This window comes from Actinokineospora enzanensis DSM 44649 (assembly GCF_000374445.1).
Taxonomy (GTDB): domain Bacteria; phylum Actinomycetota; class Actinomycetes; order Mycobacteriales; family Pseudonocardiaceae; genus Actinokineospora; species Actinokineospora enzanensis.
Genome location: NZ_KB894439.1, coordinates 1 through 57,671, shown reverse-complemented (window position 1 = coordinate 57,671; position 57,671 = coordinate 1). Strand labels below are relative to the sequence as shown.

Genomic DNA, 57,671 nt, shown 5'->3' with positions numbered 1-57,671 from the left:
GCCCTGTTCTCCGCCGAGGGCGAGAAGGTCGCCTTCGTCGTCGCCACCACCTCGACCGCCCGGGACAACGGCCTCGCCGCGGGCAAGCTCGTGCCGTCCTTCGCCGCGGCCATCGGCGGCCGCGGCGGCGGCAAGCCCGACCTGGCCCAGGGCGGAGGCACCACCCCGGCCGGGATCGGCGCGGCGGTGAACGCCCTGCGTGGGGCGCTGACCGGGTGAAACCACCCAAACCAGACCGGCCTGGAGCCGACGATCCGGGGCGTGGCCGCAGGCTCGCCGTGGACGTCGGCTCCGTCCGCGTCGGGGTCGCGGTGAGCGATCCGACTCCCGTTCTGGCCACTCCCCTCGTTACGCTGTCCCGCGACGAGCGGTCGGGCAGCGACCTCGACCGGCTCACCGAGCTCGTCGCCGAGCACGAGGTGGTCGAAGTGGTGGTCGGATTGCCCAGGACACTCGCCGCGCGGCACGGCACCGCGGCCGAGACCGCGCACGCCTATGCCACGGAGCTGGCAGGCCGGATCGCACCGGTCCCGGTGCGGCTGGCCGACGAACGGCTCACCACCGTGTCCGCGTCCAGGATGCTCAGCGAACGAGGGGTCCGCGGCAAGCGCCAGCGCGCCGTCGTGGACCAGGCCGCGGCAGTGGAGATCCTGCAGTCGTGGCTGGACGCTCGGTCCACGGCGCTCGCCCGATCTGCGGAGGCGGAAGGATGACCGACGAACTCGACCTGTTCGAGGAGCAGGAGGACCGCACCGAGCGACCGCGCCGCGACCGCAGGCGCCTCAAGCTCGCGGTCCTCGGCACGGTACTGCTGCTGATCATCGGCGGCGGCGCCTACTACGGCTGGCGCCAGCTCTCCGGCATCGGCGACTACGACGACTTCGCCGGTTCCGGCGAGTCCGACGTGGTGTTCGAGGTCAAGCCAGGCGACAGCACCGGCGACATCGGCAACCGGCTGCACGACCAGGGCATCGTGGCCAGTTCGCGGGCGTTCGTCGCGGCCGCCGAGGACGACTCGAAGGTCCGCGCGGTGCAGCCCGGCTACTACGTGATGCGCACCAAGAGCTCCGGCCAGGCCGCCGTCTCCAAGATCACCGACGAGCAGTCGCGGGTGGGCAACCTGCAGATCAGGGCAGGCACCCAGCTCGACGACATCGCCGCGGGCCAGAACGTCACCGCAGGCGTGCTGACGCTGATCGCCAAGGCCAGCTGCGCCGAGCTGAACGGCACCAAGACCTGCGTGTCGGTCGAGGACCTGCGCAAGGTCGCCGAGACCGCCGACCTGACCGCCCTCGGTGTGCCGGAGTGGGCCGTCGCCGACGCCAACCGGGCCCCCGAGCCCCGGCGCAGGCTGGAGGGCCTGGTCATGCCGGACGTGTACGAGGTCAAGCCGGGCACGTCGGCGGAGGAGGTCTGGCAGAAGCTGCTCGCCGACTCCTCGGCCCGCATGCAGGCGGCGGGCATGCCCGCGATCGCCGACGCCACCGGGTTCACGCCTTACCAGGTGTTGACCATGGGGTCGCTGGTGCAGCGCGAGGCCGTGTCGGCGGACTTCTCCAAGGTCTCCCGGGTCACCTACAACCGGCTCGCGCAGGGCATGAAGCTGGAGTACGACTCCACGGTCAACTACGTGCTCGACCGGCCCGCCATCCTCACCAAGCCGGAGGACCGGGCGAAGGCGGGCCCGTACAACACCTACGCCAACCTGGGGCTCCCGCCGACGCCGATCGCGGCGGTCAGCAAGGAGGCCCTGGAGGCGGCGTCCAAGCCCGCGGACGGCGCGTGGGTGTTCTTCGTCCGCTGCGAGAAGAACGGCCTGTCCTGCTTCGCGAACACGTTCGAGGAGCACAAGGCCAACGTCAAACGCGCACAGGACAACGGTGCCTACAACTGAGCGGCGCGCGGCGATCCTCGGATCGCCGGTGGCGCACTCGTTGTCGCCTGTCCTGCACGGCGCCGCGTTCGCCGCGTTGGGGTTGCCGTGGACGTACTCGCGGGTGGAGTGCGACGCGGAGACGCTGCCGGGGTTCGTGGCATCGCTCGGGCCCGAGTGGGTCGGTCTGTCGGTGACGATGCCGGGGAAGCGGGCCGCGTTGGCGGTGGCTTCCTCGGTCACGGAGCGGGCGGTGGCCGTGGGGGCGGCGAACACGCTGGTCCGGGCCGGTGACGGCTGGTTGGCGGACTGTACCGATGTCTCGGGTGTCGCCGGTGCACTGCGGGCCGGTGGGTTCGGTGGCGGCGGCGGGCTCGGGGTCGTGCTCGGGGCCGGGGGGACGGCCTGTGCCGCCTTGGCCGGGTTTGTGGATCTCGGGCTTACGTCGGCCGTGGTGGTGGTGCGGGATCCGGCTCGGGCCGTGGACGCGGTGGAGTGCGCGGATCGGCTGTCGCTGCCGTTGCGGGTGGTGGCGTGGGCGGAGGCCCCCTTTTCCGGGCTCGCTGCCGAGTGCGCTGTCCTGGTCAACACCGTTCCCCCTGCTGCTGCCGCTGGTCTCGGGACGGATTTGGCTTCGGTGCCGTGCCTGCTCGACGTGATCTACCACCCGTGGCCGACCCCGCTGGCGACTGCCGTGGCGGCGGCGGGTGGGCGGGTGGTGACCGGGCTGGACATGTTGCTGCACCAGGCTTTCGACCAGTCCACCCACTTCACCGGCCTGACCGCGCCCCGCTCGGCGATGCGGGACGCCCTGTTCGAGGCTACCGGCGGGATTCACGCGCTACCGTTCTGAGCACGGTTTCGGAATTCTGTCAAACAAGTTGTCCCCACCGTATTGTGTGAGTGCGCGGCGGCTTCTTTCCTGGCACTGTTGATGGCGAGGAAAGGAGTTATCCATGCGAAACCGTCTCGCTGTCCTGCCTGTCCGTCGAATCGTCGCTCTCTGCCTGCCGCTGTTGCCTGCCGGTTATGCTGTTCCTGTTCTGCTGCCGCGTGGGCTCGGTGTTTCTATTGGTGTCGCCGCGATGTTCGGGGCATTGAGCGGATGCGGTGCCGGTGCGCTGGTCCGACGATTCCTGGACCGTGCCGATCCGTCGCTGGCGGTGGGGCCCGGCTGGTATGAGCTGCCTGCCGCGTTGCTCGGCGGCTTCGCCTGTGCGCTGACGGCGTGTGGTGTGGTGCCCGCGTGGTGGTTGCCTGCCGTGTTGTTCCTGGTATGGGTGGCTGTTCCGCTGGCGGTGATCGACCTGCGCCATCGTCGTCTGCCGAATCTGCTGACCCTGCCTGCGTTTCCGGTCGGTCTGGCGTTACTGGCCGTGGCTGCCGCGCTGGGTCCGGGGGTCGGGTTGCTGTGGAACGCGCTGGTCGGGGTCGTGGCGTTCGGGGGGCTGCATGTGTTGATCCATCGGTGGTTTCCGGGGGAGCTGGGCATGGGGGACGTGAAGCTGTCCTTCACGCTCGGGGCCTATCTGGGAGCGGTCGGGCCCTGGGCGCTCGTGGTGGCCCCATTACTCGCCGCCGCCGTGACACTGGCGCTGCACCTTGTTCGACATCCCCGGTGGCATGACGGAGTCCCGCACGGCCCAGGTCTGCTCGCCGCCACCTACACCCTGTCCCTACCCGCCTTCCCGCTCGTGCCCACGTAGGAGACGCTATTGACAGAGCGGAATCTCTTGGCGTGTCGGTTCGAATGTCATCACCGCGCCAGGGAGCTCCCGGCTGCCCCGGTCGACCGTGAACCGCAATCGGTTCGCGGCGGTGAGTTCCATGATTCCGGGCAGGTAGTTGACGCTGCCGATTCTCATGTCGTCATTCGGATCGGCCGACGGTTCGACCGCGTGCCACTCTCGCCCGCCGAAGCGGGCGAACCGCGCGCCGCAATGGGAGAGGAGGTCGAACGGGTATCGGGCACCCACCTCGGGGTCGGCCGGGCCGGTCCTCGGATGCTCGGGGGACTGGTTGTCGTAGACGGCCGGTGTCGTCGTGGTCGTCGTCGTCGGCTGGGCGGTGCGCGGAGGCGCGGCGCCTGCCCCGGTGGTCGAGGTGGGTCTGTACGGGGTGGCGGGGATGGCGTTGATGGTGGGGGTGGGGGCGCACGCCGAGAGGGCGAGTGCCGAGACCGTGAACACCAAGACCGTGAGCGCTGTCGTCCGGACGGCAGCGGCGTTGGTTCGGACGGGAGCGGGTCTGACGGGAGTCGTGCTGACAGGTGTGGTTCCGCGCGGTGACGTGAGCGGTGACATGGGTGCCGATGACATGGGTGATGTCCCCCTGAGAGGAGTGTGTGCCATCTGACAGACGAGGTGCGGGGCTTGTCCCGTTGCGGTGTTCGGATGCCGATGTGGTTCGTCCGCTCTGCGGGCAGGTCAGTCGCGCGTCGGGGACGGTGCCGGTCATGACAGGATCTGGGCTGTGCTGCGTTGGATTACCGCTGGAGAGTCACACGGGCCCGCGCTGGTCGCCGTGCTGGAGGGCATGGTGGCCGGGGTCGAGGTCACCACGGCCGATCTCGACGAGCAGTTGGCGCGGCGCCGACTGGGGTTCGGGCGTAGTCCGCGGATGGGGTTCGAGACCGACTCGGTCGACATCCTGGGCGGGGTCCGGCACGGGCTCACCCAGGGTGGGCCGATCGCGGTGCGGATCGAGAACGCCGAGTGGCCCAAGTGGGAGAAAGTCATGTCGGCCGATCCCGTGGCCGTCGACGAGCTGGCCGACCTGGGGCGCAACGAGCCGCTCACCCGGCCCCGGCCGGGGCACGCCGACCTGGCGGGCATGCAGAAGTACGGGTTCGACGAGGCCCGGCCCGTCCTGGAGCGTGCCAGCGCGCGGGAGACCGCGGGGCGCACGGCGCTCGGCACCGTGGCGCGGGCGTTCCTGCGGCAGCTGCTCGGGGTCGAGGTGGTCAGCCACGTCGTCTCGATCGGCAAGGCCGTGGCGCCGGAGGGCGAGCTGCCCGGACCCGGTGACCTGGCCGCCGTCGACGAGAGTCCGGTGCGCGCGTTCGGGCAGGCGGGGACCGACGCCATGGTGGCCGAGGTGGAGGCCGTCAAGAAGGCCGGGGACACGGTCGGCGGCGTCATCGAGGTCATCGCCTACGGGCTGCCGCCGGGCCTCGGGTCGCACGTGCACTGGGACCGGCGGCTGGACGCGCGGCTGGCGGGCGCGCTGATGGGCGTGCAGGCGATGAAGGGCGTCGAGATCGGCGACGGCTTCACCACCGCGCAGCGGTGGGGGAGCGAGGCGCACGACGAGATGGACCGAGCCGAGGGCACGGTCACCGGGGTCACCCGCCGCAGCAACCGGGCGGGTGGGCTGGAGGGCGGCATCACCAACGGGGAGCCCCTGCGGGTCCGCGTCGCCATGAAGCCGATCTCCACCGTGCCGCGCGCGTTGTCGACCGTGGACGTCGTCACCGGGGAACCGGCCGTCGCCATCCACCAGCGGTCCGACGTGTGCGCGGTGCCGCGGGCCGGGGTCGTGCTGGAGTCGGTGGTGGCGCTGGTGCTGGCCGAGGCGGCGCTGGAGAAGTTCGGCGGCGACTCGCTGGCCGAGTCGAAGCGGAACGTCGCCGGATACCTCGACGCGCTGCGGGACCGGTGGTGAGCCCGGTCGCGGTGGTGGTCGGGCCGCCGGGGGCGGGCAAGACCACCGTGGGCGAGGCGCTGGCCGCCGCCCTCGGGGTCGGGTTCCGGGACACCGACGCCGACATCGTCGCCGCGGCGGGCAAACCGATCTCCGACATCTTCACCGAGGACGGCGAACCCGCGTTCCGGGTCCTGGAGGCCGAAGCGGTCGGGACGGCGCTCGTCGAGCATGACGGTGTGCTCGCCCTCGGTGGCGGGGCGATCATGAACGCCGACACGCGGGCGTCGCTGAGCGGGCACACGGTCGTGTTCCTCAACGTCGGGCTGGGCGAGGGGGTGCGGCGCACCGGGCTGTCCACGGCCCGGCCGCTGCTGGCGGGCGTCAACCCGCGCTCGACCTTCAAACAGCTCCTGGACGCCCGGCTCCCGCTCTACCGGGAGGTGGCCACCGTCGAGGTCGACACCGACACCGCCGCCCCCGAGGAGATCGTCGCCCGGCTCCTCGACCACCTGCCCGCGTCCGAACCGTCCGGGTCCGAACCGCCCGAGTCCGAAGGAGAGCAGCGGTGACCGAACAGCCCGTGCGCGTCCGCGTCGGCAGCGACCACCCCTACGACGTCGTCATCGGGTCCGGACTGCTCGCCGAGCTGGTCGAGGCCGTGCGCGGGTCGTCCAAGGTGGCGGTCATCCACACCGCCACGCTGGCGTCGACCGCGACCGCCACCCGCGACGAGCTGACCGCCGCGGGCCTGGACGCGCACACCGTGGAGATCCCGGACGCCGAGGACGGCAAGGCGCTGGCGGTGGCCGCGTTCTGCTGGGAGGTCCTCGGCCGGATGGGCATGGACCGCCAGGGCACCGTGGTGGCCATCGGCGGCGGCGCGGTCACCGACCTCGCCGGGTTCGTCGCGGCCACCTGGATGCGCGGCATCCGTCTGGTCAACGTGCCCACCACGCTGCTGGGCATGGTCGACGCGGCGGTCGGCGGCAAGACCGGCATCAACACCGAGGCGGGCAAGAACCTGGTCGGCGCCATCCACGAGCCCTCGGCCGTGCTGGTCGACCTGGCCACCCTCACCACGCTGCCGCGCAACGAGCTGGTCGCGGGCATGGCCGAGGTGGTCAAGGGCGGCTTCATCGCCGACCCGGTGATCCTCGACCTGATCGAGGCCGACCCGGACGCCGCGCTCGACCCGACCGGCACCGTGCTGCCCGAGCTGATCCGCCGCAAGATCCAGGTCAAGGCCGACGTGGTGTCCGCCGACCTGCGCGAGTCCAGCCTGCGCGAGATCCTCAACTACGGCCACACCCTGGCCCACGCGATCGAGCGCCGCGAGCGCTACCGCTGGCGGCACGGCGCCGCCGTCAGCGTCGGCCTGGTCTTCGCCGCCGAGCTGGCCCGGCTCGCGGGCAGGCTCGACGACGCCACCGCCGACCGGCACCGCGCCATCCTCACCGCGCTGGGCCTGCCGACCAGCTACGACACCGACGCGCTGCCGCAGCTGATCGAGTACATGCTGGGCGACAAGAAGACCAAGTCCGGCGTGCTGCGGTTCGTGGTGCTCGACGGCCTCGCCAAGCCGACCCGCCTGGAGGGCCCCGACCCGGCCCTGCTCGCCGCCGCGTACTCGGCCGTGGCCACCGACAAGCCGCGCGGGGTGCTGCTGTGAGGGTCCTGGTCCTCAACGGACCCAACCTCGGTCGCCTCGGCCTGCGCGAACCCCAGGTCTACGGGAGCACCACGCACGCCCAGCTCGCCGACCTGTGCCGGGACACCGGCCGCGAGCTGGGCCTGGACGTCGACGTCCGGCAGACCGACCACGAGGGTGAGATGATCGCCTGGCTGCACGAGGCCGCCGACGCGGGCATCCCGGTCGTCCTCAACGCCGCCGCCTGGACGCACTACTCGATCGCCGTCCGCGACGCCGCCGCCCAGCTCACCGCGCCGCTGATCGAGGTCCACATCTCCAACGTGCACAAGCGCGAGGACTTCCGGCAGCACAGCCACCTGTCCGCCATCGCGGCGGGCGTCATCGTCGGCCTGGGCGTCGACGGCTACACCCTCGCCCTCCGCTGGCTCGCCACCAACGCCCGCTGACCCGCGCCGACTGTCCACAAGCGAGGCCGGGCCCGCACGCGCGGAACCCCGGGCCGGAGCGGTGGTCCACGCCGACCCGGGAACATCCACGACCTCGGCCGACTGTCCGACCGCGACAGTCCGGAAGGCGGCTCAGGACACCGTGATCGGCAGCCCCTGGCGCGGGATCTCCACGGTCCGCGCCTCGGCCCCGCCGATGATCACGGCCGCCAGCTCGGCGGGCAGCTCGATGCCGCCGTCGTGCGGGTCCATCGAGGCGGACAGGCTCTCGACCAGGTTCGCCGGGGCCGGGGCCTCCTTGACCTGGATGATGTCCGCCGGTTCGCCCGCCGCGCCCGGCGCGGTGACCGAGCCGCTGAACCGGCCGCTCCAGTCCACGATGACGAGGCCGGACAGCGAGTAGACGTACAGGAACTCGCCCTCGACCGTGCGCAGCGACGGGATCAGCTCCAGCCACATCATCTTCCCGACCGGGATGGTGACCTCCACGTCCTGCACGTACTCCCGCTCGCTGTCCCACGGGATGTCGAACGCCGAGGTGACCGTCTCCTTCATCACGTCGAAGAACTCGGCCTCCAGCGTGTGCGACATCGACATCGTGGTCGAGGTGCCGATCTTCTCCCGGCCGCTGAGGGTGCGCTGGATCGCCACCGGGGTGTCGTTGATGACGATCTTCGAGATGGCCCTTGGCTGGCCGTGGCTGTAGCGCATGGTCTGCGGCCTGCCCAGCACGCCGTGCCAGACGGTGCCCTCGCGCTGCAGGTGCCAGGACTCGGGGCGGACGGTGTTCGGGTTGATCACGGGCAGGAGGTCGGTGTCCTTGGGGTCGATTCCGAGCCTGCGCAGCTGTGCGTCGATGGACGTGGTGTCCGGTGACCGTTCCGGCATTGCCACGGGAACCTCCTGGGCGAATCGGCGTTCGGGGACTCTCTCGGAGGGTCGCCTCGTACCGGTCCCGGCGCATCCCGGTTCGCCGGAATCCATGACATCGGGGGATTTGAGGTCACTCCGCGTATGTCTGCGAGCCACTCAACCCGGCATATAGACAGCTCAGACTGGACAGTTCGGCCTGTCGAACCTACCGTCGAACCCATGACGGCGGACCACGACGAGCTCCCCGACTCCGCGGTGCGGTCCGCGCGCGAGCTCCGGGCGTTGTTCAGCAGGCTGCGCACCGGCCTGCGCGGGGTCGCCGACACGCACGACCTGACCCCGTCCCAGGCGGCCGTGCTGAGCAGGTTGGACAAACAGGGCGTCTCGTCCACGAGCGTGCTCGCCGCCGCCGAGCGGGTCCGACCGCAGTCCATGGCGGCCACCGTCGCCGGGCTGGAGAAGCAGGGACTCGTCCAGCGCGAGCCGGACCCCGAGGACGGGCGCCGACAGCTGATCACGCTCACCGAGGCGGGTCGGAACCGGATCGAGGGCGACCGACAGGCCCGCCGCGAGTGGCTCGCCCGCGCGTTCGGCGAGCAGTTCACCGAGGGTGAGCGACAGGAGGTCCTGAGGGCCCTGTCCCTGCTGGCACGGCTCACCCAATCGTGAAGTCCGCGCTCGCCCGATCGGGTGGTCTAGACCGCGGGCCCCGATACCCGCGTTCGCGGCTGCGGCAATGGGCTACGCGACAGCCACGCCGCCCTGGTGACGGCGAGCTGTCAGGTCGGGAACGATGCCGGGCGGGGAAGAGTGGGGCGGGCGGCGGGAGGAATCGAACACAGTGCTGCCCGGCATCGGCACCTGCGCGGGCTATCCCGCCGCCAGGTCGGTGATCCGCGCGGAGAGTGAACGCACCGGTCGGGACAGTCCCAGCGGGATTCTCACGCTGCTGTCGGCCACCGCGCAGACGATCCTCGTGATCGGACCGACGTCGGGCGGCCTGCAGAACGGCGTCCTCGGCCTGGACGGCACCCCGCACACCACCGCCGACGTCCGCGCGTTGGTTTGATCTCTCCCACTAGCGCACGTCGTGCGGGCGAGGCTCCTCGTCCGCACGACGGCGGTCCAGCCGGGGGCCCACCAGCAGGCCGAGTCCGGCCGGGACCAGGACCAGCAGCGCGGTGAACGCGGCCCCGCCGGTCAACGCCGAACCCAGCGAACTGACCCCGGTCTGATCCACGAACACCGCTCGACCGAGCACGCCCAACACCGCCGAACCCCAGCCCGCGACCAGCGCCGCGAACACCCAGACCCGACCGCGATCAGGCACGTCCTGCCAACCGTCCACCGCCGCCCACACCGCCGCGACCCCGACCACGAGCCCCAACGCCAGGGCCTCCACCGTCGACCAGCCGACCGGATCGCCCGCCTTGAGCGCGGCGACCGCCACCGCCACCACGGCGTGCACGACCGCCGACACCGCACCCCGCCACACCCAGCGCGTCATCCCGCCCTCTTCCCGCCCCGGCGCGGACCCGGGGAACACGGCCCGGCCGGGCGCTTGTTACCCCAGGGTAGGCTCGTGGCCGGAGGTCCATGAGGTGCCGGGTCACGCGCGGAAGCGGCGACGGTACACTTTCCGCCGGAATGGCGGTCACCGTCGCGGTCACCGAGCTCCCGCGCTGACCCACCAAGCAGCTCACGGTCGTCACACGGACCCGCCCGGGGACCGTCGGCATCCCGTGCGGACATACAGGAGATCCAGCCAGTGGCCTCGACCAACGACCTGAAGAACGGCCTGGTGCTCAACCTTGAGGGCCAGCTGTGGACCGTCGTCGAGTTCCAGCACGTGAAACCCGGCAAGGGCCCCGCGTTCGTGCGGACCAAGCTCAAGCACGTGCTGACCGGCAAGGTCGTCGACAAGACGTTCAACGCGGGCGTCAAGGTCGAGACGGCCACCGTCGACCGGCGTGACATGACCTACCTGTACAACGACGGCTCCGAGTACGTGTTCATGGACGGCGACACCTACGAGCAGATCAACATCACCGCCGAGGTGGTCGGCGAGCAGTCCCGGTTCCTGCTGGAGAACAGCTCGGTGACGGTCTCCTCGCACGAAGGCGCGCCGCTGTTCATCGAACTGCCCACCTCGGTCGAGCTGGTCATCAAGCACACCGACCCCGGCCTGCAGGGCGACCGCTCCACCGGCGGCACCAAGCCCGCCACGCTGGAGACCGACGCCGAGATCCAGGTGCCGCTGTTCGTGACCACCGGCGAGAAGGTCAAGGTCGACACCCGCGACGGCCGGTACCTCGGCCGCGTCTCCTCCTGACGTGGGGGCGCGCAGCAAAGCCCGTAAACGGGCGGTGGACCTTCTGTTCGAGGCCGCCGTCCGCGACTCCGACCCGGTGACCCTGCTGGCCGACCGGGTCGGCTCCCCGGACGTCCCCCCGGTCAACGACTACACCGTGACCCTGGTGGAAGGCGTCACCAAGCACCGGGTCCGCATCGACGAACTGCTCACCGAACACGCCGAGGGCTGGACCCTGGCCCGCATGCCCGCCGTCGACCTGGCCGTCCTGCGACTGGGCCTGTACGAACTGCTGTGGGCGACCGACGTACCGGACGCGGTGGCCATCGACGAGGCCGTCCAACTGGCCAAGTCCTTGTCCACGGACGACTCGCCCCGGTTCGTGAACGGCGTACTCGGCCGCATCGGCGGCATCGCCGACCGGCTGCGCGCGACTCTCTAGCCGTTGGCTCGGGACGACCCCTGCCTCGCCTGAGGCGGGGGTCGTTCTGTATTCGGCGGGTTGTGGGTGCCCGAGTCCCGTTGCGGGCCGCACACGCGACATCCGGCCGTCGCAATGGCCATCCCACGTCGCGCCATCTGCTCCTGCGCGCAGCGGAGCCTCCTTGCCGCCCCGAGCCGCCCGCCCCGGGTCATCCGCCCCACGAACACCCCGGCCCTGAGCCACCCCGCCCCGAGCCATTCCGCCCCGCGGCCACTCCGCCCCGCGGCGCGGACACCCCAGCTCGTGGACTCCGCCCACCGGAACTCTCCGCGCTGCGGGCGCTCAGCGGCCCGTGGAAGCGGCGAAGGCCCCCGGCCCATCCCAGATGCGCGGACAGTCCGTGAGAGGCGTCATGAAGCGGTGGGCAGCGCCAGGAGTGTCCCCGGCGGCCGGGCGCGGCCGTCAGGACGCGGAACACCCGACCGGGCAGCATCCCCGTCTGCCTGGTCGGGTGTCGACGAACCTAGTCCTCCTTGGACGGGCGCGCCTCGGGGGGCAGCACGCCCCAGTCGATGAGCTGCTCGGTGAGCTCGCCGGGGGTCATGTCGTAGATGATGGCCAGCGAGCGGAGGTCCTCGGTGCGGATGGACAGGACCTTGCCGTTGTAGTCGCCGCGCTGGCTCTGGATCGTGGCGGCGTAGCGGGCGAGCGGGCCCACCTTCTCCGCGGGCAGCTGTTGCAGCCGCTCCAGGTTGATCACGATCTTGGTGGCCGGTTCGGCGCCGGACGGGACGCGGCCCTCGGGCAGGAGTTCCACCACCGGAACGCCGTAGAAGTCCGCGAGTTCGGCCAGCTTCTGGACGGTGACGGCGCGGTCGCCGCGCTCGTACGAGCCGACCACGACGGCCTTCCAGCGGCCACCGGACTTCTGCTCGACGCCGTGCAGCGACAGCCCCTGCTGCTGGCGGATGGCGCGGAGCTTGGCCCCAAGCGCCTTGGCGTAGTCGCCCATGCGGCGGTTCTCCATTCGTTCGCCCCGTCGGCGCTAAGGACTGCCGCGGGTCAGGTCAAATCAACACGCAGAGTAATGGTTACCCACAGTTGTCACCAGGTCAAGCCGGTACCGTCCACAGGCTTCGACAAAGCGACGCACACCACCCGCCGGAAGCCCCGCGCGCGCCTGGTACCGTCGGGTCGACCCCAGGTCAGAGGGGTCGCCAGACACCTTTAACGACCCGTCCGGCGAGGCGGGGAAGGAGTCCTCCGTGCCGTCGCGACCTCGTGGCGCGCCGGAACCGGCGGAGCGGCGCGAGCTGCTCTCGGCCGGTGACGTCGCGCGCACCATCGCCCGAATGGCCCATCAGGTCATCGAGAAGACCTCGCTCGGCGCGTCCGACTCGCGCCCGGTCGTGTTGCTGGGCATCCCCACCCGTGGCGCCCCGTTGGCCGCCCGGCTGGCCGAGCGGGTGGCCGAGTTCAGCGATGTCCGGCTGCCCGTCGGCACCCTCGACGTCACGCTCTACCGCGACGACCTGCGCCGCAAGCCCACCCGCCCGCTCGGCCAGACCGCGCTGCCGTCCGGCGGGATCGAGGACGCGCTGGTCGTGCTGGTCGATGACGTGCTCTTCTCCGGCCGCACCATCCGCGCCGCGCTCGACGCCCTGCGCGACGTCGGCCGCCCGCGCGCGGTGCAGCTGGCCGTGCTGATCGACCGCGGCCACCGCGAATTGCCCATCCGCGCCGACTACGTGGGCAAGAACGTGCCCACCGCGCGTTCCGAGGAGGTCCACGTCCTGTTGGCCGAGACCGACGGCCGCGACGCCGTCCAGCTCCACCGCGTCGGCGAGGTGGGATGAAACACCTGCTGACCACCGACGGGCTGGACGTGGACACCGCGCGCGCGATCCTGGACACCGCCGAAGGCCTCAAGGGCACGCTGCTCGGCCGTGAGGTGAAGAAGCTGCCGACGCTGCGCGGCCGCACCGTGATCACCCTGTTCTACGAGGACTCCACCCGCACCAGGGTGTCCTTCGAGATCGCGGGCAAGTGGATGAGCGCGGACGTGGTGAACGTGTCCGCGGGCGGTTCCTCGGTCAAGAAGGGCGAGTCGCTGCGGGACACCGCGCTGACCCTGGCCGCCGCGGGCGCCGACTGCGTGATCGTCCGGCACCCGGCCTCGGGCGCCGCGCACCGGCTGGCGAGCTGGCTGTCGCACACCGACACCTGCGTGGTCAACGCGGGCGACGGCACCCACGAGCACCCCACCCAGGCGCTGTTGGACATGGCGACCCTGCGCGAGCGGCTCGGCGGCGTCGAGGGCAGGCGGATCGGGATCGTCGGCGACGTGCTGCACAGCCGGGTCGCCCGGTCGAACGTGCACCTGCTGACCTCGTTCGGCGCGGACGTCGTGCTGATCGCCCCGCCGACGCTGCTGCCCACCGGCGTGGCCGACTGGCCGGTGGGTCCGGCGGGCTCGCTCACCGTCTCGCACGCGTTGGACCCCGAACTGCCCACTTTGGACGCCGTGATGATGTTGCGCGTGCAGGCCGAACGCATGCACGGCGGGTTCTTCCCGTCCGCGCGCGAGTACTCGATCGCCTACGGCCTCAACGAGGCGCGCGCGTCGCTGCTGCCGGAGCACGCGGTCGTGCTGCACCCGGGACCGATGCTGCGCGGCATGGAGATCTCCGCCACGGTCGCGGACTCCCCCCGAGCGGCGATTACCCAACAGGTCAACAACGGTGTGCATGTCCGCATGGCGGTGCTCTACCACCTGCTAGCCGGAGAGGAGGACGCGGCGTGAGCGCGTTGATCATTCGTGGCGTCCGGCCCTACGGCGAGGGCGAGCCCGTCGACCTCACCGTCCACAACGGAGTCATCACGGCCATCGGGTCCACAAGCGACACCGACGCCGAGGTCATCGACGCAGGCGGCCTGGTCGCGCTGCCCGGCTTCGTGGACCTGCACACGCACCTGCGCGAGCCGGGCCGCGAGGACACCGAGACCATCGAGACCGGCTCCCGCGCCGCCGCGCTCGGCGGGTACACCGCCGTGTTCGCCATGGCCAACACCGACCCGGTGGCCGACAACGCCGTGGTCGTCGAGCACGTCTGGCGGCGCGGCCGGGAGGTCGGTCTGGTCGACGTGCACCCGGTCGGCGCGGTCACCGTCGGTCTCCAGGGCGAGCGCCTGGCCGAGCTCGGCACGATGGCCCGCTCGGCCGCGGGCGTCCGGGTCTTCTCCGACGACGGTCTCTGCGTCGCCGACCCGCTGATCATGCGCCGGGCCCTGGAGTACACCAAGGCGCTGGACGCGGTGATCGCCCAACACGCCGAGGAGCCCCGGCTCACCGTCGGCGCCCAGGCGCACGAGGGCGAGACGGCCGCCCGGCTGGGTCTCGCGGGCTGGCCCGCGGTCGCCGAGGAGTCCATCGTCGCCCGCGACTGCCTGCTGGCCAGGCACGTCGGCGCCCGGCTGCACGTCTGCCACGTGTCCACCGCGGGCACCGCCGACATCCTGCGCTGGGCGAAGGCGCGCGGCACGCGGGTCTCGGCCGAGGTCACCCCGCACCACCTGCTGCTCGACGACGAGCGGCTGACCGGTTACGACCCGGTCAACAAGGTCAACCCGCCGCTGCGCACCGCCGCCGACGCGGCCGCGCTGCGCCAGGCCCTGGCCGACGGCACGCTCGACTGCGTGGCCACCGACCACGCCCCGCACGCCGCCCAGGACAAGGACTGCGAGTGGTCCGCCGCCCGGCCCGGCATGCTCGGCCTGCAGACCGCGCTGCCGATCGTGGTCGCCACCATGGTCGAACCCGGCCTGCTCGACTGGCGCGGCGTCGCGCGGGTGATGAGCGAGCGCCCGGCCGAGATCGCGGGCCTGCCCGACCAGGGCCGTCCGATCGCGGTGGGCGAGCCCGCGACGCTGACCCTGGTCGACCCGGCGGGCCGCTGGACCGTGCGCGGCGCCGACCTGGCCAGCATCGCGGTGAACACGCCCTACGAGGGCATGGAGCTGCCCGGCACGGTCGTGGCCACGCTGCTGCGCGGCGTCGTCACCGCCCGGGACGGGAAGGCCACCGCGTGAACCGGACGACCCTGACACTGCTGTTCGCGGCACTGCTGGTGCTGCTGGTCCTGCTCATGTGGGTCGGCTACCGCAACCGTGCCCGCCGCCAGGCCAAGGTGCTGCCCCCGCTGCCGACCGCTCCCGAGGCGGTAGTGACCGCGGTACGCGAGGGCACGGTGGCTTCGCTGCTCCCGCCCAGCACGGGCGTCTACGCGAGCACGGTCACCGGCGCGAGCTGGCAGGACCGCGTGGCTGTCGGCGATGTCGGCTTCCGCGCCGACGCCACCGCCCACCTGCTGCCCGACGGCCTGCTGTTCGACCGCGTCGGTGCCCGGCCGGTGTGGATCCCGGCCGGGTCGGTGCGCGCGGCCAGGACCGAGGCGGGCATCGCCGGGAAGGTGCTGGGCGGCGACGGCCTGCTGGTCGTGCGCTGGGAGGTCGACGGGCAGGAGTTCGACACCGGCTTCCGCGCCGACGACAAGGACGACTACCGGACCTGGGTGCCCGCCCTGCGCGCCCTGAGCCCGGACCAGAACCCGACCCCGGAAGGACGAGACGGTGAGTGACACAGGCACGAGGACCGCTGCCGCGCTGGTCCTGGAGGACGGCAGGGTGTTCCGCGGCGAGGCGTTCGGCGCCGTCGGCGCCACCTTCGGCGAGGTGGTGTTCTGCACCGCCATGACCGGCTACCAGGAGACCCTGACCGACCCCTCCTACCACCGCCAGATCGTGGTGGCCACGGCCCCGCAGATCGGCAACACCGGCTGGAACGACGAGGACGACGAGTCGGGCCGGATCTGGGTGTCCGGCTACGTGGTGCGCGACCCCGCGCGGGTGCCGTCGAACTGGCGCGCCACCCGCTCGCTGGACGACGAGCTGGTCGCCCAGGACGTGGTCGGCATCAGCGGCGTCGACACCCGCTCGCTGACCCGCCACCTGCGCGAACGCGGCGCCATGCGGGCCGGGGTGTTCTCCGGCGACGCCCTGGTGACGCCCGAGGCGATGGTCGCGCGCGTGCTGGAGAGCCCCGGCATGGTCGGCGCCGAGCTGGCGAGCGAGGTGAGCACGAAGCAGACCTACGTCGTGCCCGCCGACGGCGAGCGCCGGTTCCGGGTCGCCGCGCTGGACCTGGGCATCAAGTCCAACACGCCGCGGATGATGGCCGCCCGCGGCATCGAGACGCACGTGCTGCCCGCGACCAGCTCCCTGGACGAGCTGCTCGCGGTCGAGGCCGACGGCGTCTTCCTGTCCAACGGCCCCGGCGACCCGGCCACCACCGACCACGCGGTGGCGCTCACGAAGGGCGTGCTGGAGCGGAGAGTCCCGCTGTTCGGCATCTGCTTCGGCAACCAGATCCTGGGCCGCGCCCTGGGCCTTGGCACCTACAAACTGCGCTACGGCCACCGCGGCATCAACATCCCGGTGATCGACATCGCCACCGGCGCGGTCGCGATCACCGCGCAGAACCACGGTTTCGCGCTGGAAGGCGAGCCCGGCAAGGACTTCGACACCCCGTTCGGCAAGGCCACCGTGAGCCACTACTGCCCGAACGACGACTGCGTCGAAGGTGTCCGGGCCCTGGAGGTCCCCGCGTTCTCCGTGCAGTACCACCCTGAAGCGGCGGCCGGTCCGCACGACGCCGCCAACCTGTTCGACCAGTTCGTGAGCTTGATGGAGGTCCGGTTGCGAGACAATGCCCTTCCCTCGCGAGCGGGCCGACCGGGTGCGGGTGTCCCGCAGGACGGGGAGGCGAAGTAGATGCCCAAACGGGACGACATCAAGCATGTGCTGGTGATCGGCTCCGGGCCGATCGTCATCGGCCAGGCCTGCGAGTTCGACTACTCCGGCACCCAGGCCTGCCGCGTCCTGCGGGCCGAGGGCCTGCGGGTCAGCCTGGTCAACTCCAACCCGGCCACGATCATGACCGACCCGGAGTTCGCCGACGCCACCTACATCGAGCCGATCACGCCCGACTTCGTGGAGAAGGTCATCGCAGCGGAGTTGAACGCAGGGCGGCCCGTCGACACGATCTTGGCCACTCTGGGCGGGCAGACCGCGCTCAACACGGCCGTCGCGCTGCACGATCGCGGCGTGCTGGAGAAGTACGGCGTCGAGCTGATCGGCGCCGACATCGACGCCATCCAGCGCGGCGAGGACCGGCAGAAGTTCAAGGACATCGTCGCCGAGATCGGCGCCGAGACCCCGCGCAGCCGTGTCTGCCACTCCATGGACGAGGTCCGTGACACCGTCGACGAGCTCGGCCTGCCGGTCGTCATCCGGCCCTCGTTCACCATGGGCGGCCTGGGCTCCGGCATGGCGCACACCCCCGCCCAGCTCGAACTGCTCGCCGCCACCGGCCTCGCCGAGAGCCCGGTCACCGAGGTGCTCATCGAGGAGAGCGTGCTCGGCTGGAAGGAGTACGAGCTGGAGCTGATGCGCGACCGGCAGGACAACGTCGTGGTCATCTGCTCCATCGAGAACATCGACCCGATGGGCGTGCACACCGGCGACTCGGTGACCGTCGCGCCCGCGATGACCCTCACCGACCGCGAGTACCAGCACATGCGGGACGTGGGCATCGACGTGCTGCGCGCGGTCGGCGTGGACACCGGCGGCTGCAACATCCAGTTCGCCATCCACCCGGACACCGGCCGCATGGTCGTGATCGAGATGAACCCGCGGGTGTCCCGCTCCAGCGCGCTGGCCTCCAAGGCCACCGGCTTCCCGATCGCCAAGATCGCGGCCAAGCTGGCCATCGGCTACACCCTGGACGAGATCCGCAACGACATCACCGGCGAGACCCCGGCCTCGTTCGAGCCGACCCTGGACTACGTCGTGGTCAAGGTGCCCCGGTTCGCCTTCGAGAAGTTCCCCGGCGCCGACCCGACGCTGACCACCACCATGAAGTCGGTCGGCGAGGCCATGTCCATCGGCCGCAACTTCGTCGAGGCGCTCGGCAAGGCGCTGCGCTCGATGGAGACCAAGGCCGCCGGGTTCTGGACCACGCCCGACCCGGCCGCGGTCACCCTGGAGTCCACGCTGGACGCGCTGCGCGTCGGGCACGACGGCCGCCTCTACACCGTGGAGCGGGCGCTGCGCCTGGGCGCCACCGTCGAGCAGGTGCACGAGGCCTCCGGCATCGACCCGTGGTTCGTCGACCAGATCGCCTCCCTGGTGGAGCTGCGCGGCGAGATCGAGGACGCGCCGGTGCTGGACGAGCCGCTGCTGCGCCGGGCCAAGCGCTCCGGCTTCTCCGACCGGCAGATCGCCGCGCTGCGCCCCGAGCTGGCGGGCGAGGACGGCGTGCGCAGCCTGCGGCACCGGCTGAGCGTCCGCCCGGTCTACAAGACGGTCGACACCTGCGCGGCCGAGTTCGCCGCGCGCACCCCGTACCACTACTCGGCCTACGAGCTCGACCCCGCGGCCGAGACCGAGGTGACCGCCCAGCAGGACAAGCCCAAGGTGCTGATCCTGGGCTCCGGCCCGAACCGCATCGGCCAGGGCATCGAGTTCGACTACTCGTGCGTGCACGCGGCCATGGCGCTGCGCGCGGCCGGGTACGAGACGGTGATGGTCAACTGCAACCCGGAGACCGTCTCCACCGACTACGACACCTCCGACCGGCTCTACTTCGAGCCGCTCACCTTCGAGGACGTGCTAGAGGTCGTGCACGCCGAGCAGGTGTCCGGCACGGTCGCGGGCGTGATCGTGCAGCTGGGCGGGCAGACCCCGCTCGGCCTGGCGCAGCGGCTGGCGGACGTGGGCGTGCCGGTCGTCGGCACCCCGCCGGAGGCCATCCATCTGGCCGAGGACCGGGGCAAGTTCGGCGAGGTGCTCACCTTGGCGGGCCTGCCCGCGCCCAAGTACGGCACGGCCACCTCGTTCGCGGGGGCCAAGCGCATCGCCGACGAGATCGGCTACCCGGTGCTGGTGCGGCCCTCGTACGTGCTCGGCGGGCGCGGCATGGAGATCGTCTACGACGAGCAGACCCTGGCAGGCTACATCGAGCGCGCCACCGAGGTCAGCCCCGAGCACCCGGTCCTGGTCGACCGCTTCCTCGACGACGCCATCGAGATCGACGTCGACGCGCTGTGCGACGGCACCGAGGTCTACCTGGGCGGCGTCATGGAGCACATCGAGGAGGCGGGCATCCACTCCGGCGACTCCTCCTGCGCGCTGCCGCCGATCACCCTGGGCCGTACCGACCTGGAGGCCGTCCGCCGCTCCACCGAGGCCATCGCGTTCGGCGTCGGCGTGCGCGGGCTGCTGAACGTGCAGTACGCGCTCAAGGACGACGTGCTCTACGTGCTGGAGGCCAACCCCCGCGCCTCGCGCACGGTGCCGTTCGTGTCCAAGGCCACCGCGGCCCCGCTGGCCAAGGCCGCCGCGCGGATCATGCTCGGCGCCACCATCGCGGAGCTGCGCGCCGAGGGCCTGCTGCCCGCCACCGGCGACGGCGCGGAGCTGCCGTCCGGCGCGCCGGTCGCGGTCAAGGAGGCCGTGCTGCCGTTCCACCGGTTCCGGACCCCGGAGGGCCAGGGCGTCGACTCGCTGCTCGGCCCGGAGATGAAGTCCACCGGCGAGGTCATGGGCATCGACGCCTCGTTCGGCAAGGCGTTCGCCAAGTCGCAGACCGCGTCCTACGGCTCGCTGCCCACCTCGGGCCGGGTGTTCGTGTCGGTCGCCAACCGGGACAAGCGGGCCATGGTGTTCCCGGTCAAGCGGCTCGCGGACCTGGGCTTCGAGGTGCTGGCCACCTCCGGCACCGCCGAGGTGCTGCGCCGCAACGGCATCCCGTGCACGGTCGTGCGCAAGCACTTCGAGGGCGCGGACAACATCGTCGACCTGATCCGCGAGGGCGGGGTCGACATGGTCATCAACACCCCGTACGGCAACCACGGCCCGCGCGTGGACGGCTACGAGATCCGCACGGCGGCCGTGTCCCGCGACATCCCCTGCGTCACCACCATCCAGGGCGCGGCGGCCGCGGTGCACGGAATCGAGGCACTGATCCGCGACGACATCGGCGTCCAGCCGTTGCAGGCGTTGCAGGAGGCCCTGCGCGCGGACTGGGCGGCGCGGTCGTGACCGGTTTCGGTTCGCGGCTGGTGTCGTCGGTCGCCGCACGCGGGTCGTTGTGCGTGGGCATCGACCCGCATCCGGGGCTGCTGGACCAGTGGGGACTGCCTCGGGATGTGTCGGGGCTGGAGCGGTTCGCGCTGACGTGCGTGGAGGCGTTGGCAGGGGAGGTCTCGGTACTCAAGCCGCAGTCCGCGTTTTTCGAGGCTTACGGGTCTCGGGGCGTGGCGGTGTTGGAGCGGGTGATCGCCGATGCCCGGTCGTTGGGGGCGTTGGTGCTGCTCGACGTCAAGCGGGGGGATATCGGCTCGACGATGTCGGCTTATGCGGCCGCTTATCTGTCGGACGGGTCACCTCTCGCGGCGGACGCGGTGACGTTGTCGCCGTATCTGGGGTTCGGGTCTCTCTCCCCGGCCCTGGACGAGGCCGCGCGGACTGGTCGGGGGGTGTTCGTGCTCGCGCGGACCTCGAACCCGGAGGGCGCGAGCGTCCAACAGGCCCGGGTGGATGATCGCTCGGTGGCCCAGTCGGTGGTCGACGCGGCCGCCGAACACAACGCGGGAGCGTCCCCGCTGGGCTCGGTGGGCCTCGTGATCGGTGCGACGGTGGCCGAAGTCGATCTTGACCTGTCGGCGCTCAACGGCCCGATCCTGGCGCCCGGGGTGGGCGCCCAGGGCGCGGGGGTCGAGGACCTGGCCCGCGTCTTCGGGTCTGCCCTGCCGCACGTGCTGCCGACCAGTTCGCGGGACATCCTCCGCCACGGACCAGACCCGGCATCCCTGCGCACGGCAGCCCTGACCGTCCGCGACACCCTGGCGGCCATCGCAGGCCGACCGTAGTCCCGCCATGTGGACGTAAGGCCGGGTCCGGCACATCGCCGGACCCGGCCTGTGCGTGTGCACCATGCCGTGTGTGATCCACACGACGGCGGTGGCACCGGAACCGGCGAGAAACCGCCGAGAACCGAGAACGACACTTCGTCCGCCGTCTCCGGCTGCCCGGAAAACGCACGGGAGAACGCACCGGTAAACGCGTGTTCGGGGATCTTCGAAAGGCCCCGGAAAGACCCGCCGGATGCCCGATTCGGGCCCTCCGGTGCCTCGGCGCGCGTCTGTGCAGGTAGACGCGGGGTTGACGGCGCTGGGCCGACCGGGTGGGCGGGGACGTGGCACAGGCGACACTTTCGCGAACCGTTCGGCATCGATCGCGCTGGGTAATCCTCGGAGTGACGGCCGACACGGGGTTATACTCGCAGGTCAGCGGCCCGGGATCACGCGCCGTTGATCAACTTCTGGTTGCCGGTCACGGTCCGCACACGGTGGACCCGCGTTGTCCCCGCAGGCCAGAGGTCGGTAACGTCGCGGCACCGATCCGGAAGAAATCCCACCCCCACGGAGGAAATCGTGGCCCTTCCCCAGCTGACCGAGGAGCAGCGGGCCGCAGCGCTGGAGAAGGCGGCTGCCGCCCGTCGCGCCCGAGCCGAGCTCAAGGAGCGCCTGAAGCGAGGCGGCACCACCCTCAAGGACGTGCTGGCCCAGTCTGACAATGACGAGGTCCTGGGCAAGATGAAGGTCACCGCGCTGCTGGAGGCCCTGCCGGGCGTCGGCAAGGTGCGTGCCCAGCAGATCATCGAGCGCCTGGAGATCGCGCCGAGCAGGCGTCTGCGCGGTCTCGGTGACCGCCAGCGCAAGGCGTTGCTCGCCGAGTTCAGCGGCGAGTGACCGAGCAGTCGCCAGACCGTGGGCCGGGCCCGGACATCGTCCGGTCCCGGCTCACGGTCGTATCGGGACCGTCCGGGGTGGGCAAGTCGAGCGTGGTCGCCGAGCTGCGCAGGCTGCACCCGGACGTCTACTTCAGCGTGTCCGCCACCACCCGGCCGCCGCGGCCGGGCGAGGTCGAGGGCGCGCACTACCACTTCGTCGACCGCGCCGAGTTCGCGCGCATGGTCGAGCGCGGCGAGCTGCTGGAGCACGCCGAGTACGCGGGCAACCACTACGGCACGCCACGCGGCCCGGTCGAGGCCGCGCTGGACGCCGGTCGGCCCGCGGTGCTGGAGATCGAGCTGCAGGGCGCGCGCCAGGTGCGTCGCGCGATGCCCGCGGCGCTGTTGGTGATGCTGGTGCCGCCGACCTGGGAGACCCTGGTCTCCCGGCTCACCGGCCGGGGCACCGAGGAGGCCGACGTGGTGGCCCGCAGACTGGCCGTGGCCAAGGACGAGCTGGCCGCCGAGTCGGAGTTCGACGCGGTCGTGGTGAACGCCGACGTGACGACCGCGGCGAAGGAGTTGCTAACCTGGGTACTTCCGGAGAAGTCCGCCGGTCGACGCTCGTCCACTACCCAGGAGTAGCACGCGTGATCACCCCCACCGAGCTCGGCGCCCTCGGCGAGCCCGCGGCCCAGCTCGAAGGCATCACCAACCCGCCGATCGACGACCTGCTCGACAAGGTCAGCTCGAAGTACGCGCTGGTCATCTACGCGGCCAAGCGCGCCAGGCAGATCAACGACTACTATGCCCAGCTCGGCGAGGGCCTGCTGGAGTACGTCGGCCCGCTGGTGGAGCCCGGTCCCCGGGAGAAGCCGCTGTCCATCGCCCTGCGCGAGATCCACGCCGGTCTGCTAGAGCACACCGAGGGCGAGTGACCCCGCGGCCGCGGGTCGTCCTCGGGGTCGGCGGCGGTATCGCCGCCTACAAGGCCTGCGAGGTGCTGCGCGGCCTGACCGAGACCGGTCACGACGTCCGCGTGGTGCCCACCGAGGCGGCCCTGCGGTTCGTCGGCGCGGCCACCTTCGAGGCGCTCTCCGGCCACAAGGTCGCCACCGGCGTGTTCACCGACGTGCCGGAGGTGCCGCACGTGCGGCTCGGCCAGGAGGCCGACCTGGTGCTGGTCGTCCCGGCCACCGCCGACCTGCTGGCTCGCGCCGCGCACGGCCTGGCCGACGACCTGCTCACCGGCACGCTGCTCACCGCGCGCTGCCCGGTGCTGATGGCGCCCGCCATGCACACCGAGATGTGGGAGCACCCGGCGACGCGGGCCAACGTGGCGACGCTGCGCGCCCGCGGCACGGTGGTCACCGAGCCCGCCAGCGGCAGGCTGACCGGCGTCGACACCGGCAAGGGCAGGCTCGCCGACCCGGCCGAGATCGTCGACCTGGCCCGGCTGCTGCTGCACCGCGCCGACGCCCTGCCGCGTGACCTGGAGGGCGTGCGCGTCGTGGTGTCCGCGGGCGGGACCCGCGAGCCGCTCGACCCCGTCCGCTTCCTGGGCAACCGCTCGTCCGGCAAGCAGGGCTACGCGCTGGCCCGCACCGCCGCCCAGCGCGGCGCCGAGGTGACGTTGGTCTCCGCGCACACCCTCGCGCTGCCCGCCCCAGCGGGCGTCGAGGTCGTCGACGTGGGCACCGCGTTGCAGCTGCGCGACGCCGTGCACAAGGCCGCCGCCACCGCCGACGTGGTGGTCATGGCCGCCGCCGTCGCCGACTTCCGGCCCGCGGACCGGGCCGAGTTCAAGATCAAGAAGACCGACCGGGAACCCGACCCGGTCGGCCTCACCCGCAACCCCGACGTGCTCGCCGAGCTGGTCGCCGCGCGTCGCGAGAACCCCGGCTCCACCCAGGTCATCGTCGGCTTCGCGGCCGAGACCGGGGACGGTCGCGGGGACGTGCTCGACCACGCGCGGGCCAAGCTCGCGCGCAAGGGCTGCGACCTGCTCGTGGTGAACGCGGTCGGTGCGGGCCGGGCGTTCGAGACCGAGGACAACGCGGGCTGGCTGCTCGGCGCCGACGGGTCCGAGTGGCGCATCGAGCTGGGCTCGAAGGCGCAAATGGCGACCGAAGTCTGGGACGCGGTCGGCCGACTTCGCCGTCCTTGAGTCGTCCTCCATGCGTTGTCAGTATTGTTGCCCGGGACCACAGGCCGAGGGATTGGGTGCATACCGTGAGTGAGACCGGCAGCCGCAGGCTGTTCACGTCGGAGTCCGTGACCGAGGGCCACCCGGACAAGATCTGCGACGCGATCAGCGACTCGATTCTGGACGCCCTGCTGTCCAAGGACCCGCGCTCGCGGGTGGCCGTGGAGACGCTGGTGACCACCGGCCAGGTGCACGTCGCGGGGGAGGTGACCACCGAGGCGTACGCGGACATCCCGAGCATCGTCCGGGACGTCATCCTGCGCATCGGGTACGACTCGTCCGCCAAGGGCTTCGACGGCAACTCCTGCGGGGTCAACGTGGCGATCGGCGCGCAGTCGCCGGACATCGCCCAGGGCGTGGACACCGCGCACGAGACCCGGGTGGAGAACGCCGCCGACGAGATCGACCGCCAGGGCGCGGGCGACCAGGGCCTGATGTTCGGTTACGCCTGCACCGACACGCCTGAGCTGATGCCGCTGCCGATCGCGCTGGCGCACCGGCTGTCGCGGCGGCTGACCAAGGTCCGCAAGGACGGCGTGCTGCCGTACCTGCGGCCGGACGGCAAGACCCAGGTGACCATCGAGTACGCGGGCGACAAGGCCGTGCGGCTGGACACCGTGGTGGTCTCCAGCCAGCACGCCGACGGCGTCGACCTGGAGAAGCTGCTCGGCGTGGACGTGCGCGAGCAGGTCGTGCGGCCCGAGGTCGAGGCGCTGGAGCTGGACACCGAGAACGTGCGGCTGCTGGTGAACCCCACCGGGCGGTTCGTCATCGGCGGTCCGATGGGTGACGCGGGCCTGACCGGCCGCAAGATCATCGTCGACACCTACGGCGGCATGGCCCGGCACGGTGGCGGCGCGTTCTCGGGTAAGGACCCGTCCAAGGTCGACCGCTCGGCCGCGTACGCGATGCGGTGGGTGGCGAAGAACGCCGTGGCCGCCGGGCTGGCGGAGCGGGTCGAGGTGCAGGTGGCGTACGCGATCGGCAAGGCGGCGCCGGTGGGTCTGTTCGTGGAGACCTTCGGTACCGAGCAGGTCGACCCGGTGCGTATCCAGGCCGCCATCCGGGAGGTCTTCGACCTGCGCCCGGCCGCGATCATCCGCGACCTTGACCTGCTGCGGCCGATCTACGCGCAGACCGCCGCGTACGGGCACTTCGGGCGGCCTGAGCTGGACCTGCCGTGGGAGAACACCGACCGCGCCGACGCCCTGAAGCAGGTTGTCAGTTCCTGAGTCTTCGAGCACGCATGCCACCTCCCCGGCCGGGTATCCGGTCGGGGAGGTGTTGTCTCACGGGAACTACCATCCAACGCGTGCGCCCACGACGGCCCGGCCCGCTGCGGTGGCTCTGGTACGCCATCGGTGGCACGCTGCCGGACGCGTACCGGCCGTGGGTGTTGTGGGATCTGTCGGCGCCGACGTGGTGGTTGCGGCACTTCGCTCGCGTGCAGCTGATGTTTCTGCCGTTGTGGCTGATTCTGTTGGTGCCGGGGCCGCTTTCGCTGCGCTTCTCGATGATCGCGGCAGGGTATGTGACCGGGTTGTACTTCTCGTTGTCGTTCCTGGAAGACGCTTGCGAACGGCGTCTCGTGCGGCACGGGTATCCCACCGGGCTCAACCGTCGCATCCGGGAGGAGGCGGCGGGCGGCGACCGGGCGGAGATCGTCGCCATGTACGCGGCCTACCACTGGGACCGGCCCGACTGACCGTCTGGTAGACCAACGTCCATGGCCGAACCCGACGCGTTGTTCACCGTCGAGGTCGAGCCGCCGAAGCCGCCCAAGGGGCGTCCGGCGCCCGCAGCCTCGAACCCGGTCGCGCGGGTGTACGTGGACGTGCCGCTGGCGCACCTGGACCGAACGTACGACTACCTGGTGCCCGCCCGCTTCGACGCGGACGCGGTGCCGGGGTGCCGGGTGCGGGTGCGGTTCGCGGGACAACTGGTGGACGCGTACCTGGTGGAGCGGGGGACGGAGACCGAACACAAGGGAACGCTCGCCTTCCTGGACCGGGTGACCTCGCCGGAACCGGTACTGGCCCCCGAGGTCGCGACCCTGTGCCGTGCCGTGGCCGACCGCTACGCAGGCACCATGATCGACGTCCTGCGCCTGGCCATCCCACCCCGCCACGCGCGGGTGGAGTCCGAGGGTCCCCCTACTCCGGCCGAGCCACCGCCCATGCCCACGGCTGAGGGCTGGTCTCGCTATCCACGCGGCGCGGCTTTCCTGGACGCCCTGCGCTCCGGCCGCCAAGCCCACGCGGTGTGGCAGGCATTGCCGGGCGAGGACTGGCCCGCGCGACTGGCAGAGGTGGCGGTGACCGCTGCTGCTGCGGGGCGTGGAGCGGCGGTGGTCGTGCCCGACCACCGGGACGTCGCACGCGTGCACGCGGCCTGTGCGGAGTTGGCGGGTGCGGACGCGGTGGTGGCGTTGTCTGCGGACCTGGGACCCGCCAAGCGCTACCGCAACTGGCTGACTGTCCGGCGCGGGGGAGTCCGCATCGTGGTGGGAACCCGCGCCACTGCCTACGCCCCGGTGGACGACCCCGGCGTCCTGGTGGTGTGGGACGACGGAGACGACCAGCACTCGGACCCCCGTTCGCCCTACCCGCACGTCCGCGACGTCCTGATGCAGCGCGCATCGTTGTGCGGTGCGGCATTGCTGGTGGGCGGCTTCGCGCGAACGGCCGAGGCGCAGGTCCTGGTGGACTCCGGCTGGGCCCCCGAGATCATCGCCACCCGCGACACCGTCCGGGCGACGGCCCCCCGCGTGACCGCCATCGGCGAACACGACTCCCAACTCGCCCGCGACCCTGCCGCCCGCACCGCCCGCGTACCGTCGATGGCCTTCGAGGCGGCCCGCACAGCTCTCAACGCAGGCCACCCGGTCCTGGTCCAGGTCCCTCGCCGAGGCTATGTCCCCGCCCTGACCTGCCAGGACTGCCGCACCCCCGCCCGCTGCCGCCGCTGCGCGGGCCCCCTCGCCGTACCCGCAGGCCCGACCCAGGAATCCCGTCATCCCCGCCGAGAGGACGCGAGCCGACGCAGGTCGGGGGCCATCGGCCGTGGTCGGGGGCCGGGGGAGCACACCGACTCGGGCTCCTCGTCCCGAGACCCCGGCTCACCTGCCGATGAGCGCTACGCGGCAGGCGGTGCGAATCGTGGGTCGGGAGCGGGCAGTCACCCTGACGCGGCTGGTGTCAGCGGCTCTCCCGCCGACGCACGGCGGTTCGCGGCCGATGGCCCGGGTCGTGGGTCTGCCGGGGCTTATCGAGCAGAGCCGTCCGCAGCCACCAGGCCGTCGAGCGCGGTGCACGCGGCCTTGCCCGAGTCCGCCGCCGCGCGTCCGCCCGCGTGTCGGTGGTGTGCGGCGACCGAGGCCAATTTCCGTTGCCAGAACTGCGGTTCCCGCCGCCTGCGCGCCGTCGTCGTCGGTGCCAAGCGGACCGCCGAGGAGCTGGGCCGCGCCTTCTCCGGCTTCCCCGTCCGCACCTCCGGCGCCGCCGAAGTACTCTCCACAGTGGACAGCCAACCCGCGCTGATCGTCGCCACCCCCGGCGCCGAACCCGTGGCCGACGGCGGCTACGGCGCCGCCCTCCTCCTCGACGGCTGGTCCCTCCTCGGCCGCGCCGACCTGCGCGCCACCGAGGAAGCCCTCCGCCGCTGGATGACCGCCGCCGCCCTGGTCCGCCCCGCCGCCGACGGCGGCCGCGTGGTCGTCCTCGCCGAGTCCGCCCTCCCCGCCGTCCAGGCCCTGGTCCGCTGGGACCCCGCCTGGCACGCCACCGTCGAGCTCACGGCCCGCGCCGAACTCGCCTTCCCCCCGGCCGTCCGCATGGCCTCCGTCGACGGCCCACCCGCCGCCGTCGACCGCTTCCTCACCGACCTGCCGCTACCCCCCACCGCCCAGATCCTCGGCCCGGTCCCCCTCGGAATCCCCGACACCGATGGCGACACCCCCCGCGAACGCGCCCTGATCCGCGTCGACCGCGCCCACGGCCGCGACCTGGCCACCGTCCTCGCCCAGGCCCAGGCCGTCCGCACGGCCCGCAAGGACCCCGACCCCCTGCGCGTCCAACTCGACCCCCTCGACCTGATCTAGAAAGCCGTCCACAACCCCCCGAATCCATCCCCACCCCACCCGCACCCCCTCTTGACAACTCCCCGGATCCGATAAGTTCAGAACGGGACCCGAAACCCCGAGGGAGGGCGGGGCGCGCGCGAGGGATGATCTTGAAATCCGGATGATCACGCGCCCGGGGCCCCGACGGGAGTTGTCCACATTCCCACGAGCCATCCCCATGCCGTCGCGGGCCCTCTTGACAGGCCCGCGAACTCGATAGGCTTGAAGTGGGACCCAAAACCCCTAGGGCGGGCGGGGCGCGCGCCCGGGATGATCTTGTTCCGCCGATGATCGTGGTTGGTGTCGTGGGTTCCCGGTGGTGGTCGCCCGCGTCGCCTGTGCCAGGCGTCTTGGCAGGTCGTGGCCTCGCCGGGCCGGACGCTGGATTTTGGACCCTGGAGGGATGTCCTCGGTCCGGCCTGCCACTTGTCGATCTTGTCCCGGGTTCTCTCCCGCTCGGCCACGCCCGATCGACGAGTTGTCCACATCCCGCGAATCCGTCCACAGCCCTCGCCGACGCCTATTGACAACGATCCACATCTCGTAGGCTTGACATGGGACCCGAAACCCCTGGGGCGGGCGGGGCGCGCGTGGGGGGATGATCTTGATTCGGGGTGATCGTGTTCGGTGTTCGGGGGAGTTGTCCACATGGCCCGGTATTCGCCTGCGGGCCGTGGAGCAGGGGCGTGGGGGCGGTAGGGTTCCAGTGGGACCCAAAAGCCCCGGGTGGGCGGGGTGTCCCATGGTGCGTCACCGCAGATGTCGGGTGAATACACTGGTCGGACCGCGACCGCGTACCCGAGGGAGATTCGTGACCGTCCAGCCGATCCGCCTGTTCGGCGATCCCGTGCTGCGCAGCCCCGCCGCCGAGGTGGTCGACTTCGACCTGGAGCTGCGGAACCTGGTCCGGGACCTGTCGGACACGATGGCCGACGAGGGCGGGGCCGGGCTGGCCGCGCCGCAGCTGGGGGTCGGGTTGCGGGTGTTCACCTACCACTGCGACGGCGACGAGGGGCACCTGGTCAACCCGGTCTGGACCGCGCTCGACGAGGAAGTCCAGGACGGACAGGAGGGCTGTCTGTCGATCCCCGGCCTGTACTGGGACTGCCGCCGCCACCGCAACGTGGTCGCGCGCGGGTTCGACATGTACGGCGACCCGATCGAGATCCAGGGCTCCGACCTGCTCGCCCGCTGCATCCAGCACGAGACCGACCACCTGGACGGCGTGCTGTTCGTCGACCGGCTCGACGAGCAGACCCGCAAGCTGGCGATGCGCGAGATCCGGCAGGCCGACTGGTTCGACGGTGCGGTGCCGACGATCAAACAGAGCCCGCACCCGCTGTTCGGGGCCCGCTGATGCGGCTGGTGTTCGCGGGCACGCCCGAGGTCGCGCTGCCGTCGCTGCGGGCGTTCATCGCGTCGCCGCGGCACGAGGTGGCCGCCGTGGTGACCAGGCCGGACGCGCCCGCCGGGCGGGGCAAGAAGCTGCACCGGTCGCCGGTGGCGGAGCTGGCCGACGAGCACGGCATCGAGGTGCTCACCCCGGAGACCGCCGCCGAGCCGGAGTTCCTGGACCGCCTGCGCGCGATCGCCCCCGACTGCTGCCCGGTCGTCGCCTACGGCGCCCTGCTCCGCCGCGCCGCGCTGGCGGTCCCGGTGCACGGTTGGGTGAACCTGCACTTCTCGCTGCTGCCCGCCTGGCGCGGCGCCGCACCGGTGCAGGCCGCGGTGTGGCACGGCGACGAGATCACCGGCGCCAGCACGTTCCGCATCGTCAAGGCGCTGGACGCGGGCCCGGTGTACGGGGTGCTCACCGAGCCGGTGCGGCCCGACGACACCGCGGGCGCCCTGCTGGACCGCCTGGCCGAGGCGGGCGCCGGACTGCTGGCGTCCACTGTGGACGGCATCGAGGACGGCGCGCTCACCGCCGTGCCGCAGCCCGAGGACGGCGTCAGCTACGCCCCGAAGATCACCGTCGAGGACGCCGGGATCGACTTCACCCAGCCGGGCCAGGCCGTCGACCGCCGCGTCCGCGCCGTCACCCCCGACCCCGGCGCCTGGGTCCCGTTCCGCGGCGAACGCCTCAAGCTCGGCCCGGTCACCCGCGCCGAGTCCGACACCGCCCTCGCCCCCGGCGAGATCCTGGTGGAACGCAAGCGGGTACTGGTCGGCACCGCCAGCTGGCCGGTCGCCCTCGGCGAGGTCCAGGCCCAGGGCAAGAAGCGCATGCCCGCCCCGGACTGGGCCCGCGGCAGCCGCATCGAACCGGGGGAGTGCCTCGGATGACCCGACTCGCGATGTCCGGTGCGGGGATGAGCCAGTCGGCGAGGTTGGTCGGTTCGCGCTCGCATCGTGCTGCTGGTCGACGTTCGCTCGACGATGTCGGGCTCGTTCCGCCGCGCGAACACGATCGAGGCGAAGGTCGCGGCGCGTCGGGTACCCGTGTGAAGCCCGGAGCGCCTTGGATGATCCGACTCGCCTGCCCCCGTGCGGGGATGGGCTCGTCGGCGAGGTCCGGCGATTGGGGCGCGTGGCTCGTGTGTCGAGCCGATGAAGGATCTCGGTCGATCAGGCCTGGCCGTCGGTTCTTCGGCGCGATCACGATCGAGGCGGTGTCACGTGATGTCTCGGTCGGGACGTGCGTGTCTGATGTGACCGGGGCGTTCAGCGCCCGTATCGAACTCTGGGAGCGACTCGGATGAGCCAGCCAGGACAGCCCGGCGGTCGCCCCCGGCGCGGCCACGGTGGACCGCGTGGTCAGGGCGGTCAGGGTGGCCAGGGCCGCCCCTCACGCCCGCAGCGCGCGCACCCGCCACGGCGGCCCGCGACGCCTGACCGTCCGCCCGTGGACGATCCGGCGCGGCGTGCGGCGCTGGACACGTTGCGCGCGGTCCGGGCCGATGACGCCTACGCGAACCTGGTGCTGCCCAAGCTGTTGCGTGAGCGTCGGGTGACCGGTCGGGACGCCGCGCTGGCCACGGAGCTGGCCTACGGCACCGCCCGCGCGCTCGGCCTGATCGACGAGATCCTCGCCGCGTGCGTCGACCGCCCGCTCACCAAGGTCGAGCCCGTCCTGCTCGACGCCCTCCGCCTCGGCGCCTACCAGCTGCTGCGCACCCGCATCCCCGCGCACGCCGCCGTTGCGTCCACAGTGGACCTCGTGCGGCACGACCTCGGCCCGCGGGTGACCGGTTTCGCGAACGCGGTGCTGCGCAAGGTGTCCGAGCTGGACGAGGCGGGCTGGCTGGACCGCGTCGCGCCCGACCCGGCCGAGGACCCGCTGGGCAGCCTGGCCATCCGCACCGCGCACCCGCGCTGGATCGCGCGCGCCTTCGCCGACGCCCTGGGCTCCACCGGCGACGAGCTGGCCGCCGCCCTGCGCGCCGACGACGACCGCCCGGCCGTGCACCTGACCGCCCGCCCCGGCGAGGTCAGCGCCGACGAGCTGGCCGCCATGACCGGCGGCGACGTCGCCCCGTACTCGCCCTACGGCGTCCGCCTGGAGGCGGGCGCGGGCGATCCCGGCGACATCGAGGCGATCCGCGAACGGCTCGCGCACGTGCAGGACGAGGGCAGCCAGCTGTGCGCGCTCGCCCTGACCCGCCCCGAGGTCGACGGCACCGACTCGCGCTGGCTCGACCTGTGCGCGGGCCCCGGCGGCAAGGCCGCCCTGCTCGGCGCGCTGGCCGCGACGGATGGCGGCACCCTCGACGCGATCGAACAGGCCCCGCACCGCGCCCGCCTGGTCGAGCAGAGCACCGCGGGCCTCCCGGTCACCGTGCACGTCGCCGACGGCCGCGACCCCGACCTGCCCGGCGGCTACGACCGCGTCCTGGTCGACGCCCCGTGCACCGGCCTCGGCGCGCTCCGCCGCCGCCCCGAGGCCCGCTGGCGCCGCCGCCCCGAGGACGTCGGCGACCTCACCCGCCTCCAGCGCGAACTCCTGACCAGCGCCTTGTCCCTGGTCCGCCCAGGCGGCGTCGTCGCCTATGTCGTCTGCTCCCCACACCTCCCCGAGACCGAGGGTGTGGTCGCCGACGTCGTCCGCAAGACCGGCGTGACCCTGCTGGACGCCCGCGAGGCGTTCCCCGGCGTGCCGGACCTGGGCGAGGGCCCGTACGTGCAGCTGTGGCCGCACCGGCACGGCACCGACGCCATGTTCTGCGCCCTCCTCCGCCGATGATCCTCGGCCTGGTCGCCGCGGCGGGGGGCGGCCTGGAACACCGCCTCCGCCCGGAACTCGCCGAACCCGCCGCGTCCCGGGGCTGGCGCCTCGCGATCACCTTCACACCGGAGGCGGGTCGCTGGATGTCGGAAACCGGGGAGTGGGACCGGCTGCAGGCCCTCACCGACCTGCCGGTCCGCAGCCTGCCCCGCCTCCCGCACGAGCCCAAGCCGTATCCGATGCCGGACGCGTTCCTGTTCGTCCCGGCGACGGCCAACTCGATCGCCAAACTCGCGCTGGGCATCGCCGACAACCAGGCCCTCACCGCACTGTGCGAGGCCGTTGGCGCTGCTGACGTTCCCGTGATCATCCGCCCACAGGCGAACGCCGACCATCGTGCCCACCCGCTGTTTCCCACGCATCTGTCCACCCTCCGACAGTCCGGTTGCCACATCGACGACTCGCCGGCGGAGTCTTCGTGGACTCCGCTGCTGGACCTCTTGCCCACGCACTGAACGTATCGCTGCCTGCTGGTGGGGTGGGGCGGGAATCGTTGGCCTGTGGATGAATCGGGGGCCATGTGGATAACTCGGGCTCGCCCACGGGGCGTGACGGCTGGGCACGCGGGCTCGCCAAGTGACTGCTAATCGAAGGGTTGCCGGTTCGAGTCCGGCTGCAGGGCCCTGTTTCCCGGCCCGGTAAGCAACTCGGCGACCGCACAGCGATGCCTGGGGAAGTCTCGGCGCGGGTACCGGACTCGGGATGGACCGCTGCCGATGCCGGGCTTGGGATCGCCCTGAACCCCCGCCCCGAGATCAACTGCGGACACCGGCCCGGGACACGGCCCCTCCCACCCGGGGCTGGCCCGCGCGTGAGCCTATTCGCCCAGGTCGGGGGAATGGAAGTGGTGCTTGGTCCGCTGTGGATGGATTGTCGGGCATGTGGATGGATTGCATCCGTGTGACGCATTGTGTCTGCCCGGACAGGCTGACCATGATCACGAGTTATCCACATCCCCCGATTTCCATCCACAGCCGGGGTTTGCCTACTTCCGGCCCCCTGAACTGGGCAGATAGGCTCACGCGCGGGCCAGCCCCCGGGTGGGAGGGGCCGTGTTCCGGGGGCGGTCGATGATCTTGTGGGGGTGGGTGTGGGGTTTGGGTGTTGGGGGCGTGATGTTCGGGCGGGGGCGGGGTGTTGTGGTGTGGGTGGAAGGGAAAGGAGCGGGTTGTCCACAGGTGTGGGGATTCATCCACAGGTGCCGGACAGCCTCTTCCACGGCGCCGAGCTTCGTCGATAGGTTCGGGTGGTGTGGGCGGTTTCGTCGGTGGGGCAAGGGGTGTGGCTGTGGATCGGGTTGCGGTGATCGGGATGGGTGGGACCATCGCGATGGTGCCGGGTGGTCGTGGTGGGGTCGTGCCCGCGTTGGATGCCGGGGAGCTGATCGCGGCGGTGCCCGGGTTGGCCGGGTTGGGGTTGGAGATCACGGCTCGGGGGTTGCGGTCGTTGCCGAGTCCCTCGATCGGGTTCGGGGATCTGGTGGCGCTCGCGGATGCCGTGAAAGCGGAGATCGCGGGTGGGGCGCGGGGTGTGGTCGTCACGCATGGGACGGACACCATCGAGGAGACGGCGATCTTCCTTGATCTGACCGTTCCGGGGCCCGCTCCGGTGGTCGTCACCGGGGCGATGCGGGCGCCGACGTCGGCGGGGGCCGATGGGCCCGCGAATCTCTATGCCGCGATCCGGGTCGCGGCGGCGGAGGAGGCGCGGGGGCTTGGGGCGTTGGTGGTCATGTCGGATGAGGTGCATGGGGCGCGGTTCGTCCGGAAGGGACATACCAGCAGCATGGCCGCGTTCGTGTCGCCGGGGTTCGGGCCGCTCGGGTTGGTGGTGGAAGGGGAGCCGAGGCTGCGAGGGACGCCCAGGGTGCCGATGAGCCTCGCGGCGTCGGACAAGGTCGCCGGGCTGCGGGTCGGGTTGATCACCGTCGCGCTCGGGGACGACGGGGAGATCCTGCGTCGGGCGGGGGAGGTGTGCGACGGGATCGTGCTCGCCGGGCTGGGGGCGGGGCACGTCCCGGCCGACATGGTGCCGGTCGTGGCCGAGGTGGCCGGGCGGGTGCCGGTGGTGTTGGCGTCGCGGACCGGGTCCGGGTCGGTGTTGCGGCAGACCTACGGGTATCCCGGGTCGGAGCGGGACCTGCTCGACCGCGGCCTCGTCCACGCGGGCTTCCTCGACCCGGCGAAGGCCCGCGTGCTGCTGCTCCTGCTGCTCGCCGACGGTGCCGACAAGGAGAGGATCACGGCCGCGTTCGAGCATTACCGGTAGCTCAGAGCAGGGTCACGCCGTCGCGCATGGGGAGCATGGTGGTCGACACGCGCGGGTCGGCGGCGATCCGGGTGTTGACCGCGCGGACCGCCTCGGTGACGGGGTCGGTGAACGACGGGTCGACCACGCGGCCGCCCTGCAGGACGTTGTCCAGCGCGATGACGCCGCCGGGGCGCATGCGCGGGACGAGCTCGTCGTAGTAGCCCAGATACCCCGACTTGTCCGCGTCGATGAAGGCGAAGTCGATGTGCGGGGAGGCGGGCAGCGAGCGCAGCGTGTCCAGGGCCGGGGCGATGCGCAGGTCGACGAGGTCGGACACACCCGCACGCTCCCAGTAGACGCGGGCCAGGGCGGTCCATTCCTCGTTGATGTCGCACGCGATCAACCGGCCGCCGGGGGCCAGGCCGCGGGCGATGCACAGCGACGAGTAGCCGGTGAACACACCCACCTCGACCGCGACCCCGGCACCCACCAGCCGGGTCAGCATGGTCAGGAACTCGCCCTCGTCGTGGCTGATCTGCATACTCGTCGCGCGCGGCCAGCGGGCGGCGGTCTCCGCGGCCAGCTCGCGGAGCAGGGCGTCGGCGGGGGTGGAGTGGGCCAGCAGGTAGTCGTCGAGTGCCGGGGTGTGGATGTCCATGTCGGACATCCAAGCGGAAACGCGGCCCCGGCCGCTGATCGCGATACTGTTCGGGCATGTACGTGTCGCGGGTCCGGCTGGTCAACGTGCGCGGGTTCCACGACGGCCGGGCCGTCGACCTCGATCTGCGGCGGCCGGACAACTCCTACGCGGGGTGGACCGTGCTCGCCGGGCGCAACGGGTCCGGGAAGACCTCGTTGCTCCGCGGGATTGCCCTCGCCGTGGGTGGTCCGGCGGCCGCGCGCACGCTGGTGGCCGACTTCGACAACTGGATCTCGGTGGGCAAGCGGGTCGCCACCGCCGCCGTGCAGCTGACCTTCGACCTCACCTTCGAGCGGTTCAAGAAGGGGCGCCCGCCGGAGCGCCCGTTCTGGGCGGGCCTGCGCTGGACCGCCCCCGACGCCGAGGACACCACGTGGGCGCGCAGGCCGGTGCAGCCGTCGCTGGAGGACCACAGCGAGGACGGCCGCGCCAAGACCGCGCCGCGCCATGGGCCGTGGCACGACAACCCGTCCGGATGGTTCTGCGCCGCCTACGGCCCGTTCCGCAGGCTCGTCGGCGGCACCGGCGACGTGCAGCGGCTGATGCTCGGCTCCGGCAGCGTGGCCAGGATGGCCAGCCTGTTCCACGAGGACGCCTCGCTGGCCGAGGGCGTGGCCTGGCTGATCGAGCAGCACCTGCGCGCGCTGGAGCGCCGGGAGGGCGCGGGCTATCTCAAGGAGTCCGCGCTGCGCATCCTGGGCGACGGCCTGCTGCCCGACGACTACCGCATCAACGAGGTCGACTCGGAGGGCCTGTGGGTCTCCGACGGCGGCCACCGCTTCCCGCTGCGCGAGATGAGCGACGGCTACCGCACCGTGGTCGCCCTGGTCGTCGACCTGCTCAAGCAGCTCTACGAGAGCTACGGCGACCTGTACCTGCACGGCCCGGACGGCACCGTGGTCGGCGTCCCCGGCGTGGTGATCATCGACGAGATCGACGCGCACCTGCACGTGTCCTGGCAGAAGCGCATCGGCGAGTGGCTCAAGCAGCACTTCCCCCGGATCCAGTTCATCGTCACCACGCACAGCCCGTACATCTGCCAGTCCGCCGACCCGGCGGGCCTGATCCGGCTGCCCGGCCCCGACCGGGACGCCGCCCCGCAGACCGTGGACGACGACCTGTGGGAGCGCATCGTCTACGGCACCGGCGACGACGCGGTCCTGTCCGACCTGTTCGGCCTGGACACCGCCTACTCGACGCGGGCCGTGCAGCTGCGCCACGAGCTGGTCGAGCTGGAGATCAAGGTGCTCGACGGTGCCGCCGACGACACCGAGCACGCCCGCTACCAGCAGCTCAAGCAGAGCCTGACCAGCTCGCCGTCGGCCCGCGTCACCGAGGTCGCCGCCCGCCTGATCGCGGACGACGACCAGCGATGATCCGGCTGACCCGGTCGCCCCTCCCGACCGAGGTGGCCGACGCGCTCGCCCGCGCCACCGATGGCCTGCGCACGGCGGCCCGCAAGGAGCAGACCACGCGGGCCCGCACGACCTGGCGCTCGCGGTCGACGCTGCGCCAGTCCCTGGGCACGCACTTACGCGAGTTCGCCCCGGGCCGCGAACGCTGCATGTACTGCGGCGACAACCAGGGCACGGACATCGACCACTTCTCCCCGATTGCCCTGACCCCGCTGCTCACCTTCGTGTGGACCAACCACCTGCTGGCCTGCTCGGTCTGCAACAGCCACCACAAGCGCGACCGGTTCCCCCGGGACAAACGCGGCCGCCCGCTGCTGCTCGACCCGACCGTGGACGACCCGTTCGACCACCTCGCGCTGTCCTTGACCCTCGGCCGCTACCGGCCATTGACCGAACGCGGCGCGGTCACCGAACAGGTCTGCGGCCTCAACCGCGACATCCTCACGCGCGGCAGGCAGAACGCCCGCACCACCCTGGGCTACCTCCTGGAACGCTGGGAGTCCGCGCGCCGCACCGGCGACACGGAGACCATGCGCCAGGTCGTGCAGACCGTCCGCGAACAGCCGTTCGCCGACGTCGTGCAGGCCATGCTCCGCTACAGCGACCGACCCGGTGCGGCGGATGTCTTCGCGGACCAGCCCGAGGTGCTCCGGGTGCTCCGCGATCCGAGCATCCGAGCCGAACTGCTCGGTTGACCCGAGCCGGTCAGGGGGAAACGCATGCGCCTGGGCTACATCAACGGCTGGGAGATCGCCGCCGTCCACACCGACCAGCCGTGGAACATCCCGGTCGGCACCGTGGTGCTGCCCTTGCGGTCGCTCCCGGCGATGGCCGAGGAGCTGGGACTGGACCTGGGCGAGATCGTCCGCGCGGACGAGGAGGGCCGCGCGATCCGCCTGGATCCCGGCCCGTCGCTGTGGTACCGGTCCCTGGTCGTCGGCAGCAGCCACCGGTTCGGCCGGTTCACCCGTTCGGTCGCCCTCCCCGCCCGCGAGGACTTCGACCCGGGGCAGCTGCTCGCGTTCGTCCACGAGGAGTGCCAGGGACATCGGGGCGAACTGGTCGTCCTCTACGGCTCGGACGAGGACTTCGTCTGGACGATGTCCGAGGCCTGGCGCGAGTTCGCGGGCGAGGGCCACCCGGACGTGACGCAGACCAGCCCGTCGACCGAGCTGCAGGGCGGTGTGGCCGGTGACCTGGTCGTGCCCACGGCGTCGATCGCGTCGACGGCGGACATGCTCGACGTCTCGCCCTACGCGGCCATGCTGGCCTCGGTGATCGCCGACGCGCGGACGCCGGTGCCGCTGTCGATCGGCGTGTTCGGCGAGTGGGGCGCGGGCAAGAGCTACTTCATGGGCCTGCTGCGCGGCCGGATCCGGGAGCGGACCGGTGCCGAGGGGAACTGCGGCCGGATCGTCCACATCGGGTTCAACGCCTGGCACTACGCCGACGCCGACCTCTGGGCCAGCCTGGGTGACGTCGTCTTCCGCGACCTGGCCGCCGAGGTCGAGCAGGCCGCCGAGAGCGGGCGCGGCGAGATGGAGCGGCGGCTGGTGGACAAGATGAACCACCGCCGCGAGGTCGAGCAGGTCGTCGACTCGGCCGCCGAGGCCGCCGCCCGGTTGCAGGCCGAGATCGACAGCGCCGCCGAGAAGCACGTGTCCACCACGGCCGACCTGCTGGGCGCCCTGTTCTGGTCCGACACGCTGCGCGCCCGCGCCGAGCAGACCTGGGCGCGCATCGGCATCACCGACGAAGTCGACAAAGCCCGCGCCCTGTCCGACGAACTGCGCAGGACCGCCGACGACGTGACCACGCTGCGCGGCATGACCGGCGACCGCCAGGGCCGGATGGCACTCGTGGCGGCGGCCGTCGTGCTGGGCCTCACCGCGGTTCTCGTCCTCGCCGGTGGCCTGCTGGCGGCCTGGATCGGCGGGGCGACCGCCGCGCTGACGGCCGTGGTCGGGTCGACCCTGGTCGTGCGCGCCCGCAGCGGTGTGGCGAGCCTGCGGTCCCTGGCCGTCGACCTGCGCGCGGGCATGGACTCGGCGGGCCGGAAACGGCTGGACGAGGGGATCCGGGACAGGGTCGACGAGCTGCGCAAGGTCGAGGCCGGGCAGTGCATCGCGGAGAAGCAGCTGGCGGAGCTGGTCGACGAGGTCGGCGAGATGGGTGCCCGGTTGGCCGAGTTCCACCCCGCGCACCGCATGTCCGCCTTCCTCGCCGACCGCGCGGGCGGCGACCGCTACACCCGGGGGCTGAGCACGGTCTCCCTGGTGCGCAAGGACTTCGAGGAACTGGTGAAGCTCCTCGCCGAGTGGCGCGCGGAACCGGGCGACGGGGCCAGGCCGATCGACCGCGTCGTGCTCTACATCGACGACCTGGACCGCTGCGGCCCCCGGCACGTGGTGGCCGTGCTGGAGGCGGTGCACCTGATCCTCGCGCTCGACCTGTTCGTCGTGGTGATCGGGGTCGACCCGCGCTGGCTGCTGCGCTCGCTGACCGTGCACCACGCGGACACCCTGGACGACCGCACGCTCGACCACTGGCGGGTCTCCCCGGAGGACTACCTGGAGAAGATCATCAACATCCCGTTCACCCTGCCCCGGATGTCGGACGCCGCCGTCGGCAGGCTCTTCCGTTCGCTGGCCCCGAGCCCGCCCGCCCCGACCAGGACGGTCCGCCCCGGCCCCGGCGGACCATTCTCCGACCACGGGCAGCCGCCGCGCCTGGACGTGCCGTTGACCCTGCACCCCAAGGAGCCGCTGCCGCGGACCGAGCCCACCGCGCCGGAACCGCTCACCGAACGCGAGTGGGCCTTCCTGGACAATGTTGCCGGTCTGGTCCGCACACCCCGCGCCGCCAAACGCCTGCTCAACATCTACCGCGTCCTGCGCGCCACCCGGGACCTCTCCGACGCCACCCGGTTCCTCGGCACCGACGCGGAACCGGGCGAGTTCCAGGCGGTCGTGATCCTGCTGGCCATCCTGACCGCCGCCCCGCGCCGGGCGGCCCGGGTCTTCACCAACCTGACCGACGCCGACCACGGCACCCCGTGGCCGGACTTCGCCGCCGACCTGGGCGACCCGGACCCGCCGGAGGACTGGCGTCGGCTCTGCCAGGACCTCCGGCGCGTCTCCGCCATGGTCACCCTGCCGAACGTCTCGCCGTTCCAGCAGTGGGTCCCGATGGTCCGCCGCTTCTCCTACTTACTCGACTGAGCGGGCAGGTCAAGGTGCTCGCGCAACGTTGTCCCCTCGTACTCGGTCCGGTAGACCCCACGCTCCTGCAACTCCGGTACGAGCCGGTCCACCACCTCGTCCACGCTCCCCGGCAGGTGTGACGGCCCGAGGATGAACCCGTCCACCACCCGGTCCCGCACATACCGTGCCCACTCGTCCGCGATCCGCGCGGGCGTCCCCACGAACGACCCGCCGCGCGGCTGGACCTCCAGCACCAGGCCCCGGATCGACAGGTTCTTATCGGCCGCCAACTGTCGCCACGCCCGGACCCGCTCCAGCTTCCCGGTTCTATCCGCGATCGAGAGGGTCCCGCGCGAGGGGTCCAGTTCACCTTCGGCGGGCTCGATGTCCGGTAGCGGTCCGTCCGCGTCGTAGGCGGACAAGTCCGTGTTCCAGTACTGCTCCAGGAACCCGATCGCCTGCCGTGCGGTCAACTGCTGCTGCCGCAACCACTCCGCGCGCTCGGTCGCCTCCGCGTCGGTGTCGCCCAGCACGACACTCGTGCCCGGCAGGATCCGCAGGGAGTCCCGCGACCGGCCGTGCCCCGCCAGCCGTTCGGTCAGGTCGTCGGCGTAGGCGCGGGCCTTCTCGTAGGTGCGGTTCGCGGAGAACACGACGTCCGCGTGCCGGGCCGCCAGGTCCCGGCCGCCGGGGGAGTCGCCTGCCTGGAACAGCACCGGCCTGCCCTGGCGGCTGGCAGGCAGTGTCGGCGTCACCCGCAGGTCGACCAGGTCGGTGTGTCGCTCCACCGGGCCCGTGGCGGCCCAGATGGCCTTCGCCGCCTCGACGAACTGCGTCGCCCGCTCGTACCGGCGCTCGTGCGCCAGCCACCCGCCGCGCCGGAAGTTCTCCCCGGTCCAGGCGTTGTCGGTGGTCACCACGTTCCACCCGGCCCGACCGGCGGACAGGTGGTCCAAAGTGGACAGGCGGCGGGCGAGGTCGGCCGGGAAGTTGTAGGTGGCGTTCTGCGTGGCCACCAGGCCCAGCCGGGTGGTCGCCCCCGCCAGCACCGACAGCTGCGTGATGGCGTCCGGGCGGCCCACGACATCGGTGTCCAGCACCCGCCCCCGGTTCTCCCGCACCCGCAGGCCCTCGCCGAGGAAGAACGCGTCGAACAACCCGCGTTCCATGGTCCGCGCCACCGACAGGTAGGTCTCGATGGCGGTGTGGTCGGCGTTGGCGGGATCGGACCACACGTAGCCCGACCCGACCCCGGTGTAGAACACGCCAAGGTGGACCCGTGTCATCGCACACCCCCACTGATGAACCGATTGACAGGACGAGGCAATCCGAGCGTCGCGCGCAGGGTTTCCCGCTGTGGATGGAGATCGAGCGCGGGCAGCACGTGCTCGACCAGCACCGGCAGGTCCACCGCCAACACCGCCGGATGCAGCCGCACACCGTCGACGGCCTCGGACAGCTCCAGCAGCAACGACACCAGACCCTCGGGCGCGCCGACATACCGCGTGCGGTCGGAGGCCCAGGGCGTGACGGCGTCCAGGTCGGTCAACCGGCTCACCGCCGACTCCGTGCCCGCGTCCAGCACGACCTCGACCTCGGCGAACACCAACCCCGGGCGTGCGGGCCGGACGTGGTCCGACACCAGCAGGATGTCCGCGTCCACGTCCAGCGCGGCGTCGGCCAGCACCACCGGCCTGCCCTGCGGCGGCCGGGGCGTGATCAGCGGGCCCTTGACCGTGAAGTGCCGACCCACGAAGTCCACGTGGTGCACCTTGTCCGCGTCCAGGTAGCGCCCGGTCGCGGCGTCCCGGATGACCGCGTCGTCCTCCCACGAGTCCCACAGCGCCCGCACCACCTCGACCACCTCGGCGGCCTCCCCGTCGGGCCCGTCGGTGCCGACCGTCGCCAGCTCCTCGGCGGTCGACCCGGTCACCACCCAGGCCGCGCGGCCGTGCGAGGCGTGGTCGAGCGACGCCAGCTGCGCGGCCACGTGGAACGGCTCGGTCGTCGCCGTGGGCACGGCCGGGGCCAGCCCGACCCGCGAGGTGGCCGTGCTGACGAACGCGGCCCGCCCGACCGACTCCAGCCGCCCGGCCGGTGTGGGCAGCGGCGAGTCGGCGAAGGTCACCAGGGCGAACCCGGCCGCCTCCGCCGCGCGGACCACCTCGCGCACGTGCCCCGGCGACGACACCGAGGCGAGTCGCCAGGCCGCCGGATGCGCGCCGCCCCCGTCGGTTTCCAATGCCAGGTGAAGTGTCATGTTCGGCCCCCTTCCCCATCCGACGGTAATGACCGTGCGGAGCCGCACCCAGGATGTGGGAATGATCGAAATGGCGGGAATAAAAGAAGGCCGCGGAATACCTGTCCGTGCTTGGATTCCACGAGCCGACCGAGGGGACAGACGTGACCGACGAGAACCTGTTGGACAACCCCGCCTGGCACTCGCTGACCGGGCCGCACGCGCGGTTCGCCGAGCGGCGCGGCGGCGCGGTGCGCTACGCGGACGACGTGTCGGTGTTCTCCGCGCTGGACCCCGGTGCAGGCCCGACGGGATGGTCCGACCTGGCCGCGCTCATCGGTCCCGGCACCGAGGCCGTCCTCCCCGGTACGACCGCGGGCCCCGCGGGCTGGGAGGTCGACGTCATCGAGGGCGTGCAGCTCGTCGACGACGGCGTGGTCGGCGCGCCCGACCCGGAGGCCGTGCGGCTGACCGCGGCCGACGTGCCCGAGATGCTCGACCTGGTGGCCCGCACCAAGCCCGGCCCGCTGCTGCCGCGCACCATCGAGCTGGGCACCTACCTGGGTGTCAAGCAGGACGGCGTGCTCATCGCGATGGCGGGGGAGCGGATGCACCCGCCGGGGTGGACCGAGATCAGCGCGGTGTGCACCGACCCGGCGCATCGGGGCAAGGGGCTGGCGACCCGGCTGGTGCTGGCCGTCGCGGCCGGTATCCAGGCCCGTGGCGAGACCCCGTTCCTGCACACCGGCGCCGCCAACACGAACGCCATCCGCCTCTACGAGCAGCTCGGCTTCCGCCTGCGCCGCCGGATGCGGTTCGTCCTGGTGCGCGTGCCCGCCGCCCAGCCGGTGTGAGACGGCAGGTGGGCCGGGGATCGCCCGGCCCACCTGTGTCGAACCCACATCCTCCGATCGGGCGCCCGATCGGAAGTCCTCAGGAGTTGGTGACCGGCAGCCCCGCCGGGTTCACCTCGGACTTCGCCACCGCCTCGTCCTTGAGCCCGTACGCCGCGAGCACCTGCGCGTACTGCCCGTGCTCGATCAGGTAGTCGATCGCCTCCGCCAACGGCTCGGCCAACCCGTTGCCCTTCTTGGTGGTCGCCGCGATCAGCCCCTGCAACGTCGCGCCCGCGCCCGAGTACGTGCCGCCGCTGCGCGTCGGGTTGGGCGTGTTCGCGGTCTGCAACGCGTGGTGGGCGATGCTCGGGTTCGGGTAGAGATAGGCGTCGACACGGCCGGACGCGAGGGCCAGGTAGGTGCTGTTGCGGTCGGCGAAGTTGCGGATCTCCAACGCCTTCCCCTCGGCCCGCAGCTTCGTCTGCCATTCCACCAGGATCTTCTCCTGGTTGGTCCCGGTGTCGACGGCGACCGTCTTGCCCGCGAGGCTCTGGTAGTTCCCGTCGAAGTTCCAGGTGCTGTTCCTGTTCACCTCGAACCCGAGATTGTCCTGCCGGTACGAGGCGAAGTCGTAGCCCTGGTTCTTGCGCTCCTCGGTCACCGTGATGTTGGAGAAACCGACGTCGAACTGACCACTCTGGATGCGCACGAACATGTTCTGCCAGGACGCGTTCTGCTCGTCCGCTGTCAGCCCGAACACGCCCGCGACCAGGCGCGACAGGTCGATCTCCACCCCGGTCAACGTCCGCTGGTCGACGCCGATGTAGTTCAGCGGCGGCGACCCGTTGGGCAGCGCGCCGCTGCCGATCACCAGCCTGCCCCGGTCGAGGATGGCCTTCGGCACCTTCGCCCGGATCGCGTCCACCTTCGGCACGGTGATCTGCACCGGCTTGGTGAAGTCGGTATTGGCCGCGACCGTGACCACCTGGTTGCCGTTCGCGTCCACGGCCGCGGCGGCGGGCGTCTCCGTCGAACCGCAGGCGCTCACGCCACCCGCCAACGCCACGGCCACTACGACGACGGGGATTCTGGCTAACCGGGGCATGGCTTTCCTCGCTATCAAAGGGGAATCGCTATCACTGGGAATCGAACGGTCAGATGAGCTTGCCGAGGAACTCGCGGGTCCGCTCCTCGCGCGGGGACACCAGGACCTCCGCGGGCGGCCCCTGTTCCACGACCCGCCCCGCGTCCAGGAACACCACGTGGTCGGCGACGTCCCGGGCGAACCCGATCTCGTGCGTGACCACGACCATGGTGGTGCCGCTGGCGGCCAGGTCCCGCAGCACCGCGAGCACCTCGCCCACCAGCTCCGGGTCCAGCGCGGACGTCGGCTCGTCGAACAGCAGCAGCCGCGGCCGCAACGCCAGCGCCCGCGCGATCGCCACCCGCTGCTGCTGCCCGCCGGACAGCTGCCGGGGATACGCGTCGGCCTTGTCCGCCAACCCGACCCGCGCCAGCAGCTCCCGCGCCCGCGCCGCCGCCTCCGCCCGCGGCACACCCTGGGTGACCACCGGCGCCTCGACCAGGTTCGCCAGCACCGACAGGTGGGGGAACAGGTTGAAGTTCTGGAACACGAACCCGATCCGCGACCGCTGCCGCAGGATCGCTCGTTCGCTCAGCTCCCGCAGCCTGCCCCGGTACAGGCGCACGCCGATCAGCTCGCCGTCGACCGTGACGAACCCGCTGTCCAACGGCTCCAGGTGGTTGATAGCGCGCAGCAGCGTGGACTTGCCCGACCCGGACGGGCCGATGATCGCCGTGACCTCGCCGGTCCGGGCGATGAAGTCGATGTCGTCGAGTACTCGGAGTCCGTTGTAGGACTTGACCGCGCCGCGCACCGAGACAGCCGGTCGTGTCAGCGTGGTCATCGGGCCACCCCCACCGCGCGCAGCCGGGCGCGGAATCGTTGGAACGGTGTGGGCGGCACGGTGCGCAGCGCGCCGCGCGAGAAGTGACGCTCCACGTAGTACTGCACGACCGACAGCAGGCTGGTCAGGATCACGTACCAGACCGTGCCCACCATCAACAGCGGGATGATCTGCCCGCTGTTCGTGCTCGCCTGCGTCTGCACCACGCCGAACAGCTCCAGCAGCGAGGTGATGTAGACGACCGAGGTCCCCTTGAGCAGCCCGATGAGCTGGTTCGCGTAGGACGGGATGATCGCGCGCGTCGCCTGCGGCAGGATGATCCGCCGGTACTGCCGCCACTTCGGCAGCCCCAGCGCGGACGCCGCCTCCAGCTGCCCCTGGTCGACCGAGATGATCCCGGACCGCACGATCTCCGCCGCGTAGGCGGCCTCGTTCAGACTGAGCCCGAGCACCGCCACCACGAAGAAGCTCAGCAGGTCGTTCGCGCTGAACTCGACGAACGACGGCCCGAACGGGATGCCCAGGCTCAGCGTGCTGTACAGCGCGGTCACGTTGGCCAGGAACAGCAGCAGCACGATCAGCGGGATGGACCGGAAGATCCAGACGTAGCCCCAGGACACCGCGCGCAGCACCGGGTTGCGCGACAACCGCATCAGCGCCAGCACGATCCCGCCGAGCAGCCCGAACACCGCGGCCAGCCCGGTCAGCTCCAGCGTCAGCACCAATCCTTCCAGCACCACCGGCCGGAAGAACCAGTATCCGAACGCATCCCACTGGAACGCCGGGTTGGTGACCAGCGCGTGCGCGGCCTGGGCGAGCACGACCAGCGCCACCGCCCCGGCCACCCACCGCCACGGGTGCCGCAGCGGCACGACTTTCTTCGACGCCAGGGTCGGCGATAACTCGTCCTCGGCCGCGGCGGGCGGCGCGGACGGCGGGGAAATGGGGGTCACGGGGACTCCGGGGATCGCACCGGTGTTTGACCTGGCGAATGTTATGGCCGTTCGAGCATGGTGAATCCGTTGTTCAGCATGTGAGAGCCGTGGACAACGACCACGCAGGCAATTTCGGCCGGGCCCGTTCACAATCCTGTAAGAAAATGGACTTCGATTCCGGGGATGACCACCGCGTATTTATCGCAATGCCGGAAAGAAAGCGGCCCGCGCTGTGGGGCGCGCCACGGTCGGGGGAACCGGGTTGAGTGGGTTTGCAGGTCCGTGCATAATCATCCACATGACGGTTCGGATCGCGGTCGCGGGTGCGAGCGGCTACGCCGGCGGCGAGCTGCTACGCCTGCTGCTGGCGCACCCCGAGGTGGAGATCGGCGCGCTCACGGCGGGCGGCAACGCCGGGTCCCGTCTCGGCGACCACCAGCCCCACCTGCTCCCGCTGGCCGACCGCGTGTTGGCCGAGACCACCGCCGACACCCTCGCCGGTCACGATGTCGTCTTCCTCGCCCTGCCGCACGGCCACTCCGCCGCGATCGCCGCCCAGCTCGGACCGGACACCCTGGTCGTGGACTGCGGCGCCGACCACCGGCTCGCCGACCCGGCCGCCTGGACCCGCTGGTACGGCGGCGAGCACGCGGGCAGCTGGCCCTACGGCCTGCCCGAGCTTCCCGGCGCCCGCGAGCGCCTGCGCGGCGCCAAGCGCGTGGCCGTCCCCGGCTGCTACCCGACCGTCGGCTCGCTGGCCCTGGCCCCGGCCGTGCTGCACGGGCTGATCGAGCCCGAGGTCGTGGTCGTCGCCGTGTCCGGCACCTCCGGCGCGGGCAAGAGCCTCAAGCCGCACCTGCTCGGCTCCGAGGTCATGGGCTCGCTGAGCGCCTACGGCGTCGGCGGCGCCCACCGGCACACGCCCGAGATCATCCAGAACCTGAGCGCCGTCGCGGGCTCCCCGGTCGCCGTCTCCTTCACGCCGGTCCTGGCGCCCCTGCCGCGCGGCATCCTCGCCACGTGCAGCGCCAAGCTCACCGGCGAGCATGACGTGCGCGCGGCCTACGAGCAGGCCTACGCCGACGAGCCGTTCGTGCACCTGCTGCCCGAGGGCCGCTGGCCGACCACCGCCGCCGTGCTCGGCTGCAACGCCACCCAGCTCCAGGTCACCGTCGACGCCGACCTGGACCGGCTGGTCGTGGTGGCCGCCATCGACAACCTGACCAAGGGCACCGCGGGCGGTGCCGTGCAGTCCATGAACCTCGCCCTCGGCCTGCCCGAGACCCTGGGCCTGTCCACCGCGGGAGTCGCGCCGTGACCGAGTACGCCATCGACCGCAACCACGGCGTCACCGCCCCCGCCGGGTTCCGCGCGGCGGGCGTCGCGGCCGGGATCAAGCCGTCCGGCAAGCCGGACCTGACCCTGGTCGTCAACGACGGCCCGGTCACCGCCGCCGCGGGCGTGTTCACCCGCAACAAGGTCAAGGCCGCCCCGGTGCTGTGGTCCCGCCAGGTGCTCACCACCGGCAGGCTCAAGGCCGTCGTGCTCAACTCCGGCGGCGCCAACGCCTGCACCGGCCCCGAGGGCTTCCAGGACAGCCACGCCACCGCCGAGAAGGTCGCCGACGTGCTCGGCCTCGGCGCCGTCGACGTGGCGGTCTGCTCCACCGGACTCATCGGCGAACGCCTGCCCATGGACGCCATCCGCTCGGGCGTCGACCTGGCCGCCAAGGAGCTGACCACCGGCGCCGAGGCGAGCCTGGCCGCCGCGACCGCCGTGATGACCACCGACACCCGGCCCAAGCTGGCCGCGCTCACCCACCCCGGCGGCTGGGCGATCGGCGGGTTCGCCAAGGGCGCGGGCATGTGCGCGCCGAACATGGCCACCATGCTCAGCGTCGTCACCACCGACGCCGTGCTCGACCCCGCCACCGCCGACGCCGCCCTGCGCGCGGCCGTGGAGAGCACGTTCAACCGGCTCGACGTCGACGGCGGCACCTCCACCAACGACACCGTGCTGCTGCTGGCCTCCGGCGCGTCCGGTGTGCAGGTCGACCCGGCCGGGTTCACCGCCGCGCTCACCGCCCTGTGCGCGGACCTGGTCGCCCAGCTGCAGGCCGACGCCGAGGGCGTCACCAAGCACGTGACGATCACCGTACGCGGCGCCCGCACCGACGCCGAGGCGGTCGCCACCGCGCGCACGGTCGCGGTCGACAACCTGTGCAAGACGGCGTTCTTCGCGAGCGACCCGAACTGGGGCCGCATCGCCATGGCCGTGGGCAACGCGCCCACCGAGTTCGACCAGTCCACACTGGACATCACGCTCAACGGTGTCGTGGTGTGCCGGGCGGGCGGGCGCGGCGAGGACCGCTTCGCCGCCGACCTGTCCGGCCGCGACATCCTGGTGGAGATCGACCTGCACGCGGGCGACGGCGTCGGCACCGTCCTCACCACGGACCTGTCGCACGCCTACGTCGAAGAGAACAGCGCGTACTCGTCATGACCACCGACCCCGGCCTCGACCCCGGCCTTGACCCCACCGCGAAAGCCGCCGTGCTGATCGAGGCCCTGCCCTGGCTGCGGCGCTTCCACGGCGCCATCGTGGTGATCAAGTACGGCGGCAACGCCATGGTCGACGACGCGCTCAAGCGGGCCTTCGCCGAGGACATGGTGTTCCTCCGGCTGGCCGGACTGCGCCCCGTCGTGGTGCACGGCGGCGGCCCGCAGATCGGCGCCATGCTCACCAGGATGGGCATCGCCAGCGAGTTCCGCGCAGGCCTGCGGGTCACCACACCGGAGGCCATGGACGTGGTCCGGATGGTCCTCACCGGACAGGTCAGCCGCGAGCTGGTCGGCCTGGTCAACCAGCACGGCCCGTACGCGGTCGGCATCTCCGGCGAGGACGCGCACCTGTTCACCGCCGAACGCCGCACCGCCCTGGTCGACGGCCTGGAGGTCGACCTCGGCCTGGTCGGCGACGTGGTCGAGGTCAACCCGGCCGCCGTGCTGGACATCGTGGCCGCGGGCCGCATCCCGGTCGTGTCCACGGTGGCCGCCGACCGCGCGGGCGTCACGCACAACGTCAACGCCGACACCGCCGCCGCCGCGCTCGCCGTCGCCCTCGGCGCGCGGAAGCTGGTCGTGCTCACCGACGTCGAGGGCCTCTACGCCGACTGGCCCGACCGCGCCTCGCTCACGCACGAGATCCGCGCGAGCGCGCTGGCCGAGCTGCTGCCGCGCCTGGAAAGCGGCATGGTCCCGAAGATGGAGGCCTGCCTGCGCGCGGTCACCGGCGGCGTCCCGCGCGCGCACGTCATCGACGGCAGGCTCGCGCACTCGGTTCTGCTCGAAGTGTTCACCAGCGGCGGCGTCGGCACCATGGTGCTGCCGGACGAGGGGGAGAAGTCATGATCGAGTCCAACCAGGACGGTCAGGCGCGGTGGCAGTCCGCGCTGATGGACAACTACGGCACGCCCGGTCTCACCCTGGTGCGCGGCGAGGGCGCCTACCTCTTCGACGCCGACGGCAACCGCTACCTCGACCTCGTCGGCGGCATCGCCACCAACGTCCTCGGGCACGCGCACCCGGCCGTGGTCGCCGCGGTCACCGCGCAGGTCGCCACCCTCGCGCACGTCTCCAACCTCTACGTCAACCCGGTCGCGGTCGAGCTGGCCGAGGCGCTGCTGGACGTGGCGGGCCTGACCGGCAACGCCAAGGTGCTGTTCTGCAACTCCGGCGCCGAGGCCAACGAGGCCGCGTTCAAGCTCGCCCGGCTCACCGGCCGCCCCAGGGTGATCGCCACCCAGGGCGCCTTCCACGGCCGCACCATGGGCTCGCTGAGCCTCACCGGCCAGCCGCCCAAGCGCGACCCGTTCCTGCCGCTGGTCCCCGGCGTCGAGCACATCCCGTTCGGCGACATCGAGGCGCTGCGCGCGGCCGTCGACGCCGACACCGCCGCGGTCTTCCTGGAGCCGGTGCTCGGCGAGGGCGGCGTCGTGCCGGTCCCCGACGGCTACCTCCAGGCCGCCCGCGAGATCACCACCGCCGCGGGCGCGCTGCTCGTGCTCGACGAGGTGCAGACCGGCATCGGCAGGCTGGGCAGCTGGTTCGCCTTCCAGCAGGCGGGCGTCACCCCGGACGTGTTCACCCTGGCCAAGGGCCTGGGCGGCGGGCTGCCGCTGGGCGCCTGCGTGGCCGTCGGCGCGGCCGCCGACCTGTTCGCCCCCGGCCACCACGGCACCACCTTCGGCGGCAACGCCGTCTGCGCCGCCGCCGGTCTCGCCGTGCTGCGCACCATCGCCGCCGACGGCCTGCTTGAGCACGTCTCCGCGCTCGGCAAGGACATCGCCGCGGGCATCGAGGACCTGGACCACCCGCTGGTCGCTGGCGTGCGCGGCACCGGCCTGCTGCTCGGCATCGCGCTCACCGCGCCGGTGTCCGCCCAGGTCATGGCCGCCGCCGCCAAGCGGGGCTTCCTGGTCAACAACGTCCAGCCCGACGCCGTCCGGCTGGCCCCGCCGCTGATCCTCACCGACGAGCAGGCAGGCGAGTTCGTCACCGCCCTGCCCGCGATCCTCGACACCGCGTCGGAGGCCTGAGCAGTGACTCGCGCAGGCATTCCGCGTCATTTCCTTCGGGACGACGACCTGACCCCGGCCGAACAGCTGGCGGTCCTGGACCTCGCCGACACCCTCAAGGCCGACCCGCTGGGCAGCCGCCCGCTCGCGGGCAGGTCCGTCGCGGCCATCTTCGAGAAGAACTCCACCCGCACCCGGCTGTCCTTCGAGATCGGCATCGCCCAGCTGGGCGGCACGCCGGTGATAGTGGACGGCCGCACCATGCAGCTGGGCCGCGAGGAGACCATCGAGGACACCTCGCGCATCCTGTCCCGCTACGTCGACCTGGTCGTCTGGCGCACCTACGCGCAGATGCGCATCGACGCCATGGCCTCGGTGGCGTCCATCCCGGTGATCAACGCCCTGACCGACGAGTTCCACCCCTGCCAGGTGCTGGCCGACCTGATGACCATCCGCGAACGGCACGGCAGGCTCGCGGGCGTCACCCTCACCTACCTCGGCGACGGCGCCAACAACATGTCCCACTCGCTGCTGCTCGGCGGTGCCACCGCGGGCCTGCACGTGCGCGTGGTCGCCCCCGCGGGCTTCCAGCCGCGGCCGGACATCCTCGCCGACGCCGACCGCCGCGCCAAGGACACCGGCGGCAGCGTCACCCTGCTCACCGACCCGCACGCCGCGGTGGACGGCGCCGACGTGCTGGTCACCGACACCTGGACCTCCATGGGCCAGGAGAACGACGGCCGCGACCGGGTCAGCGCCTTCCGCGGCCTGCGCGTCGACGCCGCCCTGCTCGGCCGCGCCGCCCCCGGCGCCATCGTGTTGCACTGCCTGCCCGCGCACCGCGGCTGGGAGATCACCGACGACATCCTCGACGGCCCGCACAGCGCCGTCTGGGACGAGGCCGAGAACCGCCTGCACAGCCAGAAGGCCCTGCTCAGCTGGCTGGTGGCGGGCTCGTGACCACCTCCGCCGCCACCCGCGCCGCCCGCCAGGCCCGCATCGTCGAGCTGGTCGCCGAACGCGCCATCCGCAGCCAGACCGAACTGGCCACGCTGCTGCACGCGGAAGGCATCGAGGCCACCCAGGCCACGCTCTCGCGCGACCTGGACGAGCTGGGCGCGGTCAAGCTGCGCGGCGCGGACGGCGGCGCCCCGGTCTACGTCATCCCCGAGGACGGCAACCCGGTGCGCGGCGTGCAGGGCGGCACCTCCCGGCTCACCCGGCTGCTCAGCGAGCTGCTGGTCTCCGCGGACGGCTCGGCCAACCTGACCGTCCTGCGCACCCCGCCCGGTGCCGCGCAGTTCCTGGCCAGCGCGATCGACCGGGCCGCCCTGCACGAGGTCGTCGGCACCATCGCGGGCGACGACACCCTCATGGTCATCTGCCGGGAACCCGTCACGGGCCTGCGGATGGCCGACCGCTTCATGGCGATGGCCGCCCGCTCCGTGCCATCGAGCACCGAGACCACCACCGGCGAGCAGGCGGCCGCCGAACCAGACCTGGCAAAGCAGCAAGGAGAACGCAATGAGTGACAGGGTGGTGCTGGCCTACTCCGGTGGGCTGGACACGTCCGTGGCGATCGGCTGGATCGCCGAGGAGACCGGCGCGGAGGTCGTGGCCGTGGCCGTCGACGTCGGCCAGGGCGGCGAGGACCTCGACACCATCCGCAAGCGCGCGCTGGAGTGCGGCGCGGTGGAGGCCGTGGTCGCCGACGCCCGCGACGAGTTCGCCGAGCAGTACTGCCTGCCCGCGCTGCAGGCCAACGCGCTCTACCAGGACCGCTACCCGCTGGTGTCCGCGCTGTCCCGCCCGGTGATCGTCAAGCACCTGGTCGAGGCCGCCAAGTACCACGGCGCGTCCACCGTCTCGCACGGCTGCACCGGCAAGGGCAACGACCAGGTCCGCTTCGAGGTCGGCATCGGCGCGCTCGCGCCCGACCTCAAGGTGGTCGCCCCGGTCCGCGACTTCGCCTGGACCCGGGAGAAGGCCATCGCCTGGGCCGAGGAGCGCAGCCTGCCCATCGATGTGTCCAAGAAGTCGCCGTACTCGATCGACCAGAACGTCTGGGGCCGCGCCGTCGAGACCGGCTTCCTGGAGGACATCTGGAACGCCCCGATCGAGGACGTCTACTCCTACACCGCCAACCCGGCCGAGCCGCGCGCGGCCGACCAGGTCGTGATCACCTTCGACAAGGGCGTCCCGGTCGCCATCGACGGCGAGACCGTGACGGTGCTGCAGGCCATCCAGGAGCTCAACCGGCGCGCGGGCGCCCAGGGCGTCGGCCGCCTCGACATGGTCGAGGACCGGCTGGTCGGCATCAAGAGCCGCGAGGTCTACGAGGCCCCCGGCGCGCTCGCGTTGATCACCGCCCACCAGGAGTTGGAGAACGTCACCGTCGAGCGCGACCTGGCCCGCTTCAAGCGCGGCGTCGAGCAGCGCTGGGGCGAGCTGGTCTACGACGGCCTGTGGTTCTCCCCGCTCAAGGAGGCCCTGGACACCTTCATCGCGCGCACCCAGGAGTACGTCACCGGCGACATCCGGATGACCCTGCACGCGGGCCGCGCGGTGGTCGACGGCCGCCGCTCCGAGCAGTCGCTCTACGACTTCAACCTGGCCACCTACGACGCGGGCGACACCTTCGACCAGTCCCTGGCCAAGGGTTTCGTGCAGCTGTGGGGCCTGCCCTCGAAGATCGCCGCCAAGCGCTCGCTGCAGCACTGACGCACCATGTGACCAGTCGGCCCGGCCCCCTGGGGAGCCGGGGGCCGGGCCGACCGCCTTCGTTCACCACCCGAGAGGACAGCACGTTGACCGCGCAGGAACCCACCGCACTCTGGGGTGGGCGGTTCAGCTCCGGACCCGCCGAGGCCATGGCCGCGCTCAGCCTGTCGACGCACTTCGACTGGTGCCTGGCCCGCTACGACATCGCCGGGTCCCGGGCCCACGCGCGCGTGCTGCACCGCGCGGGCCTGCTCGCCGACGACGAGCTGCGCGGCATGCTCGCCGCCCTGGACACCCTGGAAGCCGACGTGGTCGCGGGCACCTTCACGCCCGTGCCCGCCGACGAGGACGTGCACACCGCCCTCGAACGCGGCCTGATGGAGCGCGCGGGCACCGAGCTGGGCGGCAAGCTGCGCGCGGGCCGCTCCCGCAACGACCAGATCGCCACCCTGTTCCGCATGTACCTGCGCGACGCCGCCCGCGTCGTCGCCGGTGGCACGCTCGACGTGGTCGAGGCGCTGATCGCGCAGGCCCGCCGCCACCCCGAGGCCGCCATGCCGGGCCGCACCCACCTCCAGCACGCCCAGCCCGTGCTGCTGGCCCACCACCTGCTCGCGCACGTCCAGTCGCTGTTGCGCGACGTCGACCGTCTGCGCGACTGGGACACCCGCACCGCCGTCTCGCCGTACGGCTCCGGCGCGCTCGCGGGCTCCTCCCTCGGCCTCGACCCACTCGCCGTCGCCGAGGAGCTCGGGTTCGACGCGGCAGCCGAGAACTCCATCGACGGCACCGCGTCCCGCGACTTCGCCGCCGAGTTCGCCTTCGTGGTCGCCATGCTCGGGGTGAACCTGTCCCGGATCGCCGAGGAGGTGATCATCTGGACCACCGCCGAGTTCGGCTACGCCACCCTGCACGACGCCTGGGCCACCGGCAGCTCGATCATGCCGCAGAAGAAGAACCCGGACGTCGCCGAGCTGACCAGGGGCAAGTCCGGCCGCATGATCGGCAACCTGGCGGGCCTGCTGGCCACCCTCAAGGCCCAGCCGCTGGCCTACAACCGGGACCTGCAAGAGGACAAGGAGCCGGTCTTCGACTCCGTCGCCCAGCTGGAACTGCTGCTGCCCGCGCTCGCGGGCATGCTCGGCACCCTCGCCTTCGACACCGACCGGCTCGCCGCGCTCGCCCCCGCCGGGTTCACCCTGGCCACCGACATCGCCGAGTGGCTGGTCCGCGAGGGCGTGCCGTTCCGCGTCGCGCACGAGGCCGCGGGGGAGTGCGTGCGCCGCGCCGAAGCCCGCGGGGTCGGCCTGGACGAGCTGACCGACGCCGAGTTCGCCGACATCAATCCGGCACTGACCGCGCGCGTGCGGGACGTGCTCACGGTCGCGGGCTCCATCGCCTCCCGCGACGCGTACGGTGGCACCGCACCGCGCCGGGTCGCGGAGCAGCGGGAGCGCGTCGAGCGTCGAGTCGAGGAGTACCGGGCGTGGGCGGAGCAGGTAATCCGGAAGTAGCGCGGGTTCTGTTCGTCGGCAACAGCTTCACCTGCTTCCACAACCTGCCCGCGCAGGTCGCCGCGCTCGCCCGGCGGACCGCGTGCTGACCCGCGAACAGCTCGCCGTCGACCCGGTCGACGCCGCCAAGCTCCTGCTGGGCGCCGAACTGCACGCCGACAGCCCCGAGGGCACGGTGAAGGTCCGCATCGTCGAGGTCGAGGCGTACCGCGGCGGCGACGACCCCGCGTCCCACTGCTACCGCGGCAGGACCCCGCGCAACGAGGTCATGTTCGGCCCGGCCGGGTTCCTGTACGTGTACTTCGTCTACGGCATGCACTTCTGCGCCAACGTGGTGTCGCTGACCGACGGCGTCCCCGGCGCGGTCCTGCTCCGCGCGGGCGAGGTCGTCGACGGCATCGAGGTGGCCCGCGCCCGCCGCCCGGCGTCCCGTTCGGACGCCGAGCTCGCCCGCGGCCCGGCCCGCCTCACCGGCGTCCTGGGGCTGACCCGCGAGCACAACGGCATCGACCTCACCGACCCGTCGGCACCGGTCCGCCTGCACGCGGGCACCCGGGTCCCGGCCGAGGCCATCCGGATCGGCCCGCGCGTCGGCGTCGCGGTCGCCGTGGACGTGCCCTGGCGGTTCTGGGTCGACGGGACCAAGGCCGTGAGCGCCTACCGGCGCGGTGGCAAACGCGGCCGGACAGCCGAGATCCGCTGATCCCGTTGGTCGGCGGCCCGCGGCGCAGGGGAAGATGGCGCCCGTGAGTGAACACATCCTCGACGAGCTGACCTGGCGCGGCCTGATCGCGCAGTCCACCGACCTCGACGCCCTGCGCGAGGACCTGGCCGCGGGGCCACTCACCCTCTATGCGGGCTTCGACCCGACCGCGCCGAGCCTGCACGCGGGCAACCTCGTCCCGCTGCTGATGCTGCGCCGCTTCCAGCGCGCGGGCCACCGGCCCATCGTGCTCGCGGGCGGCGCCACCGGCATGATCGGCGACCCGCGCGACACCGGGGAACGCACCCTCAACCCGCTCGACACCATCGCCGAGTGGGCCGAGCGCATCCGCGGCCAGCTGGAGCGGTTCGTCGACTTCGACGACTCGCCCACCGGCGCGGTGGTGGCCAACAACCTGGACTGGACCGGCGGGCAGACGCTGCTGGAGTTCCTGCGCGACGTGGGCAAGCACTTCTCGGTCAACGTCATGCTGGGCCGGGAGACGGTCAAACGCCGCCTGGAATCCGATGGCATGTCCTACACCGAGTTCAGCTACCTGCTGTTGCAGTCGCAGGACTACCTGCGGCTCAACCGCGAGTACGGCTGCAAACTCCAGGTGGGCGGCTCCGACCAATGGGGCAACATCATCGGCGGGGTCGAGCTGACCCGCCGGGTCGCCGGGGAGTCGGTGCACGCGCTGACCGCGCCGCTGGTCACCGACGCCGAGGGGCGCAAGTTCGGCAAGTCCACCGGGGGCGGCAACATCTGGCTCGACCCGGCCATGACCTCGCCGTACGCCTGGTACCAGTACTTCGTGAACGTCGGCGACGAGGACGTGCTGCGCTACCTGCGGCTGTTCACGTTCCTCCCGCGCGAGGAGATCGACGCGCTGGCCGCCGACACCGCCGAGCGCCCGCACCTGCGGTCCGCGCAGAAGCGGCTGGCGGAGGAGTTCACCACCCTGGTGCACGGCGCGCACGAGACCGCCCAGGTGATCGCCGCCAGCCAGGCCCTGTTCGGGCGCGGCGAGCTGACCGGGCTGGACCTGTCCACGCTGGACGCGGCCATGGCCGAGGCCCCCACCGGCACCGCCCGGCTGGCCGACGCCCCCACGATCGTGGACCTGCTGGTCGCGGCGGGCCTGGCGGACAGCCGGGGCGCCGGGCGGCGCACGGTCAACGAGGGCGGCGCGTACGTGAACAACGCCAAGGTCACCGACGAGGCCTGGACCCCATCGAAGGAGGACCTCCTGCACGGGAAGTGGCTGGTCCTGCGCCGGGGCAAGCGCAACACAGCGGGTGTCGAGATGACGGCCTGACCCGCCATCCGAGTGGTCCCGTGGTGGCCGTCGACCTTGCCGGGTCGGCGGCCACCGCTGTTTGGGCTGGTCAGTGGCCATGTGTCAGGCCCTGACGGGGGAATCGAGAGAAAGTTTATGTGACTGCGGTCACATACACAGGGCGCTGGAGGTGGGTTACGTTGGTTTCAGGACCTGCCGCAGGGGTCTTGACCTGCGGTTTCCCGTGTTGACGGGCGCCCGGGGGTGCGATTTGACCCCGGGTTTGCGGCCGTGTAACTTTCTTCCTGTCAGCGCGACACGGGCCGGAAAAACCGGAACGAGCGCCAGACCTCCGAGGGTCGCGAACCAAGCTCCCGCCGCTGGGTGGTAGAGTGGGTGGCCTCGAAGATCGAGACAAAGCCAAAGCAGTAACAGCCTCTGGCAAGGCCGTGTACGCGGTCGACCTGGATGTGCGTGTGTTGTTTGAGAACTCAACAGTGTGCCGATTTAAGCCAGTAGAGCTTAAATGAAGTGAACCCCTAGGGGTTCCTTTGAGTGACAGATGTTGATGCCAGTTTGATGGTGTCTGTTTGTCAGGAGTTGTACTCTTTGAAGCATCTTTGGAGAGTTTGATCCTGGCTCAGGACGAACGCTGGCGGCGTGCTTAACACATGCAAGTCGAGCGGTAAGGCCCTTCGGGGTACACGAGCGGCGAACGGGTGAGTAACACGTGGGTAATCTGCCCT

At 71.8% G+C, this 57,671-nt stretch carries 56 protein-coding genes and 1 rRNA gene (1 of these 57 running past the window's edge); 47 read left to right on the top strand and 10 right to left on the bottom strand.

Translation table 11 applies throughout. The annotated features are described in order from the left end of the window. From alaS to C503_RS41510, 5 genes are all read left to right on the top strand, one after another. Positions 1 to 219, top strand: partial view of an alanine--tRNA ligase gene (gene alaS, locus C503_RS0131405; protein ID WP_018686203.1) — the 3' end only. The gene continues 2,421 nt to the left of window position 1, outside the view; the window shows 219 of its 2,640 coding nt (coding positions 2,422–2,640); the start codon falls outside the window, past its left edge; it ends in the stop codon at positions 217 to 219. Next, entirely contained in the window at positions 216 to 713 is a 498-nt protein-coding gene (gene ruvX, locus C503_RS0131400; RefSeq protein WP_026316890.1) for a Holliday junction resolvase RuvX, read from the top strand. The genes alaS and ruvX overlap by 4 nt, the downstream gene beginning before the upstream one ends. After that, on the top strand, positions 710 to 1,894 hold the full coding sequence (gene mltG / locus C503_RS0131395) for an endolytic transglycosylase MltG (protein ID WP_018686201.1): 1,185 nt from the start codon (positions 710 to 712) through the stop codon (positions 1,892 to 1,894). Before ruvX ends, mltG begins: the two co-directional genes overlap by 4 nt. After that, entirely contained in the window at positions 1,881 to 2,726 is an 846-nt protein-coding gene (locus tag C503_RS0131390; protein ID WP_084477412.1) for a shikimate dehydrogenase, read from the top strand. Before mltG ends, C503_RS0131390 begins: the two co-directional genes overlap by 14 nt. Positions 2,727 to 2,829: 103 nt before the next feature. Then, complete coding sequence (locus C503_RS41510; protein ID WP_084477411.1) at positions 2,830 to 3,579, top strand: prepilin peptidase; 750 nt, start codon at positions 2,830 to 2,832, stop codon at positions 3,577 to 3,579. Between the two features lie 6 nt (positions 3,580 to 3,585). Here the strand turns inward: C503_RS41510 and C503_RS0131380 are convergent, their stop codons facing one another. Continuing rightward, complete coding sequence (locus C503_RS0131380; RefSeq protein ID WP_156893644.1) at positions 3,586 to 4,062, bottom strand: hypothetical protein; 477 nt, start codon at positions 4,060 to 4,062, stop codon at positions 3,586 to 3,588. A gap of 283 nt (positions 4,063 to 4,345) precedes the next feature. Here C503_RS0131380 and aroC point away from each other — a divergent pair, with 283 nt between their 5' ends. The 4 genes from aroC to aroQ are packed head-to-tail and all read left to right on the top strand — an operon-like array spanning position 4,346 to position 7,615. Continuing rightward, positions 4,346 to 5,536: a chorismate synthase gene (gene aroC / locus C503_RS0131375; protein ID WP_026316888.1), complete on the top strand. Its 1,191-nt coding sequence runs from the start codon at positions 4,346 to 4,348 to the stop codon at positions 5,534 to 5,536. Then, complete coding sequence (locus C503_RS0131370) at positions 5,533 to 6,087, top strand: shikimate kinase (protein WP_026316887.1); 555 nt, start codon at positions 5,533 to 5,535, stop codon at positions 6,085 to 6,087. Before aroC ends, C503_RS0131370 begins: the two co-directional genes overlap by 4 nt. Then, positions 6,084 to 7,187, top strand: coding sequence for a 3-dehydroquinate synthase (gene aroB / locus C503_RS0131365; RefSeq protein ID WP_018686195.1), 1,104 nt, complete (start codon positions 6,084 to 6,086; stop codon positions 7,185 to 7,187). The genes C503_RS0131370 and aroB overlap by 4 nt, the downstream gene beginning before the upstream one ends. After that, positions 7,184 to 7,615, top strand: a complete 432-nt coding sequence (gene aroQ, locus C503_RS0131360; RefSeq protein ID WP_018686194.1) for a type II 3-dehydroquinate dehydratase — start codon at positions 7,184 to 7,186, stop codon at positions 7,613 to 7,615. Before aroB ends, aroQ begins: the two co-directional genes overlap by 4 nt. Before the next feature lie 132 nt (positions 7,616 to 7,747). Here aroQ and C503_RS0131355 read toward each other — a convergent pair whose 3' ends face one another. Next, the gene (locus tag C503_RS0131355; RefSeq protein WP_156893643.1) at positions 7,748 to 8,509 is read right to left on the bottom strand and encodes a hypothetical protein; all 762 of its coding nucleotides are present in this window, start codon (positions 8,507 to 8,509) and stop codon (positions 7,748 to 7,750) included. Positions 8,510 to 8,707: 198 nt separating this feature from the next. Between C503_RS0131355 and C503_RS0131350 the strand changes: the two genes are divergently transcribed. Next, positions 8,708 to 9,157 (top strand): MarR family winged helix-turn-helix transcriptional regulator, encoded by a 450-nt coding sequence (locus C503_RS0131350; RefSeq protein WP_018686192.1) that lies wholly within the window; start codon positions 8,708 to 8,710, stop codon positions 9,155 to 9,157. Positions 9,158 to 9,281: 124 nt separating this feature from the next. After that, complete coding sequence (locus tag C503_RS0131345) at positions 9,282 to 9,557, top strand: hypothetical protein (protein WP_156893642.1); 276 nt, start codon at positions 9,282 to 9,284, stop codon at positions 9,555 to 9,557. A gap of 9 nt (positions 9,558 to 9,566) precedes the next feature. On the opposite strand, the gene C503_RS0131340 is transcribed toward C503_RS0131345, so the two are convergent. Continuing rightward, complete coding sequence (locus C503_RS0131340) at positions 9,567 to 9,995, bottom strand: B-4DMT family transporter (RefSeq protein ID WP_018686190.1); 429 nt, start codon at positions 9,993 to 9,995, stop codon at positions 9,567 to 9,569. 261 nt (positions 9,996 to 10,256) lie between these two features. On the opposite strand from C503_RS0131340, the gene efp reads away from it, so the two are divergent. After that, complete coding sequence (gene efp, locus C503_RS0131335; RefSeq protein ID WP_018686189.1) at positions 10,257 to 10,820, top strand: elongation factor P; 564 nt, start codon at positions 10,257 to 10,259, stop codon at positions 10,818 to 10,820. A gap of 1 nt (position 10,821) precedes the next feature. Next, complete coding sequence (gene nusB, locus C503_RS0131330; RefSeq protein ID WP_026316886.1) at positions 10,822 to 11,241, top strand: transcription antitermination factor NusB; 420 nt, start codon at positions 10,822 to 10,824, stop codon at positions 11,239 to 11,241. Positions 11,242 to 11,746: 505 nt separating this feature from the next. Here nusB and bldD read toward each other — a convergent pair. Continuing rightward, positions 11,747 to 12,235, bottom strand: a complete 489-nt coding sequence (gene bldD, locus C503_RS0131325; protein ID WP_018686187.1) for a transcriptional regulator BldD — start codon at positions 12,233 to 12,235, stop codon at positions 11,747 to 11,749. 253 nt (positions 12,236 to 12,488) lie between these two features. Here bldD and pyrR point away from each other — a divergent pair, with 253 nt between their 5' ends. The 19 genes from pyrR (at position 12,489) to C503_RS0131225 (ending at position 34,894) form a co-directional block, all read left to right on the top strand. Next, the gene (pyrR, locus tag C503_RS0131320; RefSeq protein ID WP_018686186.1) at positions 12,489 to 13,079 is read left to right on the top strand and encodes a bifunctional pyr operon transcriptional regulator/uracil phosphoribosyltransferase PyrR; all 591 of its coding nucleotides are present in this window, start codon (positions 12,489 to 12,491) and stop codon (positions 13,077 to 13,079) included. Then, positions 13,076 to 14,026, top strand: a complete 951-nt coding sequence (locus C503_RS0131315) for an aspartate carbamoyltransferase catalytic subunit (RefSeq protein WP_018686185.1) — start codon at positions 13,076 to 13,078, stop codon at positions 14,024 to 14,026. The genes pyrR and C503_RS0131315 overlap by 4 nt, the downstream gene beginning before the upstream one ends. Beyond that, positions 14,023 to 15,312, top strand: coding sequence for a dihydroorotase (locus tag C503_RS0131310; protein WP_018686184.1), 1,290 nt, complete (start codon positions 14,023 to 14,025; stop codon positions 15,310 to 15,312). The genes C503_RS0131315 and C503_RS0131310 overlap by 4 nt, the downstream gene beginning before the upstream one ends. Beyond that, positions 15,309 to 15,860, top strand: coding sequence for a PH-like domain-containing protein (locus C503_RS0131305; RefSeq protein WP_018686183.1), 552 nt, complete (start codon positions 15,309 to 15,311; stop codon positions 15,858 to 15,860). Before C503_RS0131310 ends, C503_RS0131305 begins: the two co-directional genes overlap by 4 nt. Continuing rightward, positions 15,853 to 17,052, top strand: a complete 1,200-nt coding sequence (gene carA, locus C503_RS0131300) for a glutamine-hydrolyzing carbamoyl-phosphate synthase small subunit (RefSeq protein ID WP_018686182.1) — start codon at positions 15,853 to 15,855, stop codon at positions 17,050 to 17,052. The genes C503_RS0131305 and carA overlap by 8 nt, the downstream gene beginning before the upstream one ends. Next, positions 17,053 to 20,382, top strand: a complete 3,330-nt coding sequence (carB, locus tag C503_RS0131295) for a carbamoyl-phosphate synthase large subunit (protein WP_018686181.1) — start codon at positions 17,053 to 17,055, stop codon at positions 20,380 to 20,382. It begins immediately after the preceding gene. Then, positions 20,379 to 21,212, top strand: coding sequence for an orotidine-5'-phosphate decarboxylase (gene pyrF / locus C503_RS0131290; RefSeq protein WP_018686180.1), 834 nt, complete (start codon positions 20,379 to 20,381; stop codon positions 21,210 to 21,212). The genes carB and pyrF overlap by 4 nt, the downstream gene beginning before the upstream one ends. A gap of 564 nt (positions 21,213 to 21,776) precedes the next feature. After that, a complete protein-coding gene (gene mihF, locus C503_RS0131285; protein ID WP_018686179.1) occupies positions 21,777 to 22,094 on the top strand; it encodes an integration host factor, actinobacterial type in 318 nt (105 codons plus the stop codon). Continuing rightward, positions 22,091 to 22,720 carry a guanylate kinase gene (gene gmk, locus C503_RS0131280; RefSeq protein ID WP_018686178.1) on the top strand — a complete coding sequence of 210 codons (630 nt, stop codon included), beginning with the start codon at positions 22,091 to 22,093 and terminating at the stop codon, positions 22,718 to 22,720. The genes mihF and gmk overlap by 4 nt, the downstream gene beginning before the upstream one ends. 5 nt (positions 22,721 to 22,725) lie before the next feature. Then, positions 22,726 to 23,013 (top strand): DNA-directed RNA polymerase subunit omega, encoded by a 288-nt coding sequence (gene rpoZ, locus C503_RS0131275; RefSeq protein WP_018686177.1) that lies wholly within the window; start codon positions 22,726 to 22,728, stop codon positions 23,011 to 23,013. Next, complete coding sequence (gene coaBC / locus C503_RS0131270; RefSeq protein ID WP_018686176.1) at positions 23,010 to 24,242, top strand: bifunctional phosphopantothenoylcysteine decarboxylase/phosphopantothenate--cysteine ligase CoaBC; 1,233 nt, start codon at positions 23,010 to 23,012, stop codon at positions 24,240 to 24,242. The genes rpoZ and coaBC overlap by 4 nt, the downstream gene beginning before the upstream one ends. A gap of 89 nt (positions 24,243 to 24,331) precedes the next feature. Then, complete coding sequence (metK, locus tag C503_RS0131265) at positions 24,332 to 25,513, top strand: methionine adenosyltransferase (protein WP_026316884.1); 1,182 nt, start codon at positions 24,332 to 24,334, stop codon at positions 25,511 to 25,513. 80 nt (positions 25,514 to 25,593) lie between these two features. Next, positions 25,594 to 25,986, top strand: a complete 393-nt coding sequence (locus C503_RS0131260; protein ID WP_018686174.1) for a DUF5313 family protein — start codon at positions 25,594 to 25,596, stop codon at positions 25,984 to 25,986. Positions 25,987 to 26,007: 21 nt separating this feature from the next. Next, complete coding sequence (locus C503_RS47025; protein ID WP_018686173.1) at positions 26,008 to 28,380, top strand: primosomal protein N'; 2,373 nt, start codon at positions 26,008 to 26,010, stop codon at positions 28,378 to 28,380. A gap of 832 nt (positions 28,381 to 29,212) precedes the next feature. Next, on the top strand, positions 29,213 to 29,758 hold the full coding sequence (gene def, locus C503_RS0131250; RefSeq protein ID WP_018686172.1) for a peptide deformylase: 546 nt from the start codon (positions 29,213 to 29,215) through the stop codon (positions 29,756 to 29,758). Further along, positions 29,758 to 30,687, top strand: coding sequence for a methionyl-tRNA formyltransferase (gene fmt / locus C503_RS0131245; protein ID WP_018686171.1), 930 nt, complete (start codon positions 29,758 to 29,760; stop codon positions 30,685 to 30,687). Before def ends, fmt begins: the two co-directional genes overlap by 1 nt. 559 nt (positions 30,688 to 31,246) lie before the next feature. After that, positions 31,247 to 32,584, top strand: a complete 1,338-nt coding sequence (locus C503_RS0131235; RefSeq protein ID WP_018686169.1) for an RsmB/NOP family class I SAM-dependent RNA methyltransferase — start codon at positions 31,247 to 31,249, stop codon at positions 32,582 to 32,584. Next, the gene (locus C503_RS0131230) at positions 32,581 to 33,081 is read left to right on the top strand and encodes a flavoprotein (protein ID WP_018686168.1); all 501 of its coding nucleotides are present in this window, start codon (positions 32,581 to 32,583) and stop codon (positions 33,079 to 33,081) included. Before C503_RS0131235 ends, C503_RS0131230 begins: the two co-directional genes overlap by 4 nt. An 856-nt stretch (positions 33,082 to 33,937) precedes the next feature. Then, positions 33,938 to 34,894 carry an asparaginase gene (locus C503_RS0131225; protein ID WP_051114987.1) on the top strand — a complete coding sequence of 319 codons (957 nt, stop codon included), beginning with the start codon at positions 33,938 to 33,940 and terminating at the stop codon, positions 34,892 to 34,894. 1 nt (position 34,895) lies between these two features. Here the strand turns inward: C503_RS0131225 and C503_RS0131220 are convergent, their stop codons facing one another. Next, the gene (locus tag C503_RS0131220; RefSeq protein WP_018686166.1) at positions 34,896 to 35,534 is read right to left on the bottom strand and encodes an O-methyltransferase; all 639 of its coding nucleotides are present in this window, start codon (positions 35,532 to 35,534) and stop codon (positions 34,896 to 34,898) included. Between the two features lie 56 nt (positions 35,535 to 35,590). Between C503_RS0131220 and C503_RS48210 the strand changes: the two genes are divergently transcribed. From C503_RS48210 to C503_RS0131205, 3 genes are read left to right on the top strand one after another with little or no spacing between them, the layout of a single operon-like run. Then, positions 35,591 to 36,952 carry an AAA family ATPase gene (locus tag C503_RS48210; protein ID WP_018686165.1) on the top strand — a complete coding sequence of 454 codons (1,362 nt, stop codon included), beginning with the start codon at positions 35,591 to 35,593 and terminating at the stop codon, positions 36,950 to 36,952. Then, positions 36,949 to 37,686 (top strand): HNH endonuclease family protein, encoded by a 738-nt coding sequence (locus tag C503_RS0131210; RefSeq protein ID WP_018686164.1) that lies wholly within the window; start codon positions 36,949 to 36,951, stop codon positions 37,684 to 37,686. Before C503_RS48210 ends, C503_RS0131210 begins: the two co-directional genes overlap by 4 nt. Positions 37,687 to 37,710: 24 nt before the next feature. Beyond that, on the top strand, positions 37,711 to 40,212 hold the full coding sequence (locus tag C503_RS0131205; protein WP_018686163.1) for a P-loop NTPase fold protein: 2,502 nt from the start codon (positions 37,711 to 37,713) through the stop codon (positions 40,210 to 40,212). Here the strand turns inward: C503_RS0131205 and C503_RS0131200 are convergent. Both C503_RS0131200 and C503_RS0131195 read right to left on the bottom strand, forming a co-directional pair. Further along, positions 40,197 to 41,480, bottom strand: a complete 1,284-nt coding sequence (locus tag C503_RS0131200; RefSeq protein WP_018686162.1) for an LLM class flavin-dependent oxidoreductase — start codon at positions 41,478 to 41,480, stop codon at positions 40,197 to 40,199. The genes C503_RS0131205 and C503_RS0131200 overlap by 16 nt on opposite strands. Beyond that, entirely contained in the window at positions 41,477 to 42,454 is a 978-nt protein-coding gene (locus tag C503_RS0131195) for an LLM class flavin-dependent oxidoreductase (protein WP_018686161.1), read from the bottom strand. The genes C503_RS0131200 and C503_RS0131195 overlap by 4 nt, the downstream gene beginning before the upstream one ends. Before the next feature lie 143 nt (positions 42,455 to 42,597). Here C503_RS0131195 and C503_RS0131190 point away from each other — a divergent pair, with 143 nt between their 5' ends. After that, positions 42,598 to 43,287 (top strand): GNAT family N-acetyltransferase, encoded by a 690-nt coding sequence (locus tag C503_RS0131190; RefSeq protein WP_018686160.1) that lies wholly within the window; start codon positions 42,598 to 42,600, stop codon positions 43,285 to 43,287. Positions 43,288 to 43,366: 79 nt separating this feature from the next. On the opposite strand, the gene C503_RS0131185 is transcribed toward C503_RS0131190, so the two are convergent. From C503_RS0131185 to C503_RS0131175, 3 genes are read right to left on the bottom strand one after another with little or no spacing between them, the layout of a single operon-like run. Beyond that, positions 43,367 to 44,374 carry a transporter substrate-binding domain-containing protein gene (locus C503_RS0131185; RefSeq protein WP_026316882.1) on the bottom strand — a complete coding sequence of 336 codons (1,008 nt, stop codon included), beginning with the start codon at positions 44,372 to 44,374 and terminating at the stop codon, positions 43,367 to 43,369. A gap of 49 nt (positions 44,375 to 44,423) precedes the next feature. Next, positions 44,424 to 45,197: an amino acid ABC transporter ATP-binding protein gene (locus tag C503_RS0131180; RefSeq protein ID WP_018686158.1), complete on the bottom strand. Its 774-nt coding sequence runs from the start codon at positions 45,195 to 45,197 to the stop codon at positions 44,424 to 44,426. After that, positions 45,194 to 46,150 carry an ABC transporter permease subunit gene (locus tag C503_RS0131175; protein WP_018686157.1) on the bottom strand — a complete coding sequence of 319 codons (957 nt, stop codon included), beginning with the start codon at positions 46,148 to 46,150 and terminating at the stop codon, positions 45,194 to 45,196. Before C503_RS0131175 ends, C503_RS0131180 begins: the two co-directional genes overlap by 4 nt. A gap of 280 nt (positions 46,151 to 46,430) precedes the next feature. Between C503_RS0131175 and argC the strand changes: the two genes are divergently transcribed. The 11 genes from argC to C503_RS0131120 form a co-directional block, all read left to right on the top strand. Beyond that, positions 46,431 to 47,450, top strand: a complete 1,020-nt coding sequence (argC, locus tag C503_RS0131170; RefSeq protein ID WP_018686156.1) for an N-acetyl-gamma-glutamyl-phosphate reductase — start codon at positions 46,431 to 46,433, stop codon at positions 47,448 to 47,450. Further along, entirely contained in the window at positions 47,447 to 48,634 is a 1,188-nt protein-coding gene (argJ, locus tag C503_RS0131165; protein WP_018686155.1) for a bifunctional glutamate N-acetyltransferase/amino-acid acetyltransferase ArgJ, read from the top strand. The genes argC and argJ overlap by 4 nt, the downstream gene beginning before the upstream one ends. Further along, entirely contained in the window at positions 48,631 to 49,542 is a 912-nt protein-coding gene (gene argB / locus C503_RS0131160; protein ID WP_018686154.1) for an acetylglutamate kinase, read from the top strand. The genes argJ and argB overlap by 4 nt, the downstream gene beginning before the upstream one ends. Next, positions 49,539 to 50,729, top strand: coding sequence for an acetylornithine transaminase (locus C503_RS0131155; RefSeq protein ID WP_018686153.1), 1,191 nt, complete (start codon positions 49,539 to 49,541; stop codon positions 50,727 to 50,729). Before argB ends, C503_RS0131155 begins: the two co-directional genes overlap by 4 nt. 18 nt (positions 50,730 to 50,747) lie before the next feature. Then, positions 50,748 to 51,668, top strand: a complete 921-nt coding sequence (gene argF, locus C503_RS0131150; RefSeq protein ID WP_026316881.1) for an ornithine carbamoyltransferase — start codon at positions 50,748 to 50,750, stop codon at positions 51,666 to 51,668. Continuing rightward, the gene (locus tag C503_RS0131145) at positions 51,665 to 52,240 is read left to right on the top strand and encodes an arginine repressor (RefSeq protein ID WP_018686151.1); all 576 of its coding nucleotides are present in this window, start codon (positions 51,665 to 51,667) and stop codon (positions 52,238 to 52,240) included. The genes argF and C503_RS0131145 overlap by 4 nt, the downstream gene beginning before the upstream one ends. Continuing rightward, positions 52,233 to 53,429, top strand: a complete 1,197-nt coding sequence (locus C503_RS0131140) for an argininosuccinate synthase (protein ID WP_018686150.1) — start codon at positions 52,233 to 52,235, stop codon at positions 53,427 to 53,429. Before C503_RS0131145 ends, C503_RS0131140 begins: the two co-directional genes overlap by 8 nt. A gap of 86 nt (positions 53,430 to 53,515) precedes the next feature. Further along, a complete protein-coding gene (gene argH / locus C503_RS0131135) occupies positions 53,516 to 54,943 on the top strand; it encodes an argininosuccinate lyase (protein ID WP_018686149.1) in 1,428 nt (475 codons plus the stop codon). Positions 54,944 to 55,025: 82 nt separating this feature from the next. Further along, positions 55,026 to 55,646 carry a DNA-3-methyladenine glycosylase gene (locus C503_RS0131130; protein ID WP_018686148.1) on the top strand — a complete coding sequence of 207 codons (621 nt, stop codon included), beginning with the start codon at positions 55,026 to 55,028 and terminating at the stop codon, positions 55,644 to 55,646. A gap of 43 nt (positions 55,647 to 55,689) precedes the next feature. Next, positions 55,690 to 56,964: a tyrosine--tRNA ligase gene (tyrS, locus tag C503_RS0131125; protein ID WP_026316880.1), complete on the top strand. Its 1,275-nt coding sequence runs from the start codon at positions 55,690 to 55,692 to the stop codon at positions 56,962 to 56,964. 578 nt (positions 56,965 to 57,542) lie between these two features. Next, positions 57,543 to 57,671 (top strand): 16S ribosomal RNA (locus C503_RS0131120); the annotation flags it as partial.

Coding starts and splice junctions, on each gene's coding strand:
- mltG (WP_018686201.1), top strand. CDS start 710: ATGACCGACGAACTCGACCTGTTCGAGGAGCAGGAGGACCGCACCGAG.
- C503_RS41510 (WP_084477411.1), top strand. CDS start 2,830: ATGCGAAACCGTCTCGCTGTCCTGCCTGTCCGTCGAATCGTCGCTCTC.
- C503_RS0131350 (WP_018686192.1), top strand. CDS start 8,708: ATGACGGCGGACCACGACGAGCTCCCCGACTCCGCGGTGCGGTCCGCG.
- C503_RS0131345 (WP_156893642.1), top strand. CDS start 9,282: ATGCCGGGCGGGGAAGAGTGGGGCGGGCGGCGGGAGGAATCGAACACA.
- C503_RS0131340 (WP_018686190.1), bottom strand. CDS start 9,995: ATGACGCGCTGGGTGTGGCGGGGTGCGGTGTCGGCGGTCGTGCACGCC.
- bldD (WP_018686187.1), bottom strand. CDS start 12,235: ATGGGCGACTACGCCAAGGCGCTTGGGGCCAAGCTCCGCGCCATCCGC.
- C503_RS0131315 (WP_018686185.1), top strand. CDS start 13,076: ATGAAACACCTGCTGACCACCGACGGGCTGGACGTGGACACCGCGCGC.
- carB (WP_018686181.1), top strand. CDS start 17,053: ATGCCCAAACGGGACGACATCAAGCATGTGCTGGTGATCGGCTCCGGG.
- C503_RS47025 (WP_018686173.1), top strand. CDS start 26,008: ATGGCCGAACCCGACGCGTTGTTCACCGTCGAGGTCGAGCCGCCGAAG.
- fmt (WP_018686171.1), top strand. CDS start 29,758: ATGCGGCTGGTGTTCGCGGGCACGCCCGAGGTCGCGCTGCCGTCGCTG.
- C503_RS0131230 (WP_018686168.1), top strand. CDS start 32,581: ATGATCCTCGGCCTGGTCGCCGCGGCGGGGGGCGGCCTGGAACACCGC.
- C503_RS0131225 (WP_051114987.1), top strand. CDS start 33,938: ATGGGTGGGACCATCGCGATGGTGCCGGGTGGTCGTGGTGGGGTCGTG.
- C503_RS0131220 (WP_018686166.1), bottom strand. CDS start 35,534: ATGGACATCCACACCCCGGCACTCGACGACTACCTGCTGGCCCACTCC.
- C503_RS48210 (WP_018686165.1), top strand. CDS start 35,591: ATGTACGTGTCGCGGGTCCGGCTGGTCAACGTGCGCGGGTTCCACGAC.
- C503_RS0131210 (WP_018686164.1), top strand. CDS start 36,949: ATGATCCGGCTGACCCGGTCGCCCCTCCCGACCGAGGTGGCCGACGCG.
- C503_RS0131205 (WP_018686163.1), top strand. CDS start 37,711: ATGCGCCTGGGCTACATCAACGGCTGGGAGATCGCCGCCGTCCACACC.
- C503_RS0131200 (WP_018686162.1), bottom strand. CDS start 41,480: ATGACACGGGTCCACCTTGGCGTGTTCTACACCGGGGTCGGGTCGGGC.
- C503_RS0131195 (WP_018686161.1), bottom strand. CDS start 42,454: ATGACACTTCACCTGGCATTGGAAACCGACGGGGGCGGCGCGCATCCG.
- C503_RS0131185 (WP_026316882.1), bottom strand. CDS start 44,374: ATGCCCCGGTTAGCCAGAATCCCCGTCGTCGTAGTGGCCGTGGCGTTG.
- C503_RS0131180 (WP_018686158.1), bottom strand. CDS start 45,197: ATGACCACGCTGACACGACCGGCTGTCTCGGTGCGCGGCGCGGTCAAG.
- argC (WP_018686156.1), top strand. CDS start 46,431: ATGACGGTTCGGATCGCGGTCGCGGGTGCGAGCGGCTACGCCGGCGGC.
- argB (WP_018686154.1), top strand. CDS start 48,631: ATGACCACCGACCCCGGCCTCGACCCCGGCCTTGACCCCACCGCGAAA.
- C503_RS0131155 (WP_018686153.1), top strand. CDS start 49,539: ATGATCGAGTCCAACCAGGACGGTCAGGCGCGGTGGCAGTCCGCGCTG.
- C503_RS0131140 (WP_018686150.1), top strand. CDS start 52,233: ATGAGTGACAGGGTGGTGCTGGCCTACTCCGGTGGGCTGGACACGTCC.